This is a genomic window from Citrobacter sp. CK188 (assembly GCF_030333525.1).
Classification (GTDB): domain Bacteria; phylum Pseudomonadota; class Gammaproteobacteria; order Enterobacterales; family Enterobacteriaceae; genus Citrobacter_B; species Citrobacter_B koseri.
In genome coordinates, this window is record NZ_JAOWFU010000038.1 from 94,948 (window position 1) to 152,618 (window position 57,671).

52 protein-coding genes, 3 tRNA genes and 1 pseudogene (1 of these 56 running past the window's edge) are annotated in these 57,671 nt (G+C 54.0%); 19 read left to right on the forward strand and 37 right to left on the reverse strand.

Annotated elements, in window-relative coordinates; translation table 11 throughout:
* Positions 1-4: 4 nt before the first annotated feature.
* From OGV67_RS20945 to mngA, 16 genes are all read right to left on the reverse strand, one after another.
* Positions 5-80, reverse strand: a tRNA-Lys gene (locus OGV67_RS20945).
* Between the two features lie 3 nt (positions 81-83).
* Positions 84-159 (reverse strand) — tRNA-Val (locus OGV67_RS20950).
* 35 nt (positions 160-194) lie between these two features.
* A tRNA-Lys gene (locus OGV67_RS20955) sits at positions 195-270 on the reverse strand.
* A 164-nt stretch (positions 271-434) separates the two neighbouring features.
* Positions 435-1,223 carry a cell division protein CpoB gene (cpoB, locus tag OGV67_RS20960; RefSeq protein WP_012133241.1) on the reverse strand — a complete coding sequence of 263 codons (789 nt, stop codon included), beginning with the start codon at positions 1,221-1,223 and terminating at the stop codon, positions 435-437.
* A 9-nt stretch (positions 1,224-1,232) separates the two neighbouring features.
* Positions 1,233-1,751 carry a peptidoglycan-associated lipoprotein Pal gene (gene pal, locus OGV67_RS20965; protein WP_003022983.1) on the reverse strand — a complete coding sequence of 173 codons (519 nt, stop codon included), beginning with the start codon at positions 1,749-1,751 and terminating at the stop codon, positions 1,233-1,235.
* A gap of 34 nt (positions 1,752-1,785) precedes the next feature.
* Positions 1,786-3,078, reverse strand: a complete 1,293-nt coding sequence (gene tolB, locus OGV67_RS20970; RefSeq protein WP_024130523.1) for a Tol-Pal system beta propeller repeat protein TolB — start codon at positions 3,076-3,078, stop codon at positions 1,786-1,788.
* A gap of 132 nt (positions 3,079-3,210) precedes the next feature.
* Positions 3,211-4,437: a cell envelope integrity protein TolA gene (gene tolA, locus OGV67_RS20975; RefSeq protein WP_047458058.1), complete on the reverse strand. Its 1,227-nt coding sequence runs from the start codon at positions 4,435-4,437 to the stop codon at positions 3,211-3,213.
* Positions 4,438-4,500: 63 nt separating this feature from the next.
* Positions 4,501-4,929 (reverse strand): colicin uptake protein TolR, encoded by a 429-nt coding sequence (gene tolR / locus OGV67_RS20980; RefSeq protein ID WP_012133245.1) that lies wholly within the window; start codon positions 4,927-4,929, stop codon positions 4,501-4,503.
* A 3-nt stretch (positions 4,930-4,932) separates the two neighbouring features.
* Complete coding sequence (gene tolQ, locus OGV67_RS20985; protein ID WP_024130524.1) at positions 4,933-5,625, reverse strand: Tol-Pal system protein TolQ; 693 nt, start codon at positions 5,623-5,625, stop codon at positions 4,933-4,935.
* The gene (gene ybgC, locus OGV67_RS20990; RefSeq protein ID WP_012133247.1) at positions 5,622-6,020 is read right to left on the reverse strand and encodes a tol-pal system-associated acyl-CoA thioesterase; all 399 of its coding nucleotides are present in this window, start codon (positions 6,018-6,020) and stop codon (positions 5,622-5,624) included. Before ybgC ends, tolQ begins: the two co-directional genes overlap by 4 nt.
* A 149-nt stretch (positions 6,021-6,169) precedes the next feature.
* Positions 6,170-6,463, reverse strand: coding sequence for a cyd operon protein YbgE (ybgE, locus tag OGV67_RS20995; protein WP_012133248.1), 294 nt, complete (start codon positions 6,461-6,463; stop codon positions 6,170-6,172).
* Positions 6,463-6,576 carry a cytochrome bd-I oxidase subunit CydX gene (cydX, locus tag OGV67_RS21000; protein ID WP_003022970.1) on the reverse strand — a complete coding sequence of 38 codons (114 nt, stop codon included), beginning with the start codon at positions 6,574-6,576 and terminating at the stop codon, positions 6,463-6,465. Before cydX ends, ybgE begins: the two co-directional genes overlap by 1 nt.
* Before the next feature lie 14 nt (positions 6,577-6,590).
* Complete coding sequence (gene cydB, locus OGV67_RS21005) at positions 6,591-7,730, reverse strand: cytochrome d ubiquinol oxidase subunit II (protein ID WP_012133250.1); 1,140 nt, start codon at positions 7,728-7,730, stop codon at positions 6,591-6,593.
* 15 nt (positions 7,731-7,745) lie between these two features.
* Positions 7,746-9,314 (reverse strand): cytochrome ubiquinol oxidase subunit I, encoded by a 1,569-nt coding sequence (gene cydA, locus OGV67_RS21010; RefSeq protein ID WP_024130525.1) that lies wholly within the window; start codon positions 9,312-9,314, stop codon positions 7,746-7,748.
* A gap of 683 nt (positions 9,315-9,997) precedes the next feature.
* Positions 9,998-12,631 (reverse strand): mannosylglycerate hydrolase, encoded by a 2,634-nt coding sequence (gene mngB / locus OGV67_RS21015; RefSeq protein WP_115614951.1) that lies wholly within the window; start codon positions 12,629-12,631, stop codon positions 9,998-10,000.
* 21 nt (positions 12,632-12,652) lie between these two features.
* Positions 12,653-14,569, reverse strand: a complete 1,917-nt coding sequence (gene mngA / locus OGV67_RS21020; protein WP_115614952.1) for a PTS 2-O-a-mannosyl-D-glycerate transporter subunit IIABC — start codon at positions 14,567-14,569, stop codon at positions 12,653-12,655.
* A gap of 177 nt (positions 14,570-14,746) precedes the next feature.
* Between mngA and OGV67_RS21025 the strand changes: the two genes are divergently transcribed.
* From OGV67_RS21025 to cobO, 10 genes are all read left to right on the forward strand, one after another.
* Positions 14,747-15,466 carry a GntR family transcriptional regulator gene (locus OGV67_RS21025; RefSeq protein ID WP_115614953.1) on the forward strand — a complete coding sequence of 240 codons (720 nt, stop codon included), beginning with the start codon at positions 14,747-14,749 and terminating at the stop codon, positions 15,464-15,466.
* A 490-nt stretch (positions 15,467-15,956) separates the two neighbouring features.
* Positions 15,957-16,406 (forward strand): methylaspartate mutase subunit S, encoded by a 450-nt coding sequence (glmS, locus tag OGV67_RS21030; protein WP_012133257.1) that lies wholly within the window; start codon positions 15,957-15,959, stop codon positions 16,404-16,406.
* On the forward strand, positions 16,406-17,794 hold the full coding sequence (glmL, locus tag OGV67_RS21035; RefSeq protein WP_012133258.1) for a methylaspartate mutase accessory protein GlmL: 1,389 nt from the start codon (positions 16,406-16,408) through the stop codon (positions 17,792-17,794). Before glmS ends, glmL begins: the two co-directional genes overlap by 1 nt.
* Before the next feature lie 18 nt (positions 17,795-17,812).
* Entirely contained in the window at positions 17,813-19,258 is a 1,446-nt protein-coding gene (locus OGV67_RS21040) for a methylaspartate mutase subunit E (protein ID WP_012133259.1), read from the forward strand.
* Entirely contained in the window at positions 19,258-20,499 is a 1,242-nt protein-coding gene (locus OGV67_RS21045) for a methylaspartate ammonia-lyase (RefSeq protein ID WP_012133260.1), read from the forward strand. Before OGV67_RS21040 ends, OGV67_RS21045 begins: the two co-directional genes overlap by 1 nt.
* A 3-nt stretch (positions 20,500-20,502) precedes the next feature.
* A complete protein-coding gene (locus OGV67_RS21050) occupies positions 20,503-21,873 on the forward strand; it encodes an acyclic terpene utilization AtuA family protein (RefSeq protein WP_047458076.1) in 1,371 nt (456 codons plus the stop codon).
* Positions 21,870-22,187: a DUF4387 domain-containing protein gene (locus OGV67_RS21055; RefSeq protein WP_012133262.1), complete on the forward strand. Its 318-nt coding sequence runs from the start codon at positions 21,870-21,872 to the stop codon at positions 22,185-22,187. Before OGV67_RS21050 ends, OGV67_RS21055 begins: the two co-directional genes overlap by 4 nt.
* Before the next feature lie 167 nt (positions 22,188-22,354).
* Entirely contained in the window at positions 22,355-23,662 is a 1,308-nt protein-coding gene (locus OGV67_RS21060) for a dicarboxylate/amino acid:cation symporter (protein ID WP_012133264.1), read from the forward strand.
* Positions 23,663-23,770: 108 nt separating this feature from the next.
* Positions 23,771-25,423, forward strand: coding sequence for a class I fumarate hydratase (locus tag OGV67_RS21065; RefSeq protein WP_071259700.1), 1,653 nt, complete (start codon positions 23,771-23,773; stop codon positions 25,421-25,423).
* 9 nt (positions 25,424-25,432) lie between these two features.
* Positions 25,433-26,035, forward strand: coding sequence for a cob(I)yrinic acid a,c-diamide adenosyltransferase (gene cobO, locus OGV67_RS21070; RefSeq protein ID WP_012133266.1), 603 nt, complete (start codon positions 25,433-25,435; stop codon positions 26,033-26,035).
* A gap of 180 nt (positions 26,036-26,215) precedes the next feature.
* Here the strand turns inward: cobO and OGV67_RS21075 are convergent, their stop codons facing one another.
* The 9 genes and pseudogenes from OGV67_RS21075 to sdhC form a co-directional block, all read right to left on the reverse strand.
* Complete coding sequence (locus OGV67_RS21075; RefSeq protein ID WP_024130527.1) at positions 26,216-27,124, reverse strand: LysR family transcriptional regulator; 909 nt, start codon at positions 27,122-27,124, stop codon at positions 26,216-26,218.
* A 589-nt stretch (positions 27,125-27,713) separates the two neighbouring features.
* Positions 27,714-28,583: a succinate--CoA ligase subunit alpha gene (gene sucD / locus OGV67_RS21080; protein ID WP_012133270.1), complete on the reverse strand. Its 870-nt coding sequence runs from the start codon at positions 28,581-28,583 to the stop codon at positions 27,714-27,716.
* The gene (gene sucC / locus OGV67_RS21085) at positions 28,583-29,749 is read right to left on the reverse strand and encodes an ADP-forming succinate--CoA ligase subunit beta (protein ID WP_012133271.1); all 1,167 of its coding nucleotides are present in this window, start codon (positions 29,747-29,749) and stop codon (positions 28,583-28,585) included. The genes sucD and sucC overlap by 1 nt, the downstream gene beginning before the upstream one ends.
* A 129-nt stretch (positions 29,750-29,878) precedes the next feature.
* Entirely contained in the window at positions 29,879-31,099 is a 1,221-nt protein-coding gene (gene odhB / locus OGV67_RS21090) for a 2-oxoglutarate dehydrogenase complex dihydrolipoyllysine-residue succinyltransferase (protein ID WP_200003509.1), read from the reverse strand.
* A gap of 14 nt (positions 31,100-31,113) precedes the next feature.
* Complete coding sequence (sucA, locus tag OGV67_RS21095; RefSeq protein ID WP_012133275.1) at positions 31,114-33,915, reverse strand: 2-oxoglutarate dehydrogenase E1 component; 2,802 nt, start codon at positions 33,913-33,915, stop codon at positions 31,114-31,116.
* A 293-nt stretch (positions 33,916-34,208) separates the two neighbouring features.
* Positions 34,209-34,925: a succinate dehydrogenase iron-sulfur subunit SdhB gene (sdhB, locus tag OGV67_RS21100; RefSeq protein ID WP_049011591.1), complete on the reverse strand. Its 717-nt coding sequence runs from the start codon at positions 34,923-34,925 to the stop codon at positions 34,209-34,211.
* A gap of 15 nt (positions 34,926-34,940) precedes the next feature.
* Positions 34,941-36,707, reverse strand: a pseudogene (gene sdhA / locus OGV67_RS21105) (succinate dehydrogenase flavoprotein subunit).
* Entirely contained in the window at positions 36,707-37,054 is a 348-nt protein-coding gene (gene sdhD, locus OGV67_RS21110) for a succinate dehydrogenase membrane anchor subunit (protein WP_012133278.1), read from the reverse strand. The pseudogene sdhA and the gene sdhD overlap by 1 nt, the downstream one beginning before the upstream one ends.
* Positions 37,048-37,452 carry a succinate dehydrogenase cytochrome b556 subunit gene (gene sdhC / locus OGV67_RS21115; protein ID WP_047458089.1) on the reverse strand — a complete coding sequence of 135 codons (405 nt, stop codon included), beginning with the start codon at positions 37,450-37,452 and terminating at the stop codon, positions 37,048-37,050. The genes sdhD and sdhC overlap by 7 nt, the downstream gene beginning before the upstream one ends.
* Before the next feature lie 383 nt (positions 37,453-37,835).
* On the opposite strand from sdhC, the gene OGV67_RS22210 reads away from it, so the two are divergent.
* The 7 genes from OGV67_RS22210 to OGV67_RS21145 all read left to right on the forward strand — a co-directional run bounded on the left by OGV67_RS22210 (position 37,836) and on the right by OGV67_RS21145 (position 43,699).
* The gene (locus tag OGV67_RS22210) at positions 37,836-37,943 is read left to right on the forward strand and encodes a hypothetical protein (RefSeq protein ID WP_418222314.1); all 108 of its coding nucleotides are present in this window, start codon (positions 37,836-37,838) and stop codon (positions 37,941-37,943) included.
* 205 nt (positions 37,944-38,148) lie between these two features.
* Positions 38,149-39,432 carry a citrate synthase gene (locus tag OGV67_RS21120; RefSeq protein ID WP_012133280.1) on the forward strand — a complete coding sequence of 428 codons (1,284 nt, stop codon included), beginning with the start codon at positions 38,149-38,151 and terminating at the stop codon, positions 39,430-39,432.
* 230 nt (positions 39,433-39,662) lie between these two features.
* Positions 39,663-41,399: a type VI secretion system tube protein TssD gene (gene tssD, locus OGV67_RS21125; RefSeq protein WP_115614955.1), complete on the forward strand. Its 1,737-nt coding sequence runs from the start codon at positions 39,663-39,665 to the stop codon at positions 41,397-41,399.
* A gap of 11 nt (positions 41,400-41,410) precedes the next feature.
* The gene (locus OGV67_RS21130) at positions 41,411-41,689 is read left to right on the forward strand and encodes a bacteriocin immunity protein (RefSeq protein ID WP_049011593.1); all 279 of its coding nucleotides are present in this window, start codon (positions 41,411-41,413) and stop codon (positions 41,687-41,689) included.
* A 43-nt stretch (positions 41,690-41,732) separates the two neighbouring features.
* Positions 41,733-42,044: a bacteriocin immunity protein gene (locus tag OGV67_RS21135; protein WP_104868913.1), complete on the forward strand. Its 312-nt coding sequence runs from the start codon at positions 41,733-41,735 to the stop codon at positions 42,042-42,044.
* Positions 42,041-42,445 carry a DUF2251 domain-containing protein gene (locus OGV67_RS21140; protein ID WP_049011595.1) on the forward strand — a complete coding sequence of 135 codons (405 nt, stop codon included), beginning with the start codon at positions 42,041-42,043 and terminating at the stop codon, positions 42,443-42,445. The genes OGV67_RS21135 and OGV67_RS21140 overlap by 4 nt, the downstream gene beginning before the upstream one ends.
* Positions 42,446-42,649: 204 nt before the next feature.
* The gene (locus tag OGV67_RS21145; RefSeq protein ID WP_115614956.1) at positions 42,650-43,699 is read left to right on the forward strand and encodes an AbrB family transcriptional regulator; all 1,050 of its coding nucleotides are present in this window, start codon (positions 42,650-42,652) and stop codon (positions 43,697-43,699) included.
* Between the two features lie 6 nt (positions 43,700-43,705).
* Here the strand turns inward: OGV67_RS21145 and OGV67_RS21150 are convergent, their stop codons facing one another.
* From OGV67_RS21150 to OGV67_RS21165, 4 genes are all read right to left on the reverse strand, one after another.
* Positions 43,706-44,497 (reverse strand): oligogalacturonate-specific porin KdgM family protein, encoded by a 792-nt coding sequence (locus OGV67_RS21150; protein WP_115614957.1) that lies wholly within the window; start codon positions 44,495-44,497, stop codon positions 43,706-43,708.
* An 81-nt stretch (positions 44,498-44,578) separates the two neighbouring features.
* A complete protein-coding gene (locus OGV67_RS21155; RefSeq protein ID WP_115614958.1) occupies positions 44,579-45,769 on the reverse strand; it encodes a glycoside hydrolase family 88 protein in 1,191 nt (396 codons plus the stop codon).
* Positions 45,770-45,790: 21 nt separating this feature from the next.
* A complete protein-coding gene (locus OGV67_RS21160; RefSeq protein ID WP_115614959.1) occupies positions 45,791-47,056 on the reverse strand; it encodes an oligosaccharide MFS transporter in 1,266 nt (421 codons plus the stop codon).
* Between the two features lie 23 nt (positions 47,057-47,079).
* On the reverse strand, positions 47,080-48,861 hold the full coding sequence (locus OGV67_RS21165; RefSeq protein WP_286466040.1) for a DUF2264 domain-containing protein: 1,782 nt from the start codon (positions 48,859-48,861) through the stop codon (positions 47,080-47,082).
* Positions 48,862-49,054: 193 nt separating this feature from the next.
* Between OGV67_RS21165 and OGV67_RS21170 the strand changes: the two genes are divergently transcribed.
* Positions 49,055-49,903: an AraC family transcriptional regulator gene (locus tag OGV67_RS21170; RefSeq protein ID WP_058668776.1), complete on the forward strand. Its 849-nt coding sequence runs from the start codon at positions 49,055-49,057 to the stop codon at positions 49,901-49,903.
* Positions 49,904-49,973: 70 nt separating this feature from the next.
* Here the strand turns inward: OGV67_RS21170 and nei are convergent, their stop codons facing one another.
* From nei to ybgI, 8 genes are all read right to left on the reverse strand, one after another.
* Entirely contained in the window at positions 49,974-50,765 is a 792-nt protein-coding gene (gene nei, locus OGV67_RS21175) for an endonuclease VIII (protein ID WP_071259717.1), read from the reverse strand.
* Positions 50,766-50,779: 14 nt separating this feature from the next.
* Positions 50,780-51,424, reverse strand: a complete 645-nt coding sequence (gene pcp, locus OGV67_RS21180; protein ID WP_012133293.1) for a pyroglutamyl-peptidase I — start codon at positions 51,422-51,424, stop codon at positions 50,780-50,782.
* 9 nt (positions 51,425-51,433) lie between these two features.
* Positions 51,434-52,429 carry a DUF979 domain-containing protein gene (locus OGV67_RS21185; RefSeq protein ID WP_112002177.1) on the reverse strand — a complete coding sequence of 332 codons (996 nt, stop codon included), beginning with the start codon at positions 52,427-52,429 and terminating at the stop codon, positions 51,434-51,436.
* Entirely contained in the window at positions 52,426-53,151 is a 726-nt protein-coding gene (locus OGV67_RS21190; protein ID WP_012133295.1) for a DUF969 domain-containing protein, read from the reverse strand. Before OGV67_RS21190 ends, OGV67_RS21185 begins: the two co-directional genes overlap by 4 nt.
* A 79-nt stretch (positions 53,152-53,230) precedes the next feature.
* Positions 53,231-53,965: a 5-oxoprolinase subunit PxpA gene (gene pxpA, locus OGV67_RS21195; RefSeq protein ID WP_286466042.1), complete on the reverse strand. Its 735-nt coding sequence runs from the start codon at positions 53,963-53,965 to the stop codon at positions 53,231-53,233.
* A complete protein-coding gene (gene pxpC / locus OGV67_RS21200) occupies positions 53,955-54,887 on the reverse strand; it encodes a 5-oxoprolinase subunit PxpC (RefSeq protein ID WP_286466043.1) in 933 nt (310 codons plus the stop codon). The genes pxpA and pxpC overlap by 11 nt, the downstream gene beginning before the upstream one ends.
* The gene (pxpB, locus tag OGV67_RS21205) at positions 54,881-55,537 is read right to left on the reverse strand and encodes a 5-oxoprolinase subunit PxpB (RefSeq protein ID WP_115614962.1); all 657 of its coding nucleotides are present in this window, start codon (positions 55,535-55,537) and stop codon (positions 54,881-54,883) included. Before pxpB ends, pxpC begins: the two co-directional genes overlap by 7 nt.
* A gap of 25 nt (positions 55,538-55,562) precedes the next feature.
* The gene (gene ybgI / locus OGV67_RS21210; RefSeq protein ID WP_024130534.1) at positions 55,563-56,306 is read right to left on the reverse strand and encodes a radiation resistance protein YbgI; all 744 of its coding nucleotides are present in this window, start codon (positions 56,304-56,306) and stop codon (positions 55,563-55,565) included.
* Between the two features lie 266 nt (positions 56,307-56,572).
* On the opposite strand from ybgI, the gene OGV67_RS21215 reads away from it, so the two are divergent.
* Positions 56,573-57,671, forward strand: the 5' portion of a protein-coding gene (locus tag OGV67_RS21215; RefSeq protein ID WP_115614963.1) for an MFS transporter. 383 nt of this gene lie beyond the right edge of the window; 1,099 of the gene's 1,482 nt are visible here — the first part of the coding sequence; its start codon is at positions 56,573-56,575; the stop codon falls past the right edge of the window.

Below are 57,671 nucleotides of genomic sequence, written 5' to 3' on the forward strand. Positions count from 1 at the left end.
AAACTGGTGGGTCGTGCAGGATTCGAACCTGCGACCAATTGATTAAAAGTCAACTGCTCTACCAACTGAGCTAACGACCCGAGTGGTGGGTGATGACGGGATCGAACCGCCGACCCCCTCCTTGTAAGGGAGGTGCTCTCCCAGCTGAGCTAATCACCCGATACTACGCTGGTAAGATGTTTCCATCTTTAAAGTGGTGGGTCGTGCAGGATTCGAACCTGCGACCAATTGATTAAAAGTCAACTGCTCTACCAACTGAGCTAACGACCCACTTTTGCGCTGCTTTCGGTTTGTTTGAGATCCCCTGGCAACGGCGGCATATATTACTGATTTCAGATTTCAGCGCAACAAAAATTTCGATGTAGATCACTCAACTGCTTAGGAATCGCACGACGAGACCAGAAATAACGCGATTTCTGGTCGCGTGGTGTGCATTACATCGCGTTAAGACGTTTTTGCGCTTGTTTTGCGCCATCAGTGCCAGGGTATTTACTGATAACCTGCTGATAAACCGCTTTGGCTTTTGCCGCGTCGCCTTTGTCCTGCATGATGACGCCGACTTTGTACATCGCGTCAGCCGCTTTTGGTGACTTCGGATAGTTTTTGACTACCGAGGCAAAATAAAATGCGGCATCATCTTTTTTACCTTTGTTGTAATTCAACTGGCCAAGCCAGTAATTGGCATTCGGCTGATAAGTTGAGTCCGGGTATTTTTTGATGAAGTTCTGAAACGCCACAATCGCATCATCCTGGCGGGACTTATCCTGCACCAGAGCAATTGCCGCATTGTAATCGGTATTGGCGTCGCCGCTTTGTACCGGCGCGCCTGACGTCGCCGCGCCCGCGCCAGGCGCAGGTGTTGCGGTTGCCGCCCCGCTTTGCTCGCCGCCCGCCGATGGCGTCGCTGCGCTACCGCTGCTCAGACTGTCCATCTGTAGCAGGATCTGCTTCTGCCGTTCAACAACCTGATTCAGCTGATACTGGCTTTCCTGGATTTGACCACGCAGGGAATCAATATCGGACTGATTATCAGAGAGTTGTTGCTGGAGTTGGGTTAAAAGCTGGCTGTGAGCATTCGAAATACGCTCGAGTTGAGTGACGCGGTCTTCGACCGAGCCTGAGCCGACACTACTGATTGGCGCCTGAGCAAAAGCGGCCCAGGGGGCCGCTATGCCAACCAGTAACGACAGACTCAACAGGTGATGTCTGAAGTTACTGCTCATGCAATTCTCTTAGTAAACCAGTACGGCGCGACGGTTTTTAGCGTAAGCCGCTTCGTCGTGACCCAGTACTGCGGGTTTTTCTTTACCGTAAGAAACGATGGAGATCTGGTCAGCAGAAACGCCTTTACCCTGCAAGTACATCTTAACAGCGTTAGCACGGCGTTCGCCCAGGGAGATGTTGTACTCAGGAGTACCACGTTCGTCCGCATGACCTTCTACGGTGACTTTGTAAGACGGGTTGCTACGCAGGAAGTTAGCGTGCGCATCCAGCATTGCCGCGAAGTCAGAACGAATATCGTACTTGTCCAGATCGAAGTAAACGATGTTGTTCTGCTGCAATTGCTGCATCTGCAAACGCGCTTGCTCTTCAGAAGACATGTTGCCGCTGCCGTTCGCATCCATACCAGTGCCTGCACCCAGCATGCCTTCGCTGCCGTCATTGCTGGCGTTCTTGTTGGAAGAACATGCAGCAATTGCCATAACAGGCAGAGCGATCATCAGCCCTTTCAGCACTTTGTTCAGTTGCATTTCAATGATTCCTTTACTAATCAATTAATTATTATCACAGATACGGCGACCAGGCAGGGAATTTAACCTGACCATCGGTTGCCGGAAGACGCGCCTTGAAACGCCCATCTGTAGAAACCAAATTCAGCACGGATCCCATCCCCTGAGAAGAGCTGTAGATTACCATAGTGCCGTTAGGTGCCAGACTTGGCGTTTCATCCAGGAACGTTGACGACAGAACCTGTACGCCACCCGCTACCAGATCTTGTTTGGCAATGTGCTGCTGACCATTCGCCGAGCTTACCATTACCATAAATTTACCGTCGCTGCTCACATCCGCATCCTGGTTTTGCGAACCTTCCCAGGTGATACGCTGCGGAGCACCGCCGTTCACGTTAACTTTATACACCTGCGGACGACCGGCCTGGTCAGAGGTAAAGGCCAGGTTCTGGCTGTCCGGGAACCATGTTGGTTCGGTGTTGTTGCTGCGACCATCCGTCACCTGACGAATCTGACCAGAACCAATGTCCATCACATACAGGTTCAGGCTACCGGTTTTAGACAACGCAAACGCCAGTTTGCTGCCATCCGGCGAGAACGCAGGCGCGCCGTTGTGACGCGGGAACGACGCAACCTGACGCACAGCCCCGTTAGCCAGCGTCTGGATAACCAGCGCGGAACGACCGCTTTCGAAGGTTACGTAGGCCAGTTTAGAGCCGTCAGGAGACCACGCCGGAGACATCAGCGGCTGCGGAGAACGGTGAACCACGAACTGGTTGTAGCCATCGTAGTCAGACACGCGCAACTCATACGGGAACTGGCCGCCGTTAGTCTGCACAACGTAAGCGATACGGGTGCGGAATGCGCCCTTGATGCCGGTCAGCTTCTCAAACACTTCATCACTTGCAGTATGGCCAGCATAACGCAGCCACTGCTTGTTCACTTTGTAAGAGTTCTGCGCCAGTACAGTACCCGGTGCGCCGCCAGTGTCAACCAGCTGATAAGCAACATTGTAGGAACCGTCAGGATTCGGAGTCACCTGACCGACAACAACCGCATCAATACCCAGCGCAGACCATGCCGCCGGCTGAACTTCTTGCGCCGTACCCGGCTGCTGCGGCAGACGAGAACGATCCAACGGATTGAATTTACCGCTGTTGCGCAGGTCAGCGCCAACGATGCCGCCAATATCTTCAGGCGCAGCTCCCGGCCCTGCCCACTGGAATGGCACAACGCCAATTGGGCGCGCCGAGTCCACCCCCTGGGTGATCTCGATACGTACTTCTGCGTGCAGCACCGCTGCCCACAGCATTAAGAAACCAAATGCTACTCGTAATGCCTGCTTCATCATATCTCCCTTATCCGGGCGGAAAGCCCACGATAATTTAGCAGAATGTTAACAAACTCAAATACACAAAACTACCAGAACCCAGCGACTCTCGTTGCGTTTCTTTCCCCGCCGTGACGGGGAAAGTTTAGCTTACGGTTTAAAGTCCAGAGGTGCGTTTTTAAACACTTCGTATACCGCCTGGCTTGGTGGTTTTGGAATCTTCGCCTGTCGGGCCGCAGCAAGCGCTGCCTGACAAAGCGCGGGATCGCCACCTTCAGACTGAATATCCAGCAACAGGCCGTCTGGCGCCAGTTTTATACGCAGCGTACAGGTTTTACCTGCATAGGACGATGCGTCGTAAAACTTACTTTCAATGGCCGATTTAATCTGCCCGGCATAGTTGCTGATATCCGCGCCTGATGCGCCATTGTTTTTAGTATTACCACTCCCCGCAGGAGAAGCATTGCTTCCTGCCGCCCCGCCGCCGGTTTTCGGCGCATTCTTACCGGAGCTTAAATCGCCCAACAGGTCATCGACGCCAGATGCGGCAGCGGCTTTTTCGGCTGCGGCTTTCTTCGCAGCAGCCGCTTTATCTGCCGCAGCTTTCTTATCGGCAGCAGCCTTCTCAGCAGCAGCTTTTTTTGCTGCTGCCGCTTTCTCAGCGGCGGCTTTGTCGGCGGCAGCTTTCTTCTCTGCGGCCGCTTTTTCAGCAGCAGCCTTTTCTGCTGCGGCTTTCTTCGCGGCCTCTGCCTGAGCCTGCTTAGCCGCCTCCGCTTCCGCTTTTTTCTTCGCGTCGGCGGCGGCTTTTGCCGCTTCAGCTTCGGCTTTCTTCTTCGCATCAGCAGCCGCTTTTACCGCTTCAGCTTCCGCTTTCTTCTGCGCTTCCGCCGCTGCTTTAGCCTGCGCGTCCGCTTTCGCTTTCGCATCCGCTGCGGCTTTCGCCGCCGCTTCTTCAGCCTGTTTCTGCTGCTCCTGCGCTTTCTTCGCGGCCGCTTCCGCTTGTTTCTGCTGTTCCGCCTGCTCGCGCGCCTGTTCCTGCGCGGCTAAACGTTCTTTCTCAAGTTGCTTCAGTCGTTCCTGTTCAGCCGCCTGCTTCTCGCGAAGCTCTTCAGCTTGCTGCTGCGCCTGCTTTTCACGCTGTTCCGCCGCACGCTTCGCGCTCGCCTGTTGCTGCTGCTGACGATCGTACTGCTGAACAACTGCGCCGGGATCGACCATGACGGCGTCGATGGAAGAACCACCGCCGCCCCCGGCTGAAGCCTCTATATGCTCATCGAACGAACTCCAGATCAGCACTGCAAATAAGATGACATGCAGTACCGCTGAAATAATTATCGCCCGTTTGAGCTTGTCGTTTTGTTCGGTTGCCTTTGACACTCTCGGTTCCCAAAAACTGTGCGCCTGTTACTTGCTATCTTTACGTCCCGGAGACGCAGAAGATCAGATAGGCTGCGTCATCAAGCCAACCGATTTCACGCCCGCACTGTGTAACAAGTTCAGCGCTTTAATTATTTCATCGTAAGGCACGTCTTTCGCGCCACCGATTAAGAAGACCGTTTTCGGATTGGACTCCAGGCGACTTTTCGCTTCGGCAATAACCTGCTCTGGCGGCAACTGATCCATCCTGTCTTTCTCAACCACCACGCTGTATTGCCCAATACCGGAAACTTCAATAATGACCGGCGGATCGTCATTGGTGCTGACGGCCTGCGACTCGGTCGCGTCCGGCAGATCGACTTCCACACTCTGGGTAATGATCGGCGCCGTCGCCATGAAAATCAGCAGCAGCACCAACAGTACGTCGAGCAACGGTACAATGTTGATTTCGGACTTGAGATCGCGACGACCTCGTCCACGCGTTCTGGCCATGGCTTACCCCTTGTTGCTCTCGCTACTGGTAAACGCCTGACGGTGCAGAATGGCGGTGAACTCTTCCATAAAGTTGTCGTAATTCAGTTCCAGCTTGTTCACGCGCTGATTCAGACGGTTGTAGGCCATAACCGCTGGAATCGCCGCAAACAGACCGATAGCCGTTGCAATCAGCGCTTCCGCGATACCCGGCGCCACCATTTGCAGCGTCGCCTGTTTCACCGCACCGAGGGCGATAAACGCGTGCATAATCCCCCATACCGTACCAAACAGACCAATATACGGACTGATGGAACCCACGGTGCCGAGGAAAGGAATGTGCGTCTCTAATGTTTCCAGCTCACGGTTCATGGAGATACGCATCGCACGGGACGCCCCCTCAACAACCGCTTCCGGCGCATGGTTGTTTGCACGATGCAGACGCACAAACTCTTTGAACCCGCTATAGAAGATTTGTTCCGAACCCGCGAGGCTATCACGACGCCCCTGGCTCTCCTGATACAGGCGAGACAGTTCGATTCCAGACCAGAATTTATCTTCGAACGCTTCCGCTTCGCGCGCCGCAGCGTTAAGAATACGAGTCCGCTGGATGATGATAGCCCAGGATGCGATTGAAAAACCAATCAAAATCAACATGATAAGTTTAACCAGAAGGCTTGCCTTCAGGAACAAATCAAGGATATTCATGTCAGTCACTGCTTAAACTCCGCGACAATAGACTTGGGAAGCGCACGAGGCTTCATTTTGAGTGGATCAACGCAAACAATCAGAACTTCCGCTTCGTTGAGCACGTTGTTCTCTGCGTTGACAATGCGTTGCGTGAAAACCAAAGAGGTGCCACGCATTGACGTAATTTCAGTTTGGACTTCGAGCATATCGTCGAGTCGCGCAGGCGCATAATATTCCAGCGTCATTTTACGCACCACGAAGGCAACCCGTTCAGCCAACAGCACCTGCTGACTGAAGTGATGATGACGCAGCATCTCTGTGCGTGCTCTTTCATAAAAAGCGACGTAACTGGCGTGGTAAACCACACCACCGGCGTCGGTATCCTCATAATAGACACGAACCGGCCATCGAAATATATTCACTGTACATCCCGGTAATGCAAAAAAAGTTAACGCTTTTAAACGTTGCTACTATACGCGCGCGAATGAGGCTTGGGAATGGGGGGAAGTTAAGGGAGAGTAAAAATTTATGGGCTTATGAAAACCCATAAATTTTTAAGGATACTTCTTATTCAAAAGAAGAAAAAAATCAGACCAACAATAAGCACGATATCGGCGAGCAGCGGGCAAAAGATCCCTTGCCAGTGAACGGCGCGAGGACGAAATCCTACGCCATGAATCACGCCCGTACAAACGGCCCACATCAGCAGAAAACCATGCCAGATTTCCAGCTCGCTTGTTTTCGCCGCGAAACGCGTCGGGTCCCAGAAGATGCAGCCTGCCAACACTAACGCCAGCATAAAGGAAAGCGCCCGTAATGGGCGCTTATCCATTACCGCATACAACGTTGCGATAATACTGGTCATTAGCTGTCTTCTTGTCCGGCTTTACCTGATTCTACGTGCTCAAGCGCCAGCGCAGTGATTATCCCAAATGCACAGGCAAGAAGCGTTCCCAGAATCCATGCGAAATACCACATTTTTAGCTCCTTACTTAGTACAGAGAGTGGGTGTTGCTTTCAATATGTTCTTTAGTGATGCGGCCGAACATTTTCCAGTAACACCAGCTGGTGTAGATCAGAATGATCGGTACAAACACCAACGCAACCCAGGTCATCAGGTTCAGCGTTCTCTGGCTGGAGGTCGCATCCCACATGGTCAGGCTCGCATTCATCATGGTGCTGGAAGGCATCACAAACGGGAACATTGCGATACCGGCAGTCAGGATGATGCAGGCCAGAGTCAGAGAAGAGAACAGGAACGCCCATGCTCCTTTCTCCATACGGGAGGTCAGGATAGTCAGCAGCGGCAGAACCACGCCCAGCGCCGGAACCAGCCACAGGATCGGCGTACTGTTGAAGTTCACCATCCACGCACCGGCTTCACGCGCGACTTCTTTGGTCAGCGGGTTAGATGCGGCGTGATGATCCATCGCGGAAGTCACGACATAACCATCAATACCGTAAACCACCCATACGCCCGCCAGCGCGAAGCACACCAGCGTAACCAGCGCGGCTACCTGTGCCGTCGTGCGGGAACGCAGGTGCAGCTCACCCACGGTACGCATTTGCAGATAGGTCGCGCCCTGGGTAATGATCATCCCTACGCTGACGATACCTGCCAGCAGGCCAAACGGGTTCAGCAACTGGAAGAAGTTACCGGTGTAGTACAGACGCAGATACTCGTCGATATGGAACGGTACGCCCTGTAACAGGTTGCCGAACGCCACGCCGATAACCAGCGGCGGCACAAAGCTCCCCACGAAGATGCCCCAGTCCCACATGTTGCGCCAGCGGGTGTCTTCAATCTTGGAACGGTAGTCAAAACCGACCGGACGGAAGAACAAGGACGCCAGCACGAGGATCATCGCCACATAGAAACCGGAAAACGCCGCAGCGTAAACCATCGGCCAGGCGGCGAACAGCGCGCCACCGGCGGTGATCAGCCACACCTGGTTACCGTCCCAGTGCGGGGCGATGGAGTTGATCATAATTCGACGCTCGGTGTCGTTACGACCGAGGAAACGGGTGAGCATGCCCACCCCCATGTCGAAGCCATCGGTAACCGCAAAACCGATCAGCAGAATGCCAACCAGCAGCCACCAGATAAAACGCAATACTTCATAATCGATCATTTGACGACTCCTGTCTTAGCGTGCCGGCTGAGAGGCCACATTGGGCTGCTCAAAGTGATAGCGACCGGTTTTCAGGCTGCTTGGGCCACGGCGTGCAAACTTGAACATTAAGTACAGCTCCGCCACCAGGAACAGGGTATACAGGCCGCAAATCAGGATCATGGAGAACAGCAGGTCACCGACCGTCAGTGACGAGTTCGCCACGGCGGTTGGCAGCACCTCACCGATCGCCCACGGCTGACGACCATATTCGGCAACGAACCAGCCTGCTTCTACAGCAATCCACGGCAGCGGGATGCCGTACAGCGCCGCACGCAGCAGCCATTTTTTCTCACCGATGCGGTTACGAATGACGCTCCAGAAGGAGAGCGCGATGATCGCCAGCAGCAGGAAGCCGCACGCAACCATGATACGGAACGCAAAGTACAGCGGCGCAACGCGTGGGATGGAGTCTTTGGTCGCCATCTCAATTTGCGCTTCGGTCGCGTCAGTGACGTTCGGCGTATAGCGTTTAAGCAGCAGACCGTAGCCCAGATCTTTCTTCACGTTATTGAACTGGTCGCGAACGGCCTGGTCGGTAGAACCGGCACGCAGTTCTTCCAGCAGCGCGTAGGCTTTCATCCCGCTACGGATACGTTCTTCATGCTGCACCATCAGGTCTTTCAGACCGATGACCGGCGTATCGACGGAGCGAGTCGCGATAATACCCAGCGCGTAAGGGATCTGGATAGCCAGTTTGTTTTCCTGCGTCTCCTGATCCGGGATACCGAACAGAGTGAAGGAAGCAGGCGCTGGCTGGGTTTCCCATTCCGCTTCAATCGCGGCGAGTTTAGTTTTCTGCACGTCGCCCATTTCGTAGCCGGATTCGTCACCCAGCACGATAACAGACAGCACAGCAGCCATCCCGAAGCTGGCGGCGATAGCAAAGGAGCGTTTAGCGAACGCGATGTCGCGGCCTTTCAGCAGGTAGTAAGCACTGATACCGAGGATGAACATTGCACCGGTTACATAGCCGGACGCCACAGTGTGAACGAATTTCACCTGCGCAACCGGGTTAAGCACCAGTTCGGAGAAGCTCACCATCTCCATACGCATGGTTTCGAAGTTGAAATCCGATGCGATAGGGTTCTGCATCCAGCCGTTCGCCACAAGTATCCACAGCGCAGACAGGTTGGAACCCAGCGCCACCAGCCAGGTGACACACATATGCTGGACTTTGCCCAGACGGTCCCAGCCAAAGAAGAACAGACCTACAAAGGTGGATTCGAGGAAGAAGGCCATCAAACCTTCGATTGCCAGCGGCGCACCGAAGATATCCCCTACATAGTGGGAATAGTAAGACCAGTTAGTCCCGAACTGGAACTCCATGGTCAGACCGGTAGCCACACCCAGAGCGAAGTTGATACCAAACAACTTGCCCCAGAACTTGGTCATATCTTTATAAATCTGTTTGCCGGAAAGGACGTATACCGTTTCCATAATGGCCAGCAGGAACGCCATACCGAGCGTCAGCGGCACAAACAGGAAGTGGTACATCGCGGTCAAGGCAAACTGTAAGCGCGACAGTTCGACTATATCTAACATCATGACTCCTTGCTCATCGCATGAAGACTCCGAGAGTGAACCCCGTTAGAAAGGGTCACACGCATGCCCCAATAAAATTTATTTGCTCCCCTTCACCGTTGCCGTTTCATCATCAGAGGAAACAGCAATGATAAAAAGTTACAAACATGTTAATAAAAAACCTAAATTGATCCCGCAAATATATTACGCCGTAAAATCCCTACAATAAACAGGTTTTTATTGAGTCAAATTTGCATTTTTCGACATTGATCAATTTATAGCTAATTTACCAGTTTCAGGCCAATTTGATCGGCGATCAATTTATCGTGTTTTGACATCTTTTTCCAAGCATTAAACATTGATTTAAATCAAAAACACCAAAATTCGTTAACGGTGTATACAATGCGTAAACACGGTGAAAACAATGTTGCACATATGTATCTCTGAGGGTGTTGGCGGTTATCTAATAGAAAGGTATATATAAAAAAACAGCATTTCATTTAACGTTATCATCGACGACATTCTTTTGCCGTCTGCAACTATTTAGCGTAGACGCTTCAGCGTAATTTTCCACAGGGTCAATTCGCCATGAAAATAATCACAAATATTTTACTTTTAAGCCCATTGAAATTAACACCGGATTGTTATTATTCCGTTAACAATAAAGCCACGCTAAGCGTGGCTTTAATCTGTTTGTCTGAGATTCAGGCAAGCGTGTAGCTAAACGTTCGGGACTGCCCCGGCAGAAAGAGGCCAGCCCCACTTGCGCCCTCTCCTTTCGCAGGGCACGCCTGTTCATCCATCATGGTCTCTGTACATGCGCTAACGGCTCTGCCGAAGGCAACGGTGGCATCACATGAGGTTGTTTCGGACGGATTGTACAGGCGCAGGATGACATCATCGCGATCCTCTGCTTTTTTCAGCGCGCTTAACAGGCAGCCCACCGGCGACATCGTTAACAGGCTGTAATGTTCCGGTACGCAAACATCGGCCTTGTTGAGTTTCATCGCATCCCAGGGAATTTTGTTATAGCACTGAACAGGCGTCAGCCACGCCTTCGCCTGTTGCGCGACACCGGCGCTAAAAGGCGTTCCGCTATAGCTGAACAGGCTAAACCGACTGCGTAGCATTCCGCGCATTTGTGAATCCGGCACCGCCATTTTGATGCCGGAAGGCCGCCCTGGCCGCAGCAGTAGATCCTCTTTCCCCAGCAGCCCCACCCCACGCAGGAGCGTTAAGGCGAACGTTTTCTTCCCTTCGCCGATAACTTCAAATTCACGTAATCCCTCCGTGAAAAGCGCGAGGCCATTTCTCTCTTCCTGAAGCGCCGCATAGTTCAGCATATTCCAGACCGGTACCGGCGCCTCTTTCCACCCCTCTTCCTGCCAGTTTTCCATCGCGCTGTCCTGTACCGGACGCGTCACTGCGCCAAACTGGGTGTCCGCCAGCACAACATCCGTCGTGAACGGCGTGGGGATTAACACCCGCACGCGGTGATCGTCAGCCTGATTATCCAGCGCCACCTCAACATCAATGCGTCTGCTGTTATGGCTCAGGGTAACGGCGATCTCCACGCCTAACGTTCCGTTGCGCTGCCGTGCGCTGCGTTCGGCAAGATTCGCCGGAACCGCCAGGGTATAGCGAATGACAACCCTGCTCTGCCATGCGTCATGAATCACTTCATATTCCGGTTTTGCCGTCGTCGAAGTAAGCAGCCACTCTTCTCTGGCGGGGGAGTAATCGTACTCATCGCCATCGTCTGACCCCTCTTCCAGCGCCAGTATGCGCTGATAACGCACGCCGCTGTCTTTATCGCGCAGGTTCAGCGTACCGTCATCATTCGCCGTAATCTGCCAGAACGCGTTCTCCAGCAGCGCGTCTGATGAAACCGTCGGGCTCACCACATTGCCCGCTGCGTTCGGTTCGATATAAAGCGTGCGATAGCCCATTGAAGGGATAATCTGCTGGATCTGGATATCAAATTCCATAAACGGCTCGTAGTTACCGTAATGCACAATCTGGCGGTCAATTAAACCGGGATCGATCTCCCGGGCATGGCGAATGCAATAAGGAATGGCGTTGCCCCGATCATCCCGCAGAGAGAACTGGCTGGCGCGCAGGCGTACCGTGGTGTTAATCACCTCTTCACGCGGCCACGGCATCAGGTTAAACAGCACCAGTTTGTCGGCATCGCTCTGCGGCATGTTGTCGGCGATTTTGCGCTGATAAAAACAGATCAGGTTGTCGGCCATATCCTCAGCCAGCTCGAAACGGGAGGCAATTTCGCGGTGTACTTTGTCACTGCAACAGCAGCCGATGCTGTCGTGGGCGTGATTCTTCAGAATCTCTTTCCACATTTTCTCCAGCAGGCCGTGGTGATACTCAAACCCCAGCGTCCAGGCCAGCGTCGCCAGCGGCTCAAGAATGTTGACGATTTTGTTCTCAATGCGCGCATGGGCGATTTTGATGTCCATCCGCGTCGAACCAATGGTGCGATGAACGCGCATATATTTGCCATCAATAAACTCGCCTTTCAGCGTGGCAAGCTGCTCGCGGCGGGCTTCTATGTGTTCAAACACCTCTTCAAAGCGGCTCATCACAAACTTACGCTGCGGGTAGATTTCGCGCAGTTTATCCATCACCGCAAAGATATTTTGCTGCAACGGCATCTGATCGTGGCCATTCGGCAGCAAAATTTCTTTGGTCAGCGACGCGCGCTCCAGCACATCGAAGTAGCTGTCGAGACGTTTACGCAGCCCGGCTTCGTCCTCCGGTAAGTACTTACCAATCGCGTAGCCCAGCGGCAGCACCTGCGCCGTCACTTCACTGCCATCCGCGCTTTGCCATAAAAATTCGGTTTTATCGGTGCCGTGGCGTTCCGAACAACCACGCCAGAACATGGCGCGGGTAATACCGAAACCGTTATAGATATGCGGAAGCTGCCCCGACATGCCGAACGAATCCGGCAGATAGCCAATTTTCATCGGTTCGCCAAACGCCAGGCAGTCGCGCATACCGTACATCAGATTACGCACGATCGACTCCCCGGATACCAGCGTGGTATCCGTTTGGGTATACCACGGGCCGATAATCAGTTTTCCGGCCTGCACCAGTTTTCTTACCCGCGCTTTATTTTCCGCTTTGACGGCGAAATAGTCCTCCAGCACCGCCGTCTGCCCGTCAAGGACATAGTATTTATACTCTGCATCCTGCTCCAGGCGGGTCAGGATCTCCTCCATATTGTTGACCAGCAAAATACGTGACGCTTCCGTGGTGAAATACCATTCACGATCCCAGTGCATGTGCGGCGTAATGTGAACGCGAGATACTGCTTTCATCTTCGTTTCCTGTTAGTTCGTTTATGGCAACACATTGTTAGTCAGATACTTGCCCTGCTTTACCGCATAACGACGCCAGAACAGCAGGATGGTGGTCGATATCGCTGTCCCCACTAACGCTGCGCCAAACCAGCCTGCGGCGGCGACGAAACCGCCGTATCCGGCGTCATGCAAAAGAAAGAGTGAGAAAATGCCTGCGCCCGGCGTCGAAAGACCAATATTCATCGCGCCAACAATCGCGCCCGTCACCATTGACCCCAGAACAAAAGAACCGATAACCCGCAGCGGATCTTCAATCGCCATCGGAATTGCCCCTTCCGTAATGCCCGCCAGCCCCAGTAGCCAGGTCGACTTTCCTGTTTCGATCTCAAACTCTTTGAACAACCTCGGCGCCAGCATCGTTGATGCCGTTACGGTGAAGGCAGACACCATTTTGACCGAGGCGAAAATGGCATACGGGCCGTAGACGCCGTTCGCCATCGCCCCAAGACAGAACGCGTAAGACGCTTTATTGACCGGCCCGCCCAAATCGAAAGAACACATAAAGCCAAGAATCGCGCCAAGCAGCAGCGCATTGGCGCCGCTCAGCCCATTAAGCCAGGCGGTCAGCGCGTTGTTGATCCACGCAACGGGCTCGCCCACCACAAACAGCATCAGGCTGCCCGCGCCTAAGGTGCCGATAACCGGATACAGATAGAAGGTCAGGAAGCCGTTGAATTTACTGCTCAGGCGAAGATGGTTTTTCACCCAGCGCATCAGATATCCGGCGATCAACCCCCCCGCGATCGCGCCGAGAAAGCCGGAGCCAATCATATTGGCGGCAAGGCCGGCGGCGAATCCGGGGGCCAGCGCGGGTTTATCCGCCAGCGAATAGGCGGTATAAGCGGCGAGCACCGGCACCATCAGGATGCCGAGCATCCCGCCGCCCAGCTTGCGGTACATCCACAGCCAGGAGTTCTCCTGATCGAAGAGATGCTGCAAGCCGAGCATTTGCGCCAGCAGCACCGACACGGCCAGTACGGTTCCCCCGGCGACAATCAGCGGCACGGCGAACGAGATGCCGCTCAACAGCGCCTGTTTTAACTCCGTTTTTAGACTCTTAGGCGCTGCCGTTTCCTGGTAAACCGCGCGATCGCCCTGCGCGGGTTCCAGCGCCAGCGCTTGTTGGATCAATGCTTCGGCGTGGCGGATAGGTTCGGCGACGGGCACCGACAGCGCAGGAATGCCCGCAAAGCGCTCACTCTCTTTTATCGCCACCTCTGCGGCGAAAATGCAGGCTTTTGCCGCGTTGAGCTGCTGCGCGGTAAGACGGCCTTCAATTCCGTTAGCGCCCTGCTTTTCCACATACACGTTCACGCCCAGTTTGCGTCCCGCTTTTTCCAGATACTCCGCCGCCATATAGGTGTGCGCAATTCCCGCCGGACACGCCGTTACGCAGACGATGGTCGGCGCATCCTGTAAGGGCTGAAAAGCGCTTTCCTGATATTGGTCGTCCAGCGCCGACAGTAGCTCATCCGCCGTGGTCGCAGCCAGAATCCTCGCGCGGGTGTCATCATCCGCCAGTCGCGTGGTGAGTGCGGTCAGCAACTGCATATGGGTGCTTCCCGCTTCGCCTGGCGGAATGGCGAGCAGAAAAATCAGCGTCACCGCTTCCGGCCCGTCAACCCCTTCCCACATCATGGGTTCGCGCAGGGTGGCCACGGCAAATGCCGCTTCTTTAACCGCCGACGTTTTACCATGCGGCACCGCCAGCCCTTCTCCCAACGCCGTTGGCCCCTGACTTTCACGCAAAAAGACTTCTTCAAGGTAAGCATCGGAATCTGAAATTTTCCCCAGTTGCACGAGCCGCTGGGTTAACGCGTGAATAGCCTCTTCACGACTGCCAAACCGGGCGTTCAGGCATAACGCATCGCGGTGGGTTAACGTCGTCAGGTTCATCATAGTCCTCACACTGTCATTGTATGTTTCAGAAATTGTGCCAGATGAAACAATACATTTATGTGATCATTTTCACTTAAGAAAAATAATTTGTATTTAATTTGTATTATTTACAAGAGATATTGATCGGGCATAATCAACGAAGTCGTATTAATTCATTCATACAAAAGTAAAAAGATGAGCCAAAAACCGTTATACCGACAGATTGCTGACCGAATCCGCGAGCAGATTGAACGTGGCGAACTGAAAGCAGGCGACGCGTTACCCACCGAGCAGGCATTGCAGCATGCGTTTGGCGTGAGCCGGGTCACGGTACGCCAGGCGCTCAAGCAACTGACCGAACAGCAGATCATCGAAAGCATTCAGGGCAGCGGGACCTATGTGAAAGAAGAGCGGGTCAATTACGATATTTACCAGTTAACCAGCTTTTACGAAAAACTCGCCGATCGCCATGTTGACACCCACAGTGACGTTTTGGTTTTTGAAGTGATCCCGGCGGACGACTTTCTGCGCAACCAGTTACAACTGGCGGAGAACAACCGGGTCTGGCACGTAAAACGCGTGCGTTACATTAAGCAAAAACCCGTCGCCCTCGAAGAGACATGGATGCCGCTGACGCTCTTTCCCGACCTGACCTGGCAGGTGATGGAAAATTCCAAGTATCACTTTATTGAAGAGGTGAAGCAGATGGTCATTGATCGCAGCGAGCAGGAGCTGATCCCAATCATGCCAACCGAAGAAATGAGCCGCACGCTGGCGATCAGCGCAAACAAACCGATCCTGGAGAAAGTCTCCCGCGGATTTTTGAAAGACGGTCAGGTATTTGAATATAGCCGTAATGCGTTTAATACCGATGATTATAAATTTACGTTGATCGCGCGCAGAAAACAGCGCTGATCATGTTTTCTGTTCACGGTATTGTGACAATATGCTACCGGGCTCACAAATAATCCGCCCGGTAAGAAAGAACAAATTATTATCATATTTATCCTTTCATTAACAATGAACCGTGTTCCTATAGAAACATCCATTTCTGTTCCGTTATTTAACTCACAGTTTTGCCTTTGTATTATATTTATCTCTCAATAACCGTTTGCAAAAATAAATAAGACCGCGATCACAAACACAGCATATTATTTATTAACCCCCTGTTCCAATTAAATTAACCAGAGCTGGACAATCAATAATAACTCATTGATAACAAACACCATTCCAATGATTAATTAAGAACATTAGTTTTAAGAAAGATATTTTGAAAATAGATCAATTGCATCCCTTCCCGCCTGCACAGACACTCCATGACTATTAAAAGGTTGCAGAAACCTGAGTGCGCAATATTAAACGAAGACTCTTACCTTTTGTTCATCAGCTCTACAGAGGATTACTCATGAAAAAATCAACACTTGTTATTGGCGTCATTGGTGCTGACTGCCATGCAGTAGGCAATAAAGTTTTGGATCGCGTTTTTACTGCCCATGATTTTCGCGTAATCAATCTGGGGGTCATGGTAAGCCAGGATGAATATATTGATGCCGCAATCGAAACCGGCGCCGATGCGATTGTCGTGTCATCCATTTACGGCCACGGCGATATCGACTGCCTCGGTTTACGTGAACGCTGCATCGAACGCGGTATTGGTGACATTCTGCTCTATGTCGGCGGCAATCTGGTGGTGGGTAAACATGACTTTGCCGACGTGGAAGCGAAGTTTAAAGAGATGGGCTTTAACCGCGTCTTTGCGCCAAGTCATGATCTGGAAGATGTGTGCCGGTTAATGGCCGGGGACATTAACCCGCGTCATGGTGTTGAACAGCGCTGCCTTGAAGAGGCCATCTGATGCAAATCGTCTCTGTCGATATCGGCTCGACATGGACCAAAGCCGCCCTCTTCGCCAGGGAGGGGGATGCGTTAACCCTGGTGAACCATGTCCTGACGCCAACCACCACATACCATCTGGCAGACGGTTTTTTTGCCAGTCTGAATCAGGTGCTGAATGTCGCCGATGCTCGTCCGTTGCTGAAAAGCGGCGAAGTGCAGTTGAAATACTCCTCATCGGCAAAAGGCGGGCTCGCCGTCGCCGCTATGGGGCTGGTGCCGTCTATCACGCTGGAATCCGCAAAAGTTACTGCCCACTCAGCGGGGGCGAAGATCGCGCAATATTACGCGTATAAGCTCAACCGCCATGACATCCAGGCGTTAGAAAACTCGCCGCCGGACATCCTGCTGTTTACCGGCGGTACGGATGGCGGCGAAGAAAGCTACGGCCTGGCGAATGCGCGCGCGCTGGCGAACTCAAATCTGGATTGCGCGATTATTTATGCCGGAAACCGTGACATTCAGGATGAGGTACAGGCCATTCTGGGGCACAAAGATCTGACCACGGTAGACAACATTCTGCCCGACCTCGATCACCCGAATCCGTATGCCGCCCGCCAGGCCATTTGCGATCTGTTCCTGTCCCGCATCGTGAAAGGCAAAGGGCTGGACGTGATTGTTGGCGAAACCGGCGAAGAGCCGATGCCAACGCCGTGGACCGTCTACGAGCTGGTTAAAGCCATCAGCGACATCGACAGCGCATGGAAAGAGTTCATGCTGATCGATATGGGCGGCGCCACCACCGACGTGTACTCCGCCTGCGCCAATATGCTCTCTCCCGATACCGTGCTGCATGGCGTGCCGGAACCGTTCGTCAAACGCACCGTTGAAGGCGATCTCGGGATGCGCGTCTCTGCCCTTGTAGTCGGAGAAAGCACCCAGGAGATGGTAAACGTCGTGTTTGCCCAACAGCCTGAGCGTCAGGAGGCGTTTTACGGCTATCTGCGCCACCTGGTGTCCCACCCCGATTACCTTCCCCGCAGCGACGAAGAGAAATTCTTCGACGCCCTGCTGGCAGGGCTGTGCGTGGGTTATGCCAGCGAACGTCACGCGGGCACCAAAAAGCAGGTCTGCACCTGCGTGGGCAACGTCGACTTACAGATGGGGCGCGACCTCACCACCGTTCGCAAAGTTGTCGGTTCCGGCGGATGGCTCTCCCGCGCCAGTCAGTTCGACATCCATCGCTGGTTGAAATACCGCGAGCTGGACGATGACGGCAGACGCATTCTCTTACCCGGGCAGTTTGACTATTACCGCGATTCAAAAGGCTTGCTTCCTCTGCTGGCGAACGTCGCCAGGCTGTACCCGCAGCTCGCCGCTCGCACCAGTATTCAATGTTTAACCCTATAAAACCTAAGGCAGCTACGAATGGAACTCCGAAATAAAAAGTTAACCCATGACGAATTCATGACCGAGCGGCATCAGGTATTGCAAACCTGGCATACCGGCAAGGACGTCGAGAATTTTGAAGATGGCGTGAAGTATCAGCAAACCATTCCAGAGAAAAAACGCTTTTCTCACGCCCTGTTAAAAGCCGATCAGGAAGGCAAAACGCTCAGCCAGCCGCGCGCGGGCGTGGCGCTGATGGATGAACACATCGCGCTGCTCAAAACGTTGCAGGAAGAGTGCGATCTGCTTCCCAGCACCATCGATGCCTATACCCGTCTGAACCGTTACGAAGAAGCGGCGATCGGTATTCAAAAATCCATCGAAGCAGGCACCTCTAAGCTGAACGGCCTGCCGGTTGTCAACCACGGCGTTGCTGCCTGCCGCCGGATGACGGAAGCGCTGGAAAAACCCATTCAGGTTCGTCACGGTACGCCGGATGCGCGACTGCTGGCGGAAATCGCGATGGCCAGCGGCTTCACCAGCTATGAAGGCGGCGGCATCTCCTACAACATTCCTTACGCCAAGCGCGTCACGCTGGAAAAATCAATCCGCGACTGGCAGTACTGCGACCGTCTGATGGGAATGTATGAAGAGCACGGCATCCGTATTAACCGCGAGCCGTTCGGCCCGCTGACCGGCACGCTGATCCCGCCGTTTATGTCCCACGCGGTCGCCATCATCGAAGGTCTGCTGGCGCTGGAACAGGGCGTGAAGTCGATTACCGTCGGCTATGGTCAGGTGGGCAGCCTGACGCAGGATATCGCCGCCATTCAGTCGCTGCGCGAACTGTCCCACGAATATTTCCAGAACTACGGCTTTGATGATTACGAACTGAGCACCGTCTTCCACCAGTGGATGGGCGGCTTCCCGGAAGATGAATCCAAAGCGTTCGCCATTATCTCCTGGGGCGCGGCGGTGGCGGGTATGTCCGGCGCGACCAAAGTGATCACCAAGAGTCCGCACGAAGCCTTCGGTATCCCAACGGCCGCCGCAAACGCCCAGGGGCTTAAAGCCTCTCGCCAGATGCTCAATATGGTCAGCGACCAGAAGTTCCCGCCGTGCGCGGCCGTGGAACAGGAAGTCGAACTGATTAAGTGCGAAGTCCGTGCGGTGCTGAAAAAAGTCTTTGAGCTGGGTAACGGCGATGTGGCGCGCGGCACGGTGCTGGCTTTTGAAGCTGGCGTGCTGGACGTACCTTTCGCCCCGGCCTCCTGTAACGCAGGCAAAATCCTGCCGGTTCGCGATAACTCCGGCGCCATTCGCATCCTTGAAGCCGGTGCGGTTCCGCTGCCGAAAGATATCCTCGCCCTGCACCACGATTACGTCGCTGAGCGCGCCCATTTTGAAGGACGCAAGCCCTCATTCCAGATGGTTGTTGATGACATCAACGCGGTATCCCACAGTCAATTAATAGGAAGACCATAATGAAAATTAAACAGGCCCTTTTCACCGCTGGCTACTCCTCATTCTATTTCGACGATCAGCAGGCGATTAAAAACGGCGCGGGTCATGATGGATTCATTTATACCGGCGCGCCGGTCACGCCCGGCTTTACCTCTGTGCGTCAGGCGGGCGAGTGCATCTCGGTACAGCTGATTCTGGAAAATGGCGCGGTAGCGGTCGGTGACTGCGCCGCCGTGCAGTATTCCGGCGCTGGCGGTCGTGACCCGCTGTTCCTGGCGGAGCACTTTATTCCGTTCCTGAACGATCACATTAAACCGCTGCTGGAAGGTCGTGATGTCGATGCGTTCCTGCCGAACGCCCGCTTCTTCGACAAGCTGCGCATTGACGGCAATCTGCTGCACACCGCCGTGCGTTACGGCCTGTCGCAGGCGCTGCTCGACGCCACCGCGCTGGCGTCCGGTCGTCTGAAAGCAGAAGTGGTTTGCGATGAATGGCAGTTGCCGTGCGTCCCGGAAGCGATTCCGTTATTTGGTCAGAGCGGCGACGATCGCTATATCGCCGTCGATAAGATGATCCTCAAAGGCGTTGACGTGCTGCCGCATGCGCTGATCAACAACGTGGAAGAGAAACTGGGCTTTCAGGGCGAGAAACTGCGTGAGTATGTACGCTGGCTGTCCGATCGCATCCTGAGCCTGCGCACCAGCCCACGCTATCACCCGACGCTGCATATTGATGTCTACGGCACCATCGGCCTGATTTTCGATATGGACCCGGTACGCTGCGCGGAGTACATCGCCAGCCTGGAGAAAGAAGCGCAGGGTCTGCCGTTGTACATTGAAGGCCCGGTGGATGCCGGTAACAAACCGGATCAGATCCGTCTGCTGACCGCGATCACCAAAGAGCTGACCCGCCTCGGTTCCGGCGTGAAAATTGTCGCTGACGAATGGTGTAACACCTATCAGGACATCGTCGATTTCACTGACGCGGGCAGTTGCCACATGGTGCAGATCAAAACCCCGGATCTCGGCGGCATTCACAACATCGTCGACGCCGTGCTCTATTGCAACAAACACGGGATGGAAGCCTATCAGGGCGGCACCTGTAACGAAACCGAGATCAGCGCCCGCACCTGCGTACATGTCGCGCTGGCCGCGCGCCCGATGCGGATGCTGGTGAAACCGGGTATGGGCTTCGATGAAGGTCTCAACATCGTGTTTAACGAGATGAACCGTACCATCGCGCTGTTGCAGACAAAGGATTGAGAAATGGCACGCACATTTAAGATCTTATCGCCGACGGCCATTCTGGGTTATGGCTTCCCGGAAGAGAGCTTTCGCAAAGCGATGGAGGAGTCGCCGGATCTGATCGCCGTTGACGCCGGTTCCTCCGATCCTGGCCCCCACTACCTGGGGGCAGGGAAACCCTTTACCGACAGGGCGGGAGTGAAACGCGATCTGCGCTATATGATCACCGCAGGCGTAAAAAACGACATCCCGGTGGTGATCGGCACTGCCGGAGGCTCCGGCGCGGCGCCGCATCTGGAGTGGTGTCGCCAGATAATCCTTGAGATTGCTCAGGAAGAGAAACTGTCGTTCTCGATGGCGCTTATCCCGTCAGATGTTGATAAAGCGATCGTTCACCAGGCGCTGGATAACGGCAAAATCACCGCGCTGGATTTCGTCCCGGAACTGACCCACGACGCGATCGACCAAAGCACCTATATCGTCGCGCAAATGGGCATCGAACCTTTCCAGCGGGCGCTGAAAGCCGGTGCGCAGGTGGTGCTGGGCGGGCGCGCTTACGATCCGGCCTGCTTCGCGGCGCTGCCGATCATGCAGGGCTTTGATGAAGGTCTGGCGCTGCACTGCGGCAAGATCCTTGAGTGCGCGGCCATCGCCGCGACGCCGGGTTCCGGTTCCGACTGCGCGATGGGGATCATTGACGATAACGGCTTTACGCTCAAAACGTTCAATCCAAAGCGCAAGTTCACCGAAACCTCTGCGGCGGCGCACACCCTGTATGAGAAATCCGATCCGTACTACCTGCCGGGGCCGGGCGGCGTGCTGAATCTGAAAGGGTGCAGCTTCAAAGCGGTCAACGAGGGCGAGGTCTACGTCAGCGGTTCCCGTCACGAAGAGACGCCGTACGCGCTGAAGCTGGAAGGCGCGCGTCAGGTGGGCTTCCGCTGTCTGACCATCGCCGGGACCCGCGACCCGATCATGATTGCCAGCATTGACACCATTCTCGAAGAGGTGAAGACCAGCGTGGCGCGTAACCTCTCGCTGAATGATGACAGCATCCGCATGACATTCCACCTGTACGGTAAGAACGGGGTGATGGGCAATCATGAACCGATGCAGAGCGCCGGGCACGAACTGGGCATATTGCTTGACGTGGTCGCGCCGACGCAGGATATCGCCAACAGCGTCTGTTCGCTGGTGCGTTCCACCCTCCTGCACTACGGCTATGAAAACCGGATTGCAACGGCGGGCAACCTCGCCTTCCCGTTCTCGCCTTCCGATATTCAAAGCGGGCCAGTGTATGAGTTTTCAATCTATCACCTGATTGAAGCGAGCGACGCGCTGCAATTTGATTTCCACCTCGAACAGGTGACGCCGGAAGGAGTTCAGGCATGAAACACTCTATTTGCTCACTGGCGCAGGTGATTCGTTCCAAAAACGCCGGACCGTACGAACTGGTTTTAGATATTTTGTTTAAAACCCGGGAAGACTATCAGCGGGTAAAAGCATCGGAACAATTAACGCCGCAGCTTATTGCCCGTTTATATAACGTCGAGCCTGATTTTATTCATCGCATTGTCTGGTTTGATCCGGCAAATGCGGTAAAAATTGTCATGCCGCGCGATATTATTTCCGGCAACGTTGGTGACAATGATGTTTATGGCGCGCAGCAACACGCGCCGCTATTAAGTATTACCTTCGACTTGTAGTCATAACAATACAACAACAGCCATCAGGATACAGGATTTTGCTGTATCACTGTTTTCCTGATTATTCATGCGGTTGGTCATAACAGGCGCGTACCTGAGCGGTTGTCTTCGTTCGGGTATGCGCTGCCCTACACATTATTCTCCAACCATTATCCGATGGAGCAAACATGAAAAAAATAAGTTTAACCAAAATGATCATATTAGGCCTGATACTCGGCATGATTGCCGGGGTGGCCATTAATAATATGGCATCGGCTGAAACAGCAAAATCGTACGCCCAGGACATCTCTATTTTTACCACCATATTTTTACGCATGGTAAAAATGATTATTGCCCCCCTGGTTATTTCAACATTAGTGGTGGGGATCGCCAAAATGGGCGATGCCAAAACGCTGGGGCGTATATTCTCTAAAACCTTTTTCCTGTTTATTTGCGCCTCATTATTGTCTATTGCGTTGGGTCTGGTCATCGTCAATATGTTCCAGCCAGGCGCAGGCATTAACTTTGTGGCACACGACGCAGGCGCGGTTGCCGCCGTGCAGTCTGAACCCTTCACGCTGAAAGTCTTTATCTCGCACGCCGTGCCCACCAGCATTATCGATGCGATGGCGCGCAACGAGATCCTGCAAATTGTGGTGTTCTCCATTTTCCTCGGTTGCAGCCTGGCCGCTGTTGGTGAAAAAGGCGCCGCCATCGTTAAAGTGCTCGACTCGCTGGTGCACGTCATGCTGAAGCTGACAGGTTACGTGATGCTGTTTGCGCCGCTGACCGTCTTTGCCGCCATCTCCGGTTTGATTGCTGAACGCGGTCTGGGCGTGATGGTCAGCGCCGGGATCTTCATGGGCGAGTTCTACCTGACGCTGGGGATGCTGTGGGCGATCCTGATTGGCCTGTCAACAATGATTGTCGGGCCGTGCATCAGTCGTCTGACCAAAGCAATCTTCGAACCCGCGCTGCTGGCCTTTACCACGTCCAGCTCGGAAGCGGCTTTCCCCGGTACGCTGGACAAACTGGAGAAGTTTGGCGTCTCTTCCAAGATTGCCAGCTTCGTACTGCCTATCGGTTACTCCTTTAACCTCGTCGGCTCAATGGCCTACTGCTCGTTTGCCACCGTGTTTATCGCCCAGGCGTGCAACATTGAACTGAGCATGGGCGAGCAGATCACCATGCTGCTGATTCTGATGCTGACCTCCAAAGGAATGGCAGGCGTGCCGCGTGCGTCAATGGTGGTTATCGCCGCTACCCTCAACCAGTTCAACATTCCAGAAGCCGGTCTGATCCTGCTGATGGGCGTCGATCCGTTCCTCGATATGGGCCGTTCTGCCACCAACGTGATGAGTAATGCGATGGGGGCGGCGATTGTCGGTCGTTGGGAAGGCGAGCACTTCGGCGCAGGCTGCCGTGGCAAAGCACCGGTCAAAACCCCGGAACAGGAGCGCCCGGCAACCGAACACTCAGAAGTGGCGATGTCCTGATACCACAGCGATGCCGGATGGCGCTAACGCTTATCCGGCCTACGGTTTGCGCATTGTTGTAGGCCGGACAGCCGTCCGGCAAAAATAACTTAAAGGTGAGAAGTTAATATGTCTAAACCATTTGTCTGGCAGGAACCGTTTGTTCAAAGCAAAGATACGACGGAATATGAATTACTCAGCGACAAGCACATTACGGTAACGGAGTTAGACGGTGAAGAGGTTATCAAAGTCGCGCCTGAAGCGCTGACTCTGCTGGCCCAACAGGCATTTTATGAAGCCTCGTTTTTCCTGCGCACCGCGCATCTGAAGCAGATTGCCAGCATCCTGCACGATCCGCAGGCCAGCAGTAATGATAAGTACGTCGCGCTGCAACTGTTACGCAATGCCGAAGTCTCGGCGAAAGGCGTACTGCCAAACTGCCAGGACACGGGAACGGCAACCATTGTGGCGAGCAAAGGTCAGCACGTCTGGACAGGCGGCAACGATGCCGAAGCCCTGAGCAAAGGCGTGTACATCACTTTCCAGGAAAATAACTTACGCTACTCCCAGAACGCCCCGCTGGACATGTACACCGAGGTAAATACCCAAACCAACCTGCCCGCCCAGATTGATATCAGCGCGACGCCGGGTGACGAATACCGGTTTCTCTTCGTCAATAAAGGCGGCGGTTCCGCCAACAAAGCGGCGCTGTTTCAGGAAACCAAATCTATTCTGCAACCCGAAAAACTCACCGCTTTCCTGATCGAAAAAATGCGTTCGCTGGGAACAGCAGCCTGCCCGCCTTACCATATCGCTTTTGTGGTTGGCGGATTGTCTGCCGACCAGGCGCTGAAAGTGGCGAAGCTGGCCTCAACCAAATATTACGACACCCTGCCGACCAGCGGAAACGAGCTGGGCCAGGCGTTTCGCGACACGGCGCTGGAAACAACCCTGCTCAATGCCAGCCGCGAATTTGGCATCGGAGCACAGTTTGGCGGCAAATATTTCGCTCATGATATCCGCGTTATCCGCCTGCCGCGTCACGGCGGTTCCTGCCCCATCGCAATGGCGCTCTCCTGCTCTGCCGACCGCAATATTAAAGCGAAGATCAACAAACGCGGCATCTGGCTGGAAAAACTCGAACACAATCCGGGAAAATTTATTCCTGAATCCCTGCGCGTGGAAAACAGCGCCCAGACCGTACAGCTCGATCTCAACCGTCCGCTGCGCGAGATCCTGCATAACCTTTCCACGCTGCCTGTCGGCACCCGACTGTCGCTGAACGGCCCGATTGTCGTCGCCCGCGATATCGCGCACGCCAAAATTAAAGAGCGTCTGGATAACGGCGAACCGATGCCGGACTACATGAAAAATCACATTGTTTATTACGCGGGGCCAGCCAAAACGCCGGAAAAACAGGCCTGCGGCTCGCTCGGCCCGACCACCGGCGGACGCATGGACGGCTATGTTGACGCCTTCCAGGCGGCGGGCGGCAGTTTGATCATGCTTTCGAAAGGCAACCGCAGTCAGCAAGTAACCGAGGCCTGCCACAAGCATGGCGGCTTCAATCTTGGCAGCATTGGCGGCGCCGCCGCGCTTCTGGCGCAGCAGTACGTTAAAAGCTTACGCTGCCTTGAGTATCCCGAACTGGGGATGGAAGCCGTGTGGATGATGGAGGTCAAAAACCTGCCCGCCTTTGTGCTGGTGGATGATAAAGGCAATAACTTCTTCAGCCAGTTTGAGCAGCAACATCGCTGCGCGACCTGTCCGGCAGGACATTAAGGAGCATTTATGGAAGCGCGAGCCAATACTGACAGGCACCGCCAGCGGCAGCAAAAACTGAAAGAACAGGTGGACACCCGTGTGGCAGCGGCCACGGAACAGAAAGGAGTCCTGATTGTTTTCACCGGGAACGGTAAAGGAAAATCGACGGCGGCCTTTGGCACCGCGACCCGCGCGGTCGGTCACGGCAAAACCGTTGGCGTCGCGCAATTTATTAAAGGTCAGTGGGATAACGGTGAATACAACACGCTGCAACCGCTTGGCGTTGAGTTTCACATTATGGGCACCGGTTTTACCTGGGAGACGCAGGACCGGGAAGCGGATATACAGGCGGCGGAAGCCGTCTGGCAGGAAGGCAGGCGTATGCTCGCCGACCCGCGTTACGATCTGGTGGTGCTGGATGAACTGACATACATGCTGGCTTATCACTACCTGGACACCCAGGACGTGATCGCCGCGATTGTGAATCGTCCCGAACAGCAGAGCGTGATCGTTACCGGTCGCGGGTGTCATACGCAGTTACTGGAACTCGCCGATACGGTCAGCGAAGTCCGCCCGGTGAAGCATGCATTCGATAGCGGCATTCAGGCGCAGGCCGGGATAGACTGGTAGCCGCGCCTTTGCCTGATGGCGCTGCGCTTATCAGGCCTACAGTCCTCACCGCCTGTAGGCCGGATAAGGCCATTGGCCGCAGCCCTCACCGCTTATAGGCCGGATAAGGCCACCGGCCGCCATCCGGCATCAGTTCTCACCGTTTGTAGGCCGGATAAGGCCACTGGCCGGCATCCGGCGTCAGCGCTCCACCGCTGAGATTACCGATTTTTGCAGCAGCCAGTCACGGAAGATCTGTAAATACCGGGATTCCGCTTTTTCTTCACGCCACGTCATAATAAACCGGTTCCCTGTACGCATCGGCACATCGCAGGGAATCACCATCTCACCGTTATCCAGATCGTGCTGGATCGCAAACCGGGGCAATAGCGCCACGCCCAGATTAGAACGCACGGCGGCAATCAGCATCGACAATAAATCAAAGCGCGGGCCTTTATTCACCAGCGGACTGTTGATATCCGACAGCGCGAACCATTCCTGCCAGCCTTTGATGCGCGTACTTTGATGCAAAAGGGGAAATTCATTGAGCAACTCTTCTACGGTCAGTTTTTGATTCGGCTGAGGTAAAAGGCTGCCACTGCATACGGGTAAAATTTCCTCTTCAAATAAATACTCCACCTCTGACCAGGGCGAGCAAAAATCTTCCCGCATAATGGCGGCGTCATACTCACGGTTAAGAAAATCGCCAATATTCGCCAGCGAATGAATATTAACGATAATGTCAGGATTTATTTTATTAAATTCACGTAAATTCGGAATCAGCCAGTGGGTACTGAACGTTGGGTTCACCGCCAGCTCAATGACCTGAACGGTGGGTTGCCAGGTCATTATCGTATTGGTATCGCGTTCAAGTTTGTTAAGTGTTTCTTTAACAATGCTCAGATAATGCTTACCGGCTGCATTTAAAAAAATTCGCTTTTTGGCATGGTTAAATAACGAGGTATGTAAAAAATCCTCCAGCGCATTCACCTGCCGGAACACGGCACTCTGAGTCAACGCCAACTCTTCTGCTGCCCGGGTATAGCTTTCGTGACGCGCCACCACTTCAAAAGTCACCAGTAATTCGGTCTTGGGTATCTTTCCTCTCATAACGTCTTCCATATGCAGCGTACAAAAATAGTTTAATTTATAAAAAATTAATGCAACCCCTCCAGATTATCCCCGAGAGTTATATTTTATTTTCTCCGCTAATGTCATTGATCCACTCCATGATTTACGCACACTGCCAGTGTTTAAATATTAAGCAATAATACTCAACCCCGACAATAAACACAATTTAAACGCGGTTAATTACAGGCAAATAGTGCTAATAAGTTCTTAATAATTTTTCATGTTAACTTGTTTTATGGAGAAAAAATGTTGCGAGGTGAATCAATATTATTTGTGGTTTATTTAAGGAGGATTTAACACGCGGCATAACAGAAAGCGACTGTTTATGTGTCTGATAATTTTCTGTTCGTTACCTGCTGGCAGGATGATATTAATAACAATAAGCGCGGGTAAACGTTTACCGCAGCAAGATGCTTATTTTCAACACGGTTAAGCGGCAAAACAGGCAAAAAAAAGGTCACCAGAAGGTGACCAACCATGTCGAAAACGGACCAGCCCTGCATCCTTCGCGCTTCAGGTATTCCCCTGTCGCACGAAGGAGTCGGGCCTTATTGCTGCTTTTTGAGAATTACTTCATTACGGCTTTCAGCGCTTCGCCGATATCCGCCAGGCTACGAACGGTTTTCACGCCTGCGGCTTCCAGCGCGGCGAATTTCTCATCCGCCGTACCTTTACCACCCGCGATAATCGCGCCCGCGTGACCCATACGCTTGCCTTTCGGCGCGGTAACGCCCGCGATGTAACCAACAACCGGCTTGGTTACGTGTTCTTTGATGTATGCCGCCGCCTCTTCTTCCGCACTGCCGCCGATCTCACCGATCATCACGATCGCTTCAGTCTGCGGATCTTCCTGGAACAGTTTCAGGATATCGATGAAGTTAGAGCCCGGGATCGGGTCGCCGCCGATGCCCACACAGGTGGACTGGCCGAAACCGTAGTCAGTGGTCTGCTTAACCGCTTCATAGGTCAGCGTACCGGAGCGGGACACGATGCCCACTTTGCCCGGCTTGTGGATGTGGCCCGGCATGATGCCGATTTTGCACTCGCCAGGGGTGATCACGCCCGGGCAGTTCGGGCCGATCATGCGCACGCCCGCTTCGTCAAGCGCGACTTTCACGGTCAGCATATCCAGCGTCGGGATGCCTTCAGTGATGGTGATAATCAGTTTGATGCCCGCGTCGACAGCCTCCAGAATGGAGTCTTTGCAGAACGGCGCCGGAACGTAGATAACCGTTGCGGTGGCGCCAGTGGCTTCTACCGCTTCACGCACGGTATTGAACACCGGCAGACCCAGATGCGTGGTGCCGCCTTTGCCTGGCGTTACGCCGCCCACCATCTGCGTGCCGTAAGCAATCGCCTGTTCAGAGTGGAAAGTCCCCTGGCTACCGGTAAAGCCCTGGCAGATAACCTTGGTGTTTTTATCGATTAAAACAGACATTATTTCCCCTCCACTGCGGCAACAACCTGCTGAGCTGCATCCGTCAGACTTTTCGCTGCAATAATATTCAGGCCGCTGTCAGCCAGTTTTTTCGCGCCGAGTTCGGCGTTGTTGCCTTCCAGACGTACAACAACCGGTACGCTAACACCCACTTCTTCTACCGCGCCGATGATACCGTCGGCAATCAGGTCGCAACGGACGATGCCGCCGAAGATGTTAACCAGAACCGCTTTCACGTTGTCGTCAGAGAGGATGATTTTGAACGCTTCGGTTACGCGCTCTTTGGTCGCGCCGCCGCCTACGTCGAGGAAGTTAGCCGGTTCGCCGCCGTGCAGTTTAACGATGTCCATCGTGCCCATCGCCAGACCTGCGCCGTTAACCATGCAGCCGATGTTGCCGTCCAGCGCCACGTAGTTCAGTTCCCACTGCGCCGCCTGTGCTTCACGCGGGTCTTCCTGAGACTGGTCGCGCATTTCACGCAGATCCGGCTGGCGGAACAGCGCGTTGCCGTCAGCGCCCAGTTTGCCGTCGAGACAGATCAGATCGCCTTGCTTAGTGATCACCAGCGGGTTGATTTCGATCAGCGCCAGATCGCGCTCAAGGAAAATGGTCGCCAGACCCATAAAGATCTTCGTAAATTGCTGAACCTGCTTACCTTCCAGACCCAGTTTGAACGCCAGTTCGCGGCCCTGATACGGCATTGGGCCCGCCAGCGGATCGAGGGCGATTTTGTGGATCAGGTGCGGGGTCTCTTCCGCCACTTTTTCGATTTCCACGCCGCCTTCGGTGGAGGCCATAAAGACCACGCGGCGAGAACTACGGTCAACAACCGCGCCAAGATACAGCTCTTTATCGATATCGGTCGCCGCTTCAACCAGAATCTGGTTGACCGGTTGACCGTTAGCGTCTGTCTGGTAGGTCACGAGGCGTTTACCCAGCCAGTGTTCCGCAAACGCGCGAATCTCTTCTTTGCTGTTAACAACCTTCACACCGCCCGCTTTGCCACGGCCGCCTGCGTGAACCTGACATTTTACTACCCACGGACCCGCGCCGATTTTTGAAGCGGCTTCTTCTGCTTCACGCGGAGTAGTACAGGCATAACCCACCGGCGCCGGTAAGCCATAGCGGGCAAAAAGTTGTTTTGCCTGATATTCATGTAAGTTCATGTGTTCTGTCCATCCTTCAGGTAATCGTTATCTTTAAACCTGTAGGCCCGATAAGACGCGGCTGCGTCGCCATCAGGCATCTCACCAGCGCCTTATCCGGCCTACAGGGCAGGTGACACTAAAAAGTGACTACACGTCCAGCAGCAGACGCGTCGGATCTTCCAGCAGCTCTTTAATGGCGACCAGGAAGCCCACTGATTCACGACCATCGATCAGACGGTGATCGTAAGACAGCGCCAGGTACATCATCGGCAGGATCTCAACCTTGCCATCTACCGCCATCGGACGATCTTTGATCGCATGCATGCCGAGGATTGCGCTCTGCGGCGGGTTGATGATCGGGGTAGACATCAGCGAGCCGAACACGCCACCGTTGGTGATGGTGAAATTACCGCCGGTCAGATCGTCCACCGTCAGCTTACCGTCACGCCCTTTCACGGCCAGTTCTTTGATTTTCTTCTCGATATCCGCCATGCCGAGGGTATCGACATCACGCAGTACCGGCGTTACCAGACCACGCGGCGTGGAAACCGCCATGCTGACGTCGAAGTAGTTGTGATACACCACGTCGTCGCCATCAATGGAGGCGTTCACTTCCGGGTAGCGTTTCAGCGCTTCAACCACCGCTTTCACGTAGAAGGACATGAAGCCCAGACGAATGCCGTGACGTTTTTCAAACGCGTCGCCGTACTGCTTACGCAGATCCATGATTGGCTTCATGTTGACTTCGTTGAACGTGGTCAGCATCGCGGTGGAGTTTTTCGCTTCCAGCAGACGCTCGGCTACGCGCTTGCGCAGACGGGTCATCGGGACGCGTTTTTCACTGCGAGCGCCAAGCGCAAGCTGTGCGGCAGGCGCGGCTTCCGGCGCTTTGGCTTCCGCTTTCGCCGGTGCCTTCGCCAGATGTTTTTCCACATCTTCGCGCGTGATGCGACCGCCTACGCCCGTGCCTTTGATGGCGCTGGCGTCGAGGTTGTGTTCACCCAACAGACGGCGGATCGCCGGGCTGAGGGCATCGTTGTTCTGCTCGGATAGCGACGCCTGCTGGCGCTGCGCCGGTGTAGACGCTTTCTCTTCAGATTTGGCGCTGGTCTCTTTACCGGAGCTGTTGCCTTCACGCAGGCGCCCCAGGATCTGGCGAGACGTTACCGTCGTACCTTCATCTTCCAGAACCGCATCCAGAATGCCGTCAGCCGATGCCGGTACTTCCAGTACCACTTTGTCAGTTTCGATTTCTACCAGCACTTCATCACGCTGGACACTATCGCCCGGTTTTTTGTGCCAGGTCGCAACGGTTGCGTCCGCTACGGACTCAGGCAGGTCGGGAACAAGAATATCTACGCTACTCATTATTTATCCTTTAATTAATCGACGTTCAGCGCGTCATTAACCAGATCTTGTTGCTGTTTCTGGTGAACGGACAGATACCCTACCGCCGGAGAGGCGGAGGCCGGGCGACCTGCGTAACGCAGAGCAGACCCAAATGGAATCACTTCACGGAAATGATGCTGACTACAGTACCATGCGCCCTGGTTGAGCGGCTCTTCCTGGCACCAGACAAAATCATGTACGTGGGCGTACGGTTTCAGCGCTTCCTGAACCGCTTTGTGCGGGAACGGGTAGAGCTGTTCAATGCGCACAATGGCGACATCTTTCTGATCGTTTTTACGACGTTGTTCCAGCAGGTCGTAATAAACCTTACCAGAACACATCACCACGCGCTTCACGCCTTGCGGATCGAGCTCATCAACCTCGCCAATCGCTGGCTGGAAGGCGCCGTTGGCCAGTTCGTCCAGGCTGGAGACCGCCAGCGGATGACGCAGCAGCGACTTCGGCGACATAACAACCAGCGGACGGCGCATACCGCGCAGCGCCTGACGACGCAGCATGTGGTAAACCTGCGCCGGGGTGGACGGGACGCAAACCTGCATGTTCTGCTCAGCGCAAAGTTGCAGATAACGTTCCAGACGCGCGGAGGAGTGCTCCGGCCCCTGCCCTTCGTAGCCGTGCGGCAGCAGCATCACCAGACCGCACATCCGCCCCCATTTCTGCTCGCCGGAGGAGATGAACTGATCGATCACCACCTGCGCGCCGTTGGCGAAGTCGCCGAACTGCGCTTCCCAGATGGTCAGGGTGCGCGGTTCAGCGGTCGCATAGCCGTATTCGAACGCCAGCACCGCTTCTTCAGACAGGACGGAGTCCCAGACGCGGAAGGTGCCCTGACCGTTATGAATGTGCTGCAACGGCGTATACGTGGAACCATTTGCCTGGTTATGAATCACCGCATGACGGTGGAAGAAGGTGCCACGACCGGAGTCCTCACCGGACAGACGCACCGGAATCCCCTCATCAACCAGCGTGGCGTAGGCCAGCGTTTCCGCGCCGCCCCAGTCGAACAGCTTCTCGCCAGCGGCCATCGACTGACGATCGCCGTAAATTTTGGCGACGCGCGACTGCATTTCTACCGCTTCCGGCACCGTGCTGATGCGTTTAGCCAGTTCCTGCAAACGCTTCATTTCCACCTTATTCGGGTAGCTCTCATCCCATTCATGGTTGAGGTACGGCGACCAGGTAAAGGAGTGCATGTTCATCGGACGCCACTCTTTCACCACGCATTCGCCTGCATCCAGCGCATCGCGGTAGAGGTTGACCATTTCAGTGGCGTCTTCCAGCGTAGCGACCTTGTCCGCTTCCAGCTTGTCGGCGTAGAGTTTACGCGGCGTCGGATGCTTTTTGATTTTCTGGTACATCAGCGGCTGGGTTGCGCTCGGCTCGTCGGCTTCGTTATGGCCGTGACGGCGGTAGCACACCAGATCGATGAAGACATCGCGTTTAAAGGTGTTACGGAAGTCCAGCGCCAGACGGGTAACGAAAGCCACCGCTTCCGGGTCATCCGCGTTAACGTGGAAAATCGGCGCCTGAACCATCTTGCCGATGTCGGTGCAGTATGGGGTGGAACGCGCATCCAGCGGGTTGGAGGTGGTAAAGCCCACCTGGTTGTTGATGACGATACGCACCGTACCGCCCACTTCGTAACCACGCGCTTTGGACATGTTCAGGGTTTCCTGAACCACGCCCTGGCCCGTCACTGCGGCGTCGCCGTGAATGGTGATTGGCAGCACTTTATTGCTGCTCGGCTCATCCAGACGATCCAGACGGGCGCGCACGGAACCGATCACTACCGGGCTGACGATTTCCAGGTGCGACGGGTTAAACGCCAGCGCCAGGTGAACCAGACCGCCTTCGGTTTCGATATCAGACGAGAAGCCCATGTGGTACTTCACGTCGCCGGTGCCGAGGTGTTCTTTATGTTTGCCCGCAAATTCGTCGAACAGATCCTGCGGTTTTTTACCCAGCACGTTGACCAGCACGTTCAGACGACCACGGTGCGCCATACCCAGCACCACTTCGCGGGTGCCGCTGTTGCCCGCATGACGGATCATCTCTTTGAGCATCGGGATTAACGCATCGCCGCCTTCCAGCGAGAAGCGTTTCGCCCCCGGGAATTTCGCCCCCAGATAACGCTCCAGCCCTTCGGCGGCGGTCAGTTCGTTGAGGAAGCGTTTTTTCTCTTCCGCGCTGAAGGCGGCGCGGCCGGATTCGATACGCTGCTGAATCCAGCGTTTCTCCTCGGTGCTGGTGATGTGCATATACTCGGCGCCAATCGGGCCGCAGTATGTTTGTTTGAGCGCGGAAATAAGTTCGCCCAGCTTCATCGTCTCTTTGCCAATCGCAAAAGAACCTACGTTAAAGCTTTCCTGGAAATCGGCCTCTGTCAGATCGTGGAAAGAGGGGTCCAGATCCGCCACGTTTTCTTGCTCCCACAGTCCCAGCGGATCGAGATTCGCATGCTGGTGACCACGGAAACGATAAGCGTTGATAAGTTGCAGGACTTTGACCTGCTTCGTATTGGTGTCAGGGTCGGAAATCGAAGAAGAGTAACGTGAGGCATCCTTCGCCAGACGACGGAAATAATCACGCGTTTTTGAATGGAATTGATCCGGTTTGACTCCGGTGCCAGGTAACTGCTGGAACGTCGAACGCCAGTTAGCGTCTACCGAGTCAGGATCGGTTAAGAAGTCTTCATAGAGCTGTTCTATCCAGCTCTGGTTTGCGCCAGAGAGGTAAGAAGAGTCCAACCAGGCTTTCAAAGCGCTGTTCTGCATCGTGATCCCTTAAGCATTCTGTATGCTTACTTCGCCGTGGATACTACCACGCACATTGCTGTGCGTGCCGGGGTTCACTTGCGAGCTCTTCTCTGTGTAGCGGCTCGCGAAGGAACCTTTAGAAACTGTCTAACCATCAGGGCAGTTTTTAAAGGTTTCCTGCATTTCAAACCGGTGGTGGCCCCGTAGACCTGATAAGCGTAGCGCCATCGGGCAATATATGCCGGATGGCGACGCCAACGCCTTATCCGGCCTACGGGACTGTCATTTACTGCGCTTACCGGCGTTATTATTTACGCACTGCGTTGCAACAACATCGACTTAATATGGCCGATGGCGCGCGTCGGGTTCAGTCCCTTAGGACATACACTGACGCAGTTCATGATGCTATGACAGCGGAATACGCTGAATGCATCGCTCAGGCCTTCCAGGCGGCTGTCGGTCTCGGTATCACGGCTATCGATCAGGAAACGATACGCCGCTAACAGGCCTGCCGGGCCGATAAACTTATCCGGGTTCCACCAGAACGACGGGCACGACGTTGAACAGCACGCACAAAGAATACACTCATACAGCCCATCGAGTTTTTCACGCTGCTCGGGCATCTGTAAATGCTCACGAGCGGGTGGATTTTGCCCATTATTCAATAAGTAAGGCTTAATCTTCTCATATTGTGCGTAGAATTGCCCCATGTCTACCACCAAATCGCGGATAACCGGTAAACCAGGCAGCGGACGGATAACAATCTTCTTACCCGGCTGGTGTAGCGCCGAAACCGGCGTAATACACGCCAGGCCGTTTTTGCCGTTCATGTTCAGGCCATCTGAACCGCACACGCCTTCACGGCATGAGCGACGGAAAGAGAGGCTGGGATCTTTCTCTTTCAGCTGCATCAGCGCATCCAGCAGCATCATGTCACGCCCTTCTTCGCCTTCCAGGGTGTAATCCTGCATGCGCGGAGCGTCATCAACATCCGGGTTATAGCGATAAATCGAAAACTCGAGTTTCATTTTCCTGTCTCCGCATTAGTAAGTACGAATCTTCGGCGGGAATGCCGGGCGCAGTTTCGGTTCCATATTGACGCTACGACGCGTCATGGATTCCGTCTCTGGCAGATACAGGGAATGGCACAGCCAGTTTTCATCATCACGATCCGGGAAGTCGAAGCGGCTATGCGCGCCACGGCTTTCGGTACGGAAGTTGGCGGATACCGCAGTTGCGTAAGCCGTTTCCATCAGGTTGTCCAGCTCCAGACACTCGACGCGCTGGGTGTTGAACTCGCTAGAGGTGTCATCCAGACGGGCGTTTTTCAGACGCTCGCGGATCACCTTCAGTTGCTCAAGCCCTTTCGCCATCGCGTCACCTTCACGGAATACCGAGAAGTTGTGCTGCATACATTCCTGCAACGCTTTACGGATAACCACCGGATCTTCGCCGTCACGGTTGTTGTTCCAGCGGTTGAGACGTTCCAGAGAGGCCTCAATGTCAGACTCGCTGGCGTCACGCAGCGCGCCCTGCTCGGCAATGGACTCCTGCAAATGCAGACCGGCCGCACGTCCGAAGACCACCAGGTCAAGCAGCGAGTTGCCGCCCAGACGGTTAGCGCCGTGTACGGATACGCAGGCGATCTCACCCACCGCGAACAGGCCAGGAATCACCACGTCTTCACCCTGCTCGTTCACGGTCAGCGCCTGACCGGTCACTTTGGTCGGGATACCGCCCATCATGTAGTGACAGGTTGGGATAACCGGGATCGGCTCTTTAACCGGGTCAACGTGCGCAAAGGTACGGGACAATTCGAGGATACCCGGCAGACGGGATTCGAGCACTTCTTTACCCAAATGGTCGAGCTTCAGTTTCGCGTGCGGCCCCCACGGGCCGTCGCAGCCGCGACCTTCACGGATTTCGATCATAATAGAACGCGCGACCACGTCACGACCGGCCAGGTCCTTCGCGTTCGGGGCATAGCGCTCCATAAAGCGCTCGCCATGTTTATTCAGCAGATAACCGCCTTCACCACGGCAGCCTTCTGTCACCAGCACGCCCGCGCCCGCAATACCGGTCGGATGGAACTGCCACATTTCCATATCCTGCACCGGAACACCGGCACGCAGCGCCATACCCACGCCGTCGCCGGTGTTGATATGAGCGTTAGTGGTGGACTGGTAAATACGGCCTGCGCCGCCGGTCGCCAGCACGGTTGCGCGCGCTTTGAAGTAGACCACTTCGCCGGTTTCGATACACAGCGCAGTACACCCCACTACCGCGCCATCCTGGTTTTTCACCAGATCCAGCGCATACCATTCAGAAAAAATGGTGGTGTGGTTTTTCAGGTTCTGCTGGTACAGCGTGTGCAACAGCGCGTGACCGGTACGGTCAGCCGCTGCTGCGGTACGCGCCGCCTGTTCGCCGCCGAAGTTTTTCGACTGGCCGCCGAACGGACGCTGATAGATACGGCCATCGTCAAGACGGGAGAAAGGCAGCCCCATGTGCTCCAGTTCCAGAATCGCTTCCGGGCCGGTTTTGCACATATATTAAATCGCGTCCTGGTCGCCGATGTAGTCCGACCCTTTTACGGTATCGTACATGTGCCATTCCCAGTTATCTTCATGGGTATTACCGAGCGCCACGGTGATGCCACCTTGCGCGGATACGGTATGGGAACGGGTTGGGAAGACTTTGGAGAGCAGCGCACAGGTCTGGCCGCTCTGGGAAATTTGCAGCGCTGCGCGCATACCTGCGCCGCCTGCGCCAATAACAACAGCATCAAATTCTCTGACTGGCAGTTTCATTACACACCCCACACCACAACAAATCCATAAATGACGTAAACCACCAGCGCAACAACGATTGCCAGCTGTAGCACAAGGCGCAGGGCCAGAGGTTTAACGTAGTCGGTCAACACCTGCCACATGCCAATCCAGGCATGAATCAAGATGGAGAAAAGTGCCAGCAGGGTGAAGACTTTGGTGAATGCCGATGAGAAGAAACCGCTCCAGACATCAAAGGTCAGCTCGCCGCTTATTGCGAAAAAGCCCACCATATAAACGATGTAGAGGGTCAGAACGATAGCGGTAGCACGGACCAGGATGAAGTCATGTACGCCATTGCGTCCTAATGCGGAGGCGTTGCTTACCATACGAGGACTCCTGCGAGAAGTGAAAGCACGACAGTAATAACAAAAGAGATTTTGGCTGAGCGTTTACCCGCTTCGAATGTTTCTTCCAGATAGCCAAAATCCATCATCATGTGACGAATACCGACCACGACGTGATACGCCAGCGCGGTGAGGATGCCCCACATAATAAATTTAACAAAGAAGCTCCCCATGATGGCGGATGCCTGCTGGAATCCTTCAGGGGAAGAGAGGCTGGTGCCCAATAACCACAACAGAATCCCGACCGCCACGAAGGTGATCACTCCAGAAACGCGATGGAGAATGGACGCTATCGCCGTGATTGGGAACCGGATCGTTGTCAGATCCAGATTGACAGGTCTTTGTTTTTTCACATTTCTTATCATGAATAACGCCCACATGCTGTTCTTATTATTCCCTTTGGACTTCGGGTACAGAGGGTGAATCTACCTGTAGCCAGAAAGACGACGGGATTTCCTTCCTCCGGTCTGCTTGCGGGTCAGACAGCGTCCTTTCTATAACTGCGCGTCATGTAAAACACTGCTTCCAGTTGCTAAAACGACACGTTACAACGCTGGGTGGCTCGGGATTGCAGGGTATTCCGGAGACCTGGCGGCAGTATAGGACGTTCACAAAATCATTACAATTAACCTACATATAGTTTGTCGGGTTTTATCCCGAACAGTGACATAGGTCACGATAACAACATTTATTTAATTTTTAATCATCTGATTTGACAAACATTAAACAAAGTTGTTACAAACAACACCAGAAAAGGCATATAATGCGCAAAAGTTATGGGGTCACTCTTTCACCTGCTAATAAGTTATGTAACAGTGTGGCGGTATTGACCAATTTATTCAGGACAGTTATTAGTGATAGTCAGGTTTAATAATTCGGATTGCTAAGTTGTTGATTTGTTGCTAATTCGCCATAAGTTAACTGTTTTTACCTGCAAGCGCCCATTGCTCTGTACCCTGGTTTTCTCCTCTTTCGCAGAGCGGCGAGCCAAATAACAAACTGGTAACGGTTGATTTATGTAACGAAGCAAATCTCACTGAGTAGTCTTAAGCAATAAGGCGCTAAGGAGACCGTAAATGGCTGATACAAAAGCAAAACTCACCCTAAATGGTGACTCTGCTATTGAACTGGATGTGCTAAAGGGCACACTCGGTCAAGACGTTATTGATATTCGTAGTCTCGGCTCAAAGGGGATGTTCACTTTTGATCCAGGTTTCACCTCTACCGCATCCTGCGAATCCAAAATCACCTTCATCGACGGCGACGAAGGCATTCTGTTACATCGCGGCTTCCCGATTGACCAACTGGCTACCGAGTCTAACTATCTGGAAGTATGTTACATCCTGCTGTACGGCGAGAAACCGACCCAGGCAGAGTACGACGAGTTCAAAACCACCGTCACACGCCATACCATGATCCATGAGCAGATTACCCGTCTGTTCCACGGTTTTCGCCGCGACTCGCATCCGATGGCCGTTATGTGCGGCGTCACCGGCGCGCTGGCTGCGTTCTACCACGACTCGATGGATGTGAATAATCCGCGTCATCGTGAAATCGCCGCGTTCCGCCTGCTGTCCAAAATGCCGACAATGGCGGCAATGTGTTACAAGTATTCTATCGGTCAACCGTTCGTCTACCCGCGCAACGACCTCTCCTATTCCGGCAACTTCCTGAACATGATGTTCTCCACACCGTGCGAAAACTATGAAGTTAACCCAGTGCTGGAACGCGCAATGGACAGGATTCTGATTCTTCACGCCGATCACGAACAGAACGCATCGACGTCAACCGTCCGTACCGCAGGCTCCTCCGGCGCGAACCCGTTCGCCTGCATCGCGGCGGGCATTGCCTCCCTGTGGGGACCGGCGCATGGCGGCGCGAACGAAGCGGCGCTGAAAATGCTGGTAGAAATCAGCTCTGTTAAACACATCCCGGAATTTATTCGCCGGGCAAAAGACAAGAATGATTCTTTCCGCCTGATGGGCTTCGGTCACCGTGTTTACAAAAACTATGACCCGCGCGCTACCGTCATGCGTGAAACCTGTCACGAAGTTCTGAAAGAGCTGGGCACCAAAGATGACCTGCTGGAAGTCGCGATGGAGCTGGAACACATCGCGCTGAACGACCCGTACTTTATCGAGAAGAAACTCTACCCGAACGTAGACTTCTACTCCGGCATCATTCTGAAAGCGATGGGCATTCCGTCCTCCATGTTCACCGTGATCTTCGCGATGGCGCGTACCGTGGGCTGGATTGCACACTGGAACGAAATGCACAGCGAAGGCATGAAAATCGCCCGTCCGCGTCAGCTGTACACCGGCTACGAAAAGCGCGATTTCAAGTCTGATATTAAGCGTTAATCATCCTGGCCATCGGGTAACACCGGTGGCCTTTATTATTTACTGAAACTCTGGCAACAATATTCATCTTGCCAATATAACCTTTATTACTCCAGTCACTCCCAATATATTACCGCCGAAAAAATAGCTATTTCCTTTCACATAGCATCAATAGCTAATGCATTATTTGACCTTTAAAACCATTAGATATTTAATCCAGCGCAATTGGATGCAGGTAAAGGCTAAATGGAATGGGCGATATTATTTACCTGAGAATCACAGGTGAAGAACAAGGAAACATTTCGGCGGGATGTGGAACATATTCGTCAACAGGTAATCGCTGGCAAAAAGGGCATGAAGACGAGATCTTCGTATTTTCGCTATTCAGCGCATTGAGTAATACAGGAAGAGGTATTAACCTTCAGGGACTCAGATTCAGCAAATTAATCGATAAAAGCACCCCGCTATTTTGTAATGCAATCACTAATAATGAAAAGCTGTTCATTGAAATTGATTTCTGGCGAATAAACAGAACGGGCCGATGGGAACGCTATTATTATATTCAACTAAGAAATGCTTCTGTAAGAAGTATTCAAACGCATGTGGCCCTTAATGAGCTGGATACCGAAGAGATTGCGGTATCATATGATTATATTCTTTGCAAACACCTCATTGCCAATACCGAATTTGACTACCTGGCATTTCCCGCTGAATATAACCACTTGTTTATGCCGCAGCGCCCTCAACCGGTGAATCCCCCCAGACCAGCGGCAATAAAAATCACGCCCCCCAGCCAACATCCCCCAAAAATCACACCGGTCTATGCTAAATCCTGCCTGAAAGCGAAAGGATGTACGGACGCCGGGAACACAGAAGAACCGGCAGAAAACTTCGGCCAGATGGCGATCTTTGCACAATCTTCAGTCGATGATTGTTGCGGATATACGCAGCCCACAGAAGCCTCAGCCATACCGCTGGCTCTGGGCGGACTGGCGCAGGTGTGGGGGGAGTGGCCGCTTAGCGGTACGCTCAGTGCGACAAGAGCGATACCTTATGTAGGAGCACTGGCTTCCGCTCTGTATATATCATCCGCTGGCGAAGGCAGCGCGCGCGTTCCCGGGCGTGATGAATACTGGTACGAAGAGACCCTCAGACAGAAAGCGCTAGCCGGAAGTACCGCTACCACCCGGGTACGCTTTTTCTGGGGTGCCGACACTCACGGCGCACCTCAGGTCTATGGCGTACATACAGGGGAAGGTACCCCTTATGAAAACGTCCGCGTCGCGAACATGGTGTGGAATGATGAACATCATCGCTATGAATTTACGCCTGCTCACGACATAGACGGGCCGTTAATTACCTGGACACCGGAAAACCCCGTGACTGGTGATTTACCTAATCACACCGGAAGCAATGTTCCACCGCTTGATCAGCCAACCATTCTGGTGACACCAATCCCGGATGGCAAAAATGAGTACACCACGCCACCGTTCCCGGTGCCGGATGTCGCCGATTTTAACGATTATATTCTGGTCTTTCCGGCCGATTCAGGCATTCAGCCGATATATGTTTATCTTCGTGAAGATCCGCGCAAACAACCCGGCACGGCAACCGGTTACGGCGAAATTTTACCCGAAAATAGTCGTTGGCTTGAGGCCGCCAGTTCAGGGCTGGGAGCGCCGATACCTGCACAGGTCGCAGATAAGCTGCGAGGAAGAACGTTTCGCAACTTTGACCATTTCAGAAAAGAGTTCTGGCTTGCGGTGTCGGAATGCCCTGAACTGATGTCACAGTTTAGTAAATCGAATCAAACCAGAATTCTTAGTGGCAACGCACCATTTAGCATTCCTTCTGAACAGGTAGGAGGCAGACCATGGTTTGAAATTCACCATCTTGATTTTATTATTAATGGTGGTGCAGTCTTTGATATGGATAATATGCGCGTTAACACTGTAAAAAATCACATTAAAAATCACTCAAATAAGTAGAGAGGATACACATGGAACTAAAACAACGTCTTGAAGACTACACTGAATCCGAATTCATAGAATTCCTGAATGAATTTTTTGAAAACCCTGGCAATCTGAAAGGAAGAGAATTTGAATCTCACTCTAATAGGCTAGTCAAACACTTCGATAAAATCGTGGATCATCCTGAAGGTAATGGTTTGATTTTTTATCCCCCGGATGACAGGGAGGACAGTCCACAAGGCATCATTGAAGAAATTAAAAGATGGCGAAAATCTCAGGGACGCCCATCATTCAAAGACTCTGAGTAAATACGAGGCCCTGTATTTAACAACACATTAGAAAAGTGAACATATGATTCATTTTAAACAAAAACTCGAAGACTACACTGAATCCGAATTCTTAGACTTCCTAAATGAATTCTCCGCAAACCCGCGCTACCAGGGAGAAATGGACCGTGAATCTTACATCGACTCATTAGTCGATCATTTCGATAAAATCGTGGATCATCCTGAAGGCAATGGTTTGATTTTTTATCCCCCGGATGACAGGGAGGACAGTCCACAAGGCATCATTGGAGAAATTAAAAGATGGCGTAAATCCCAGGGACTTCCCCCGTTCAATCACAGAAAAAACTCAGATACAAACCTAAGGAAATTCAAATGACAATACTGGTTACGGTTCAGGCTCAGCTCATTGTGGGTGAAGCGCAGGTGATAGAGAGTCTGGCCCCCGAAGGTTCATTTGCAGCAGTGTTTGAAGACGATGGAAAAACGGGATATTTCTATGCCCTTGATGAGTCTGTTGATGGTAATCCTATCAGAGATGCTCTACATATCTACAATACAGAAGACGTTTCAGACGGGCATATCCCGTCTGATGTGAAGATCGGTTGGTCAGAAGACAGCAGGAAATGCGTGCTTTTAATTAATAATTATCCGCATGGTGTATTTGATTTTGAATCTAAAAATGGATACTGCCGAAGTGGCTTCCCACCCCCAATCAATCAGGAATGGTCTGTTTCAGGTCACAACTGGAATGATACCGTTGATGATTTTTTCAGATGATTTGTGAATAACCCACAGGTGTCAGGCATATCAATACTGTCGAGGTAAAATTAAAGTATCCTCCTGTCAGTATAAAACAGTACCAGACACCTGTTATTCAGTTCTGGTTTAGCCCGCTTTTATTGACGCCTGATATTTTTTTCAGCGTACTTTTTCTCTATGCTGTATCGATACACTTGATTGGATATCGCCAGGGAGCACAGGATGCCGGTTTTGCAGTGGGGTTTGTTGTTCCTGCTATCACTCCTTCTTTCGCTGGCTTTTCTCTGCATCCACCTTCCGGCGGCGCTGCTGCTCGGCCCGATGATTGCCGGTATCGCATTCAGTCTGAAAGGCATTACGCTGCGACTCCCCCGCTCCACTTTTCTCGCAGCGCAGGCCATTCTCGGCTGCATGATTGCGCAAAACCTTACTGGTTCGATTCTCACCACGCTGGCGGTGAACTGGCCGGTGGTGTTAGCCATTCTGCTGGTGACGCTGCTCTCCAGCGCGGTGGTCGGCTGGCTGCTGGTGCGCTACAGCTCACTGCCAGGCAATACCGGCGCATGGGGTTCCTCCCCCGGCGGCGCGGCGGCAATGGTGGCGATGGCGCAGGACTACGGCGCGGATATCCGCCTGGTGGCGTTTATGCAGTACCTGCGGGTACTGTTTGTCGCAGGCGCCGCCGTGCTGGTCACGCGGCTGATCCTCGGCGACAGCGCAGAAGCGGTCAGCCAGCAGATTGAGTGGTTCCCGCCGCTGAGCGGCAATCTGTGGAGCACGCTGCTGCTGGCTGCGGTTGCAGGTTTCACCGGGCGCATATTGCGCATTCCTTCCGGTACGATGCTGGCACCGATGATCGTCGGCGCATGGCTTCATGCAGGCGGCATGATCGTGATTGAACTGCCGGAATGGCTGCTGGCGATTGCGTATATGGCCATTGGCTGGCGCATCGGATTAGGGTTCGACAGGCAGGTCTTCTTTATGGCGCTGCGTCCGCTGCCGCAGATTCTGGCCTCCATCTTTGCCCTGATGGCGATTTGCGCGGCGATGGCCTGGGGACTCGCCCACTACATGCAGATTGATTTTATCACCGCCTGGCTTGCCACCAGCCCCGGCGGGCTGGATACCGTGGCGGTGATCGCCGCCGGTAGCAACGCCGACATGGCGCTAATTATGGCGATGCAAACCCTGCGGCTGTTCAGCATTTTGTTGACCGGGCCTGCGGTTGCTCGTTTTATTTCAACCTATGCGCCGAAACAGCCGCAGGCATAAAAATGTTTAATTTAAATTATACTTAAACCCAACCCTGATCTGGTATTCATTTTTGGTGTCATCGCCATCTTTATATTCATCCAGATAACCTAATTCAAAGAAGGGATAAAAACGCGGCGTTGCATGGAAGTTAAAAACAAAATTATGTTGCAGCGTATGGTTTTTACCATTCGCATATTCAAATTTATCACCATGCGTTTTACTGTAATATGTTGGATTATATTGTACCCAAAAATCTGGCGTAAAATATTTGGTCAGATAAATATCAACGCGATGTTCCGAAGAGTCATCCCAGTCGCCCTGTAGCGTCTGGCTGTCGTGATTTTGATGATTATAGCGATAGCGTAAAACGGCACCCAGCGTTGGGTCAAAGTGATAACCAATGCCGAGGTAAGGATCGATACGCGAACCGGCGGACTCCCAATGGAAGACAACCCCAGGCTCAAGCCAGAAGTCGCTCTCGCCCAGCGGGAACGGCTTGTTAAACTCCGCTTCTTCGTAACTACTCTTCCACTGCTCCATATTTTTACCGAGATCGGAGTCCGTCTCAAAACTCCAGTACATTCGGGCGAAAATACTGTTCGGGTCCTGCACCACGCCTGTCAGCATCAGTCGTTGTAAAAAACGCTCGCTGGCCGTACGATATTGTGTGCGTGGCGCAAAATAAACCGTCGTAAACGGTTTTTCTTTTGCCTGTGGCGCCGTCGTTGAATGACTGTTATTGTCCGCAAAAACGCTGGCGGAAGGCATGACCAGTGCAGCCGCTAATAGGGCTGTATTCATATTCTTACTTTTCATTATATTTTCCTTGCAGAAACAGAGATAAAATCTCCCCCTGCTAACTGAATAGCATTATTATTTAACAGGAGGAGTGGGATATTACCAGTAACTATTCCAGCATGACGTTGCGCGGGTAATGGCCTCCATCAGGAAATAATCACCCCAGGCACAGCATTCATTCACGCCGACGTTACCTTTAAAATAATAAACAGAATGTTTTAATAATCCTTCGCCTTCTTTGTGCTCCAGATTGAGATAGCCGTCGAGCATCCGCTCAATCATTCGCAATGCCAGCGCCTCATAACTTTCGCGATCGGGATGAGTCGCCGGAAGCTGTTTTACCAGCTCCAGCAAGGCGCAGGCGAGAATCGCGCTGGCAGAACTGTCTTTTTCGCTGTTGGGATCGGTCAGCGCCAGATCCCAGTAACAGACCAGGTCTTCCGGCAAACGGTTAATAAAATAGTTTGCCAGCGTCTGGCTCAATTCCAGCAGTTTCTCATCCCCGGTATAGAGGTAGTTCAGCAGAAAACCATACACGCCCCATGCCTGCCCACGCGACCAGCAGGAATCGTCGGAGAACCCCTGATGGGTATTGCCAAAACGTGGCTCACCGGTGTGAACATCCATATAGTACGTGTGAAACGTCGAGCCGTCCTCGCGCACAATATAGCGTCGCGCCTGCTCAATATGGCTTTTCGCCGCCTGTGCATAGCGCGGGTCGCCCGTTGTCGCACTGGCCTGATACAACAACGGCAGATTCATATTGCAGTCAATGATCATCCTCCCCTGCTGTTCCGGGTTATCCAGCTCGCCCCACGCCTGAATAATGCCGCACTTGTCGTGATAGCGCTCCATCAACACTTCTGCCGCCTGCTGGGCGATATATATTGCCTCCCGGTTATCGGTCAATTTGCTGGCAGCCACGCAGGAAAGGCTGTACAGAAACCCGAGGTCGTGGTGGTTAGTGTGGTCGCGCTTTGCGATACGTTCGCCAAAGGAGCGAACATGCTGCTCGGCTAACGCGCGATATGCGGCATTCCCTGTCCACTCCCATGCCAGCCACAGTTGCCCGTTCCAGAAACTGGTCGTCCACTCCTGATTATCGATAATCGGATAGATACCGTTTTTACATGCCGCGTCGGGAAAACGCTGGCCGAAATAAGCGCTGTTACGATCAACAGCCTTTAAAATCACCGGCAACGCATGACGAATTTTCTGCGCGATAGCAGCGCGCTCGCCGCGCTGTAGCGCAACAGGGACAATCGTTTCTTTACGGATAGTTGCAGACATAATTCTCTCGTTTTCTTTACTTTAATGAATGGCTTCTTGCCCGTGGGCAGGGATGGCGGCGTTTTTTTTATGCTGATAGCAGGGAGATAGCGTGATGGCGGAGATCCCGGTAAATATCAGCGCTATGACGCCCATAATCAGATAGGTGTGTTCAAAACCGATCTTCTGGTAGGCATACCCGGCAGGCGGCGCCACCACGATAGAGCCGACGTAAATCATGGCCTGATAACCCAGCAGATACATCGTGGCGTTGACGCGCTTGTCGAAGTGTTCGGCGATATATTTGAAAACCGAGACCAAAATCAGCGCAATTTCAATTCCATACAGCGGTTTCACCAGGCAGATAATCAGCGGATCGTTGGTTAACCCGGAGATAATCAAACGCAGGCTGATCACCAGCCCTGTCAGGAGCATCCCCTGCTTGGCGCCGATGCGGTTAATGATGGCGGGCACCAGCATCATGCCGAAGAACTCGGCGGCGGACTGCGCGGTGCTCATATAGCCAAACATGGCGTTTCCTTCCTCTTTGGTACTGAAGAAGGTGACGAAATAGCGAGAGAATTGCTGCTCGGCAATAAACATCATCCATGCCACACCCGCGATATACAGGGAGAAGGTCCAGAACTTTTTATTGCGCAGCAGCTGGAACACATCGCCAATGACAATCTTCTCTTTCGACAGAACGTTGTTTTCTTCCTGACCAAAGTGATCGACCTTCAGCGTCAGCAGCACCGCGAACATGCACAGCGCGGAAACGGTACTGATAACAAAGTTGATTTTGGGGGAGATATTGTAGAGATAGCCGGAAAACGACGACGCCGTCGCCCAGCCCAGCGCCGCCCACATGCGGATGCGGCCAAACTCCATGTCATACAGACGGCTGAAACGGTCAACATACGACTCTTCCGCCGCCACGCCCGCATACCAGCCGAGGCTGAAAAACAGCGCGCCGACAATCATTCCGCTGACAAAATGGGTTTGCAGCAGCGGCAGATAGCACCAGATGTAAAACGGCGCCATCAGTGCCGAAACAATACAGACAAAATAGAGCAGGTGTTTTTTCATGCCCATTTTGTCCATGATGTAGCCGTAAACGGGTTTGATAATCACCGCAAAAACGCCGTTAACGGCAAACACCGTGCCGATTTCCACGCCATCCAGCCCGGCTTTATCCCCCAGCCAGATAGCATACAGGCCAAAACTGGCCGCCCAGGTAAAGGTAAACAGAAATACAAACAGACTCAGCTTAATGTAAGCCGAACGTGTCGACTGAACAGGGTTCATCATTATTTTCTCCGCATCAGCGTCAATTATTTTATTTCCAGCGTTTTCGAGTTCAGCGTCAGCACCTGATTGACACGATCGAATGCCATGACCACCGGCGGCGGCAGCGTCGGAGACATCGTGGCGTTAACGCTACAGGCCAGCCAGTGAGTGCCCGGCGTGAGCGTCGTGCCGAGACAGGGGATCTCTCCAGGAGAGGCATACAGAATGTTGCTGTTCGGCGGGGTGGTGACGACCAGCGGCTGGCGTTCAGCCAGCAAATCCTCGATCTGACACACGCCGGAGGTGGTACAGAGAGTCAGCCCGTTTTTTGCCATTCGGGTCGTCGTCAGATGATGGCGATTCAGTGCGAATCCGCCTTCCACGCAGTCGAGCGTGCGTGGGGTTACAACGCGATGCAGCCGGAGATGCCCCTGCTCATGCGGGATAAGCCAGGTGGTGACGCTGACATCCGGCCAGGGGCGCCAGACGCTTCGAAGCCACGCTGGCGTCATCTCCACCGCATCGCACTCGCGCCGCCCGCGCCAGTAGCCGTCCTGCTCGCTGAACATCAGCGTTGAATCACAGGCGGCATGGTTCAGACCATACACGCCGCGTTCAAGGGTGAAACCAAAGTGGCTGGAATAGGCGAACTTGCAGTATTTGGCGTCGAAATTGACGAAGTTATTGCGATCGTACTGCCCGGACATCAGCATCCAGACGTGATGGTTATCCTCCGCATGAACAATAAACTGCCCGGCTTCCGCTATCGGGTGAACCGTCTCCAGCGCGGGCAATGGCGCGGGTTCCGCCTGCCAGAACGCACTCTCTTGCGGCAGCGCCAGAATCAGCAATGCCTTACATGCCCAGTACGGCGAACCGGGGCTGTTGTAATCTTCGGTCATCACCAGATTCGGGTATGTGTACCCCAGCGTGAACAAACCATCCGGGCCGATAAACGGTTGGCTCAGCCACCAGTCGATTTGCCGCAGGATCAGCCCTTTGATAACCGGTACGCTAAACACATCCAGCCCGGTATATGCCACCGCGCTCCAGAATGCGACCTGCACGAAGCGATAAGTCAGGCTACGGCCAAAGGGGATCGCATTGCCGTCACCGGTAAAGTAATGGATATAATCTTTCGCGAACTGACGCGCGCGCTGACGATAGCGCAGGCAACGTTCGGGATCAGCATCCTGCATAAAGTGGCTGTACAGCAGGCTGTAAAAGTGAAACCCGCTGGAGATGTAGTAGTCGCGCGGCTTACCGGCGCCATCGGCGTACCAGCCGTTGCCAAGCCAGAACGGTTCAATGGCATTCAGATGCTTATCAATCACCATCATGTCGTAATGCCGCCCGACGCACTTAAGCCCCACCTGCACCAGCACCGGGAAGAAATGCCAGTTGTTATCGGGGATCTGAATGTCGGCGCTCTGGCGTAACCAGCGCTCCAGATTGTTTTGCTCGTCGATGGAGAGCGCTGACCAAAGCCCCGTTCCCGGTAACGCCAGCGCCAGGCCAAACGCCGCCATTTCGACGCATCGCTGATCGTTATCCGTCAGGGAGCCCCAGTAATCAGGATGTTCGGGATCGCAGCCGTGACGAATACCGTCGATAAACGTCTCGCGAAAATCATCGGCTTCGCCACCGCTCAGTAACGGCGCCAGCAGCCACAGCAGACGAGAGAAACCTTCCATTCCGGCGACATCCGCCGGATAGTGTGCGGACGTTTCTCCGGCGTCCAGACGCGTGTTTCCTCGCCTCAAATGGGGGACGGCTGACGCCAGCCATTGTTGCGCCAGTCCGACATATTCTTGCCTTATTCGCATAATGAAACCTCGTTTCATTTGATAAATGTTGGACGCATAATAAGGATTCAGACGGACAGACAAATGTGATAATTGTCGTATTTTCGGACAACGTCGGTGATGAATAACAACATTCATCCTCTTTTAGCGACAAAAATTCGATTAGAGTGATAAAAGTTTAAGTTTATTCACATTGCGGGAGGGGCGGGCAGAAATGCAGCGAATGGAAGACAGCAGTTATCTTGAGAATATCAACCTCAACGATAAGTCGATTTACTTTAACCGCATGAAGAATATGCCTGCCAACTACTACCACTGGCATCAGTGTGTGGAGATCCTGTCAGTTTCTCAGGGAGTTGGCATCGCGCTAATGGAGCACCAGCAGTACACCGTTAAACCGGGGCGCATTTTTATTTTTCCGCCGGGAAAGCTGCATAAGGTGTTTGTCGAGCAGGACGATCGTAATGTTTATCACCGTACAACGCTGCATTTTAATGGCTCAATTATTGAGCAGTACCTGCGGGATTTTCCGCGTCAGCAAATGTTGCTGCGTCAGCTCTGTGGTCGGGGAGAAAAGGCGCGGGTATTTGATGTCGGCGACGTACAGCCGGTGATTGAAACGCTGCTGAGCCGTTTTGAAACGCTGGTAAAAAGCAAAACGTTCAGCGTCAGCGACAGCGCATTTCTGGTGATGCAGATTATCAGCCTGCTGCCGCATCAGGAGCAGGCGACGGGATACAATACCTTTTCGGTCAGCATTATCCGTTGGATAGAAACCCATTTTCACCAGCGCTGCTCGCTGGACGATATCGCCCGCGAGATGGGCTGCTCGCGCGGACATGCCTCACGCCGCTTTCACGAGGAAACGGGCGGCACCATTCAGGAGTATCTGATGATGCGCCGTATCCGTCAGGCATGTGAATTGCTGCTGCACACCAACAGCTCAGTGCGTGAGATTGCCGAACAGGTCGGTTTCTCCGAGTACGCCTGGTTTATTACCTGTTTTCGCAAGAATATGGGTAAAACGCCGTTGCAATATCGCAAAACGTATTCCCCCGCCTAGTTCCCGCGCTGGATGATCTGGCCTGTAGGTCGGATAAGGCGTTTACGCCGCCATCCGGCACGTTGACGGATTACGTCTGGCAGTGTGGACACCAGTAGAACGGGCGCGAGGAGAGCGTCGTTTTCTCAATAATGCCGCCGCAGCGCTCGCAGGCTTCGCCGTCCCGATGGAACACCTTAAAGCGAAACAGCGCGCCGTGATGCGTGTTCTCATCCGCCTGACCGCGCGTGGTATAAGAAAGGCGCGGGATATCGAGCAGCGCATGAGATAACGCCTCCAGCTGTTGGTCGCTGAGATCTTTCGCCTTATGCTGCCCCGTCAGCCCTACCTGCCAGAGAATTTCCACACGCAGATAGTTACCCAGCCCGGCGAGAAACGCCTGATCCAGCAACAGCCCGGAAAACTGACGATTACGAAAACGCGCAGAGAGCAGACGCGCTTTTACATCATCGGGCGTCAGCCGCGGGTCCAGCACGTCCGGCCCGACGCGTTGCAGAAACGGGTGGGTGGCGAGCTGTTCCGGCGTCAACATTTCAATGTCGGACGCGCTGTAAAGCAGAATGGTTTTATCCGCCGTTTGCAGGTTAACGCGTAATACCCGGGTGGTTGCCGGGATGTTCCCCGTCTCCACTACTCGCCATACGCCATACAACTGGTTATGGCTGTAGAGCGTCAGCCCCTGCGAAAAGTGGGTCAGCAACGCTTTCCCCCGTGTTTCGATATGGGTGACCGTCTGCCCAATCAGCGGCGATTCATACGGTTTTAACTGCGAAAAGGCAAACCAGACGTCCGTCAACGGTTTGCCTTTTATCGCCGCCTCCAGGTTATCCGCCGCACGACGGATCTCCGGGCCTTCAGGCATAGTTCTGTCCTTTGTTAGTGAGTTGCTCCGCCTGTTACTGCAATGTCAGTTTCCACATGAAGCGCTGTGACAATGGCGATTTCCAACGCCTGACGCACCGTTTCCGCCGCCATGCTGGGCGCACCAGGATGTGCCGCCGCCTGTTCCGGCAGATAAGGAATATGGATAAATCCACCCTTCACGTCCTGAATATCGCGCAATTTATGCAACAGTCCATACATTACGTGGTTGCAGACAAAAGTGCCTGCGGTCTGAGAGACCGATGCCGGAATCCCCGCTTCGCGCATCGCCGAGACCATCGCTTTGATCGGCAGCGTGCTAAACCAGGCTGCCGGGCCTTCCGCCACGATGGGCTCATCAACTGGCTGCCTGCCGCGATTATCGGGGATACGCGCATCGTCAATATTAATCGCCACGCGCTCCACGGTAATATCCGTACGCCCTCCGGCCTGCCCTATCGCCAGCACCAGCACCGGGGATAACGCGTCAATCGCCGCATTCAGCACGGTGAGAGAGTCGCCAAAGACGCAAGGGAGCTGGCGGGCCACCACGCGACACCCTGCGATGATAGCATTGTCGAGACGCGAGACCACTTCCCAGGAAGGGTTAACCTGCTCGCCGCCGAAGGGTTCAAACCCGGTGATTAATACCGTCTTCATCCTTCCTCCTTACAGAAACATCAGGAAATACATCAGAAACACGTTAACCAACAGCAGCACAATACCGGTCGGCACCTGCGCTTTGATCACCGCATTTTTATCCGGCAGTTCCAGCAGCGCCGCAGGCACGATATTAAAGTTTGCCGCCATCGGCGTCATCAGCGTTCCGCAGTAGCCGGAGAACATGCCGATTGCCGCCATCACCGCCGGGTTCCCGCCATGTTGCAGCACCAGGATTGGAATCCCAATCCCCGCCGTCACAATCGGGAATGCGGCAAAGGCGTTCCCCATCACCATCGTCAGTAGCGCCATACCGATGGTGTAGACCGCCACGGCGATAAAACGGCTATCGACGGCAAGATATTCCTGGGTGAGATACGAAATTCCACTGCCGACGCCTGCCGCGGTAAATAACAGCCCTAACGTGGCGAGGATCTGCGGTAAAATGAACGCCCAACCGATGGAATCCAGCAGACGACGCGCTTCCTGAATCGGCTGGTGCACCTTCTCATGCGTCATCTTTATCGCCATCCCCAGACCAATCAATGACCCCGCAGTCATGGAAAACAGCGTCACCAGCGTGGCGTGATTGCCCGGCCCGAACAGCGTCTCCTGCAATCCGGGAACATGGTTGAACATAAGCACGCCGATCACCGTGACCACCGGGATCGCCAGCGCCGGATAAAACAAGCGGTTGCCCAGACGACTGGCGCTTTCCTCACGCTGTTCGCGAGTTCGCTGGTGATAGCTTCCGAGCTTCACGCCGCCGAAACCGGCAATCAGCGCCATCACCACCACCGCCCCACCGACGGCGATGTTAACCATGCGTTTGTCGCCCACCAGCTGATAAGTCCAGTCGCCGAGCAGGAACAGTACGCCATAAACGCCCCAGAATAACCCCGTCGTCAGGCGACGCGGGTTGGCTTTGTCCTGCCACGACATGACGGCGACAATCAACAGCACCACACCGGCCAGCCAATAGAGATAGCTTTGTTGAAAATTCATTTCGCCTCTCCTTTGCTCATCGCCGCGCTGACTTTCGCCACTTCACGTTGCAGATAATTGTCCAGACGCCACAGGCGCGCGCCGTGAATCAGAAAAGCGCAGATCGCCGTCGGGATCCCCCACAGCGCAATATGCAGCGGCTCGGTCTGAATCCCGCCGGACTCCAGCATGAAGTTGTGCATAAAGATGATGGCGCCAAAAGCCACGAAAATGTCTTCGCCAAAAAACAGCCCGACGTTATCGGTGGCTGCTGACATTGCCCGCAGCCGGTAGCGAACCGTGCCTGGCAGTTCCCCGTGTATTTTCTCTGCCGCCCCTTCCGCCATCGGCGCCAGCAACGGACGCACCATTTGCGGATGGCCGCCGAGACTGGTCAGCCCCAGCGCTGCCGTCGCTTCGCGGACAAACAGATAGACAATCAGCAGACGTCCTGCCGTGGCGCTGCGGATTTTCGCGATCCACGCCTGCGCGCGCTCTTTGAGCCCGTGACGTTCCAGCAGACCGATAACCGCCAGCGGAATCAGCAGAATAAAGGGCAGGTTACGGGTATTGAGGAACCCTTCACCCAGTTTTTCGAGGATCGTGGCGATCGGCATCTGCGCCGCCAGTCCCGTAACGATCCCGGCAATAATGACCACTAATACCGGGTTAAAGCGTAAAAGAAATCCAGCCACAATGACGGCGATACCCATCAGTGGCCAGAGAGAAATTGCGTCTCCCATGATCCGTTCCTGTCAGTCGTGTTGCGTTGTTTTTATTTGCACAGCGCCTCTTCGGGCACTGTGTCAGCCTGGTTATTGGTTATGCCATAATCCTGATACTGCGTTCTTCAAACGCCGCGCGCAAACGACGGGCAAAAGCAAGTGCGTGCTCGCCGTCGCCGTGAATACATACCGTTTGCGCCACAACGTTCGCCCATTCACCGGTAATGCTTTTCACTCTACCGGATTCCACCATGCCCAGCGTTTGCGCCAACGCGTGTTCTTCGTCTTCTACCAGCGCGCCCGGCTGGGTTCGCGGCACCAGGCTGCCGTCAGCCTGATACCCCCGATCGGCAAAAACTTCCTGACGCGTCGTCAGGCCATAATGCTCGCCTGCGCGAATCAGTTCGCTGCCCGCCAGCCCGACCAGAATCAGCGACGGATCGCAGGCATGTACCGCTCTGGCGATGGCATCCGCCAGCTGTGGATCTTTCGCCGCCTGGTTGTACAACATACCGTGCAGTTTGACATGACGCATAACGCCGCCTTCCGCGCGGGCTATCGCCGCCAGCGCGCCGATCTGGTACAGCGTCTGGGCGTAGACGGTTTCCGGCGGTAACGTCATGGCGGTGCGGCCAAAGTTTTCCCGGTCAGGGAAACTGGGATGCGCGCCAATCGCCACGCCGTTTTTCAGCGCTTCGCGCACGCTCGCCAGCATGGTTTGCGCATCGCCCGCGTGAAATCCGCAGGCGATGTTGGCGGATGACACCAGTTGCAGTAACGCCGCATCGCTGGCGCACCCTTCGCCTAAGTCTGCGTTAAGATCAATGTTCATCGTTGAGTCGCCATGTTAACTGTTCCAGATAACGCTGCTGGTCGTGACGCGCCTTAAGCGCCTCCTCCAGCGTACACTGAACAAAATGGATCGGTTGCCCGAGAGGGATCTGCGCCAGATGATACATATCCGCCTCAATGATGCAGGCGATACGCGGGTAGCCGCCGGTGGTCTGGGCATCGTTCATCAGCACGATCGGCTGACCATTATGCGGCACCTGAATAACGCCCGGCAGCAGCCCGTGCGACAGTAACTCACGTTCGGTGGTACGTTTCAGCGGTTGCCCCTGCAAACGATAGCCCATACGGTTACTTTGCGGGCTAAGCTGCCACGGCGAGCGCCAGAACGCCTCCTGCGAGGCCGCTTCAAACTCCTGGTATTCCGGGCCAGGCAACGCGCGAATCCGGTTCCCCCACAGCAGCTGTTTAACGCCCTGCGGGCCGCTGAACTGGCGTTCTGACCTTCCTGTCGCCAGCCGATCGCCATCTTTTAACAAACGCCCTTCCAGCCCGCCAATGCCGACTTTCAGGTCGGTGCTACATGACCCCATCACTTCAGGCACGTCAATGCCGCCCGCCACGGCCAGATAGCTGCGCATTCCGTGGAGCGGGCGCTTCAGCGCCAGACGCTGCCCCGCTTTCACCGGCAGCCGCCAGCCGGTCCAGACCGGTTGGTCGTCCAGACGAGCCTCACACCCGGCGCCGGTCAATGCAAACCAGCCGTCGGATTCAAATTCCACCACCAGTTGGCCGAGCGTAATCTCCAGCGCCGGAGCACTGGCGTCATTCCCCACCAGCAGGTTCGCGATATGCAGCGCCGGTTTGTCCAGCGCGCCGCAATGTCTAATACCGGACTGACGATAGCCGTGTCGTCCCCCATCCTGCACTGAGGTGTACATACCCGCGCGAATAATGTTCAGCATACCCCCTCCTTCTGCGGGACAAAGCGTATGGTGTCGCCCGGACGTAACAGGATGGGCTCATCCCGCTGTGGGTCGAACAGCTTCAGCGGCGTATGGCCGATTAGTTGCCAGCCACCCGGCGTCGGCAGAGGGTAAATCCCGGTTTGCGGGCCGCCAATCCCCACGGAACCCGCCGGAACAATCAGGCGCGGTTCTGCCCGTCTTGGCGTGTGCAATTGTTCCGGTAAGCCCCCGAGATACGGGAAGCCCGGCTGAAAACCTAAAAACCAGACGACGTACTCCACTGAAGCGTGCAGTTCAACCACCTGCTTTTCGCTTAATCCGCTGTGTCGCGCCACCGCCGCCAGATCCGGGCCGCCCTCGCCGCCGTAGGTCACGGGAATTTCGATAAAGCGTGAATCAGGCTCCAGCGCCTCGCTCTCTTCCCACCAGCGCTGCAAACGTTCAATCGCATCCAGCGCCAGCGTCTGCGGCTCGTGCAGGATCACCGTGATATTGTTCATACCCGGAATCGCTTCAACAACATTCGGCATATCGACCAGACGCTGCGCCAGTCGCCAGATGCGTTTCTGGGATGCCAGCGTGACCGGCGGTTCAAGCTCCAGCACCACCGCCGTTTCACCTAACAGATAACAACGCGCTCGTTGCACTTTCGTCCCTCTCGTGTTTTATGCGTTATGCCGGATTAGGAATATCAATAAAGGTCACATCCAGACTCGTATTTTCAGTCAGCCATTCGCTTAACGCGCGAATACCGCCGCGCTCGGTGGCGTGGTGTCCGGCGGCATAGAAATGCAGCCCCTGTTCGCGGGCGGAGTGAATCGTCTGTTCAGAGACCTCGCCGGTAATAAACGCATCCACGCCAAAGCGCGCGGCGCTGTCGATAAAACTTTGCCCGCCACCGGTACACCAGGCCACACGCTGCACTTTTTCCGGCCCGGTATCGCCGCACCATAACGGTTTACGCCCCAGGCGCGCTTCAATCCACGAGGCCAGTTCCAGCCCCGGCACCGGCATTGATAACTCTCCCCACGGCACCAGCGGCTCGATTTCCCCCATCACGGTAATGCCAAGCAGCGCCGCCAGCTGCACGTTGTTTCCCAGTTCCGGGTGCGCATCCAACGGCAGATGCCAGCCATAGAGGTTAATGTCATTCGCCAGCAGCGTTTTCAGCCGGTTGCGTTTCATACCGCGAATGACCGGAGATTCCCCTTTCCAGAAGTAACCATGATGAACGATGACCGCATCAGCCTGCTGGCGTACCGCTTCGTCCAGTAAGGCCTGGCTTGCCGTCACGCCGGTCACGATTTTTTGCACCGTCTCTTTGCCTTCAACCTGTAAGCCATTCGGCGCGTAATCGCTGATGGCCGCGCTGTTCAGCTTTTCATTGATCAGTTGTTCCAGTTCGGTGTTTTTCATCATCGCTCCCTTCTTCATATGTGCACTACGTTAAAATAGCGTTCTCCCGTCACTTCGTCGATAGCCATTTCTTCGACACATTGAGAAACAATCACGCCGTTTTAAGACGCAAAATGCTTACCCTTACTCGATCTGATTCATGTATATTTATGCAATCAGACAGCATATTGCAAAAATAATCAGATCTGTATCGAAGTTATAACTTTAAGGAAACACACTCACGCCGCGGATTTCTTTTGCGGTGTGACATCCATCCCGGAATCACAATGAATAAACCATCTTCTCAACCGCGCGCCATTTATTACGTCGTCGCACTGCAAATTTGGGAATACTTCAGCTTTTACGGCATGCGCGCCCTGCTGATTCTCTACCTCACCAACCAGCTAAAATACGACGATAACCATGCGTATGCGCTGTTCAGCGCTTACTGTTCGCTGGTCTATGTCACCCCGATTCTCGGCGGGTATCTGGCGGATAAAGTGCTTGGTAATCGCATGGCGGTCATGCTGGGAGCATTTTTGATGGCCGTTGGGCATCTGGTGCTGGGGGCAAGTGAAATCGCGCCGACCTTCCTTTATTTGTCGCTGGCGATCATCGTCTGCGGTTACGGTCTGTTCAAATCCAACATCAGTTGCCTGTTGGGTGAGCTGTATAAACCGGAAGATCCACGCCGCGACGGGGGATTCTCACTGCTATATGCCGCCGGCAATATCGGCTCGATCGTTGCCCCTATCGCCTGTGGTTATGTTCAGGAAGAGTACAGCTGGGCGATGGGTTTTGCGCTGGCGGCTATCGGCATGATCGCCGGGTTAATTATCTTCCTGTGCGGCAATCGCCATTTCGCCCACACCACTGGGGTGAATAAAGCCGTGCTGCACGCCAGAACGTTTGTTCTGCCCAACTGGTGTTGGCTGCTGGTGCTGTTGGTCGCCGCGCCGCTGCTGATCACGGTGCTGTTCTGGAAAGAATGGTCGGTCTATGCGCTGATTGTCGCCACCGTCATTGGTCTTGCGGTGCTGACAAAAATCTACCGTCAGGCACAGACGCAAAAACAGCGTAAAGAGCTGGGGCTGATTGTGGTTCTCACCTTCTTCAGCATGTTGTTCTGGGCGTTCGCCCAACAGGGCGGCAGCTCCATCAGTTTGTACATCGACCGATTTGTGAACCGTACGATTCTGGGTTACGAAGTACCGACGGCAATGTTCCAGTCAGTGAATGCCTTCGCGGTCATGCTGTGCGGCGTGGTGCTGGCCTGGCTGATTAAGGAGAGTATGGGCGGCAACCGTACCGTGCGGATCTGGGGGAAATTCGCCCTGGGTCTCGGTTTAATGAGCGCCGGATTCTGCATTCTGACCGTAAGCGCCC

Bases quoted from the DNA above. Each gene is read 5' to 3' on its own strand.
- cpoB (WP_012133241.1), bottom strand. From the start codon at position 1,223: ATGAGCAGTAACTTCAGACATCACCTGTTGAGTCTGTCGTTACTGGTT.
- pal (WP_003022983.1), bottom strand. From the start codon at position 1,751: ATGCAACTGAACAAAGTGCTGAAAGGGCTGATGATCGCTCTGCCTGTT.
- tolB (WP_024130523.1), bottom strand. From the start codon at position 3,078: ATGAAGCAGGCATTACGAGTAGCATTTGGTTTCTTAATGCTGTGGGCA.
- tolR (WP_012133245.1), bottom strand. From the start codon at position 4,929: ATGGCCAGAACGCGTGGACGAGGTCGTCGCGATCTCAAGTCCGAAATC.
- ybgE (WP_012133248.1), bottom strand. From the start codon at position 6,463: ATGACCAGTATTATCGCAACGTTGTATGCGGTAATGGATAAGCGCCCA.
- cydX (WP_003022970.1), bottom strand. From the start codon at position 6,576: ATGTGGTATTTCGCATGGATTCTGGGAACGCTTCTTGCCTGTGCATTT.
- cydB (WP_012133250.1), bottom strand. From the start codon at position 7,730: ATGATCGATTATGAAGTATTGCGTTTTATCTGGTGGCTGCTGGTTGGC.
- cydA (WP_024130525.1), bottom strand. From the start codon at position 9,314: ATGTTAGATATAGTCGAACTGTCGCGCTTACAGTTTGCCTTGACCGCG.
- mngB (WP_115614951.1), bottom strand. From the start codon at position 12,631: ATGAAAGCAGTATCTCGCGTTCACATTACGCCGCACATGCACTGGGAT.
- mngA (WP_115614952.1), bottom strand. From the start codon at position 14,569: ATGAACCTGACGACGTTAACCCACCGCGATGCGTTATGCCTGAACGCC.
- OGV67_RS21025 (WP_115614953.1), top strand. From the start codon at position 14,747: ATGAGCCAAAAACCGTTATACCGACAGATTGCTGACCGAATCCGCGAG.
- glmS (WP_012133257.1), top strand. From the start codon at position 15,957: ATGAAAAAATCAACACTTGTTATTGGCGTCATTGGTGCTGACTGCCAT.
- glmL (WP_012133258.1), top strand. From the start codon at position 16,406: ATGCAAATCGTCTCTGTCGATATCGGCTCGACATGGACCAAAGCCGCC.
- OGV67_RS21040 (WP_012133259.1), top strand. From the start codon at position 17,813: ATGGAACTCCGAAATAAAAAGTTAACCCATGACGAATTCATGACCGAG.
- OGV67_RS21045 (WP_012133260.1), top strand. From the start codon at position 19,258: ATGAAAATTAAACAGGCCCTTTTCACCGCTGGCTACTCCTCATTCTAT.
- OGV67_RS21050 (WP_047458076.1), top strand. From the start codon at position 20,503: ATGGCACGCACATTTAAGATCTTATCGCCGACGGCCATTCTGGGTTAT.
- OGV67_RS21055 (WP_012133262.1), top strand. From the start codon at position 21,870: ATGAAACACTCTATTTGCTCACTGGCGCAGGTGATTCGTTCCAAAAAC.
- OGV67_RS21060 (WP_012133264.1), top strand. From the start codon at position 22,355: ATGAAAAAAATAAGTTTAACCAAAATGATCATATTAGGCCTGATACTC.
- OGV67_RS21065 (WP_071259700.1), top strand. From the start codon at position 23,771: ATGTCTAAACCATTTGTCTGGCAGGAACCGTTTGTTCAAAGCAAAGAT.
- cobO (WP_012133266.1), top strand. From the start codon at position 25,433: ATGGAAGCGCGAGCCAATACTGACAGGCACCGCCAGCGGCAGCAAAAA.
- OGV67_RS21075 (WP_024130527.1), bottom strand. From the start codon at position 27,124: ATGAGAGGAAAGATACCCAAGACCGAATTACTGGTGACTTTTGAAGTG.
- sucD (WP_012133270.1), bottom strand. From the start codon at position 28,583: ATGTCTGTTTTAATCGATAAAAACACCAAGGTTATCTGCCAGGGCTTT.
- sucC (WP_012133271.1), bottom strand. From the start codon at position 29,749: ATGAACTTACATGAATATCAGGCAAAACAACTTTTTGCCCGCTATGGC.
- odhB (WP_200003509.1), bottom strand. From the start codon at position 31,099: ATGAGTAGCGTAGATATTCTTGTTCCCGACCTGCCTGAGTCCGTAGCG.
- sucA (WP_012133275.1), bottom strand. From the start codon at position 33,915: ATGCAGAACAGCGCTTTGAAAGCCTGGTTGGACTCTTCTTACCTCTCT.
- sdhB (WP_049011591.1), bottom strand. From the start codon at position 34,925: ATGAAACTCGAGTTTTCGATTTATCGCTATAACCCGGATGTTGATGAC.
- sdhD (WP_012133278.1), bottom strand. From the start codon at position 37,054: ATGGTAAGCAACGCCTCCGCATTAGGACGCAATGGCGTACATGACTTC.
- sdhC (WP_047458089.1), bottom strand. From the start codon at position 37,452: ATGTGGGCGTTATTCATGATAAGAAATGTGAAAAAACAAAGACCTGTC.
- OGV67_RS22210 (WP_418222314.1), top strand. From the start codon at position 37,836: ATGCGCAAAAGTTATGGGGTCACTCTTTCACCTGCTAATAAGTTATGT.
- OGV67_RS21120 (WP_012133280.1), top strand. From the start codon at position 38,149: ATGGCTGATACAAAAGCAAAACTCACCCTAAATGGTGACTCTGCTATT.
- tssD (WP_115614955.1), top strand. From the start codon at position 39,663: ATGGGCGATATTATTTACCTGAGAATCACAGGTGAAGAACAAGGAAAC.
- OGV67_RS21130 (WP_049011593.1), top strand. From the start codon at position 41,411: ATGGAACTAAAACAACGTCTTGAAGACTACACTGAATCCGAATTCATA.
- OGV67_RS21135 (WP_104868913.1), top strand. From the start codon at position 41,733: ATGATTCATTTTAAACAAAAACTCGAAGACTACACTGAATCCGAATTC.
- OGV67_RS21140 (WP_049011595.1), top strand. From the start codon at position 42,041: ATGACAATACTGGTTACGGTTCAGGCTCAGCTCATTGTGGGTGAAGCG.
- OGV67_RS21145 (WP_115614956.1), top strand. From the start codon at position 42,650: ATGCCGGTTTTGCAGTGGGGTTTGTTGTTCCTGCTATCACTCCTTCTT.
- OGV67_RS21150 (WP_115614957.1), bottom strand. From the start codon at position 44,497: ATGAAAAGTAAGAATATGAATACAGCCCTATTAGCGGCTGCACTGGTC.
- OGV67_RS21155 (WP_115614958.1), bottom strand. From the start codon at position 45,769: ATGTCTGCAACTATCCGTAAAGAAACGATTGTCCCTGTTGCGCTACAG.
- OGV67_RS21160 (WP_115614959.1), bottom strand. From the start codon at position 47,056: ATGATGAACCCTGTTCAGTCGACACGTTCGGCTTACATTAAGCTGAGT.
- OGV67_RS21165 (WP_286466040.1), bottom strand. From the start codon at position 48,861: ATGCGAATAAGGCAAGAATATGTCGGACTGGCGCAACAATGGCTGGCG.
- OGV67_RS21170 (WP_058668776.1), top strand. From the start codon at position 49,055: ATGCAGCGAATGGAAGACAGCAGTTATCTTGAGAATATCAACCTCAAC.
- nei (WP_071259717.1), bottom strand. From the start codon at position 50,765: ATGCCTGAAGGCCCGGAGATCCGTCGTGCGGCGGATAACCTGGAGGCG.
- pcp (WP_012133293.1), bottom strand. From the start codon at position 51,424: ATGAAGACGGTATTAATCACCGGGTTTGAACCCTTCGGCGGCGAGCAG.
- OGV67_RS21185 (WP_112002177.1), bottom strand. From the start codon at position 52,429: ATGAATTTTCAACAAAGCTATCTCTATTGGCTGGCCGGTGTGGTGCTG.
- OGV67_RS21190 (WP_012133295.1), bottom strand. From the start codon at position 53,151: ATGGGAGACGCAATTTCTCTCTGGCCACTGATGGGTATCGCCGTCATT.
- pxpA (WP_286466042.1), bottom strand. From the start codon at position 53,965: ATGAACATTGATCTTAACGCAGACTTAGGCGAAGGGTGCGCCAGCGAT.
- pxpC (WP_286466043.1), bottom strand. From the start codon at position 54,887: ATGCTGAACATTATTCGCGCGGGTATGTACACCTCAGTGCAGGATGGG.
- ybgI (WP_024130534.1), bottom strand. From the start codon at position 56,306: ATGAAAAACACCGAACTGGAACAACTGATCAATGAAAAGCTGAACAGC.